The sequence below is a fragment of the Mycolicibacterium sp. lyk4-40-TYG-92 genome, assembly GCF_030209435.1.
Classification (GTDB): domain Bacteria; phylum Actinomycetota; class Actinomycetes; order Mycobacteriales; family Mycobacteriaceae; genus Mycobacterium.
In genome coordinates this window covers 1-56,411 of the sequence record NZ_JARVRX010000021.1, presented here as the reverse complement: position 1 = coordinate 56,411, position 56,411 = coordinate 1, and the positions used below count along the sequence as shown (strand labels likewise).

The following is a 56,411-nucleotide window of genomic DNA, read 5'->3' as shown; positions in this document are numbered from 1 at the left end:
GGTGCTGGGCGGTACATCCGTCGTGGCGGTGCTGAACCTGGTCTTCTGGCTGATCACCGTCCTGTGTTCTCCGTCCTACTGGGAGAAGACCTATCACGGTCTGGCCGACTCACCCGCCCACGGTGCGGAGCAGGCGGCGGCGACATGACATGGCGGCCGTCCGAACGCGGTCTCAAGGTTCGGGTCTATGTCGTCGCCTTCGCTGTCTATTCGGCGGTCGGGTGGGTCAACAAGGTCGCGTTGGAGCAGTCAGGATGAGTCGTCATCGAACCACGAGACCACGTCTGCCAGTGGTCGTCGCGGAGTTGAGGGCAGCGGATCGGCGTTGAGAGGGGCCCAGCCGACTCGGATCAGCATCTGCGGGAACAACTCGTCGCCGAAGACGTCGGTTCGAACGATGGATCGGCACTCCGGGTTTTCCAGGGCCTCCGTGACAGGACACGTCGACAGGCCTTGCGCGGTGGCAGTGAGGAGAACGGCGCTGGTGGCCTCACCGGCCCGGAGCCGATCGAGCGGAGTGTCGGTTGAGGTACCGAGGGCCAGCAACGATCCGTTGTCATCCTCGGCAGTGGTCCCCGCAGGTTGGTCGAGCACGGCGCCGGCGAAGATGCGGGCGGGCAGTGCGGCGTGCTGGTCTGGCGTGGGCGTACTGCGGGCCGGCACGCCGGCCAGGGCGGCGTAGCGGCCGCTCCAGACTGTCAGTTCCGTGAGGTAGTCCAGGTCCCTGGCGTTGTGCGAAACCGCTTGCCGCAGTGTGGTTGTGAGAACATCGTTGAGCTTCACCCGCCGCAGCCCGATCCCGAGTCTGGCCGCGCGCGCAGTCATCAGAGCGATATCTCCCAGTGCAACCGGCCATCCGCTGTAATACCGCCGGTCGGTGCGACGTCGGGGAATCGCCGCGGCGAGAGCTATGTCGGGTAGCTCAGGGGTGCCGGGCACCAATTCGATCACCGCGAGATGATGCGGCTCGGCGGGGTTGGGGAAGCGGCGCACGGTTGGCTGCCACCCCAAAGCGTCGAACGCGACAACAGCGTGGTGTAGCGCGGCCCCGCAACTGATCAACAGGTCGCGTCCGTCGGGATCGGTGTGAATCAGATGTAGTTCCGGCTCGACGTACAAATGCACACTGTGCGAGCCGATCCGCCACCGCCAGGGCTGGGTGTTGTGAACCGACGGAGCACGCGTGGCCAGTGCCATGGCTGCACGTACCGTTTCACGGTCGGGAAATGTGTCGGACATTGGATTCACCTCGCTGAGCATGGGGCAGATCGCGGAGAACATGCAGCGCGCGTGGGCACCGCGTGAGCCATCCCGCCGATCTTCATACAGCGATCCTGCAGCTCGCGCCGCCCGATCGACAGAGCCTTAGGTCACTTGCTCGTTGGCTGGGTGCGCGCCGTGTGACAGCGGAATCGATGCCCACCGTCGGTGGAAGCCAAGGACATTGGTCCCCGCCGCGGGGTGCTGGCCGGGCCGCTCAGGGCAGGGGTGCCCACCACCGCAGGATGGTGCCTGCATCAGAGCCCGGGGCGATCGTCATGTCACCGCCACTGTCTGTGGCTCGTCGGCGGAGGTTGGCCAAGCCGCTTTCCGTGATTCCGCCGGACAGCCCTTTGCCGTTGTCGGTCACCTCGATGCGCAAGTCGTTGTCGACATTGATCGTGACGCTGATCGCGCTGGCATTGCCGTGGCGCACAGCGTTGCTCACCGCCTCCCTGACCACCGCCTCGGCGTGATCGGCGAGGTCCGGTTCGATGACCGACAACGGTCCGTCGTAGCGGACCGTGGTGTGCAGTTCATTGCTGGCGAAGGCGGACACGGCGGCATCGAGTCGCTGTCGTAGCCGGGTGGTGTTGCTCGTGCTGCCATGCAGATCGAAGATGGCCGTGCGGATTTCGGTGATCACGTCTTGGAGATCGTCGACGCACTCGGAAATACGTTGCTGCACATCGCCGGACCGGGCTCGCGGGATGGTGCCCTGCAATGTCAGCCCGACGGCGAACAGCCGCTGGATGACATGGTCGTGCAGGTCGCGGGCGATTCGATCACGGTCTGCGACGACATCCAACTCGCGCATCTGCCGCTGGGTCGCGGCCAGCTGCCAGGCCAGCGCGGCCTGGTCGGCGAACGCGGCCATCATGTCCAACTGATCGGCGGTGAACGCTTGCCGGGAGGCTTTCCGGAGCACGATCAAGATTCCGACGACGGTGTCGGTGGTGCGCAGCGGCAGGACCAGCGCGTGTTGCATCCCGTTCGCGATGGTGTCGGGCAGGTCCGTTGCCGGGCAGAGCGATGGTGTCCGCTGGTGAAATGCGTTACCGACCGGGCCGTCGGCGGCCGGGACCTGCAACGACGTCGACCGAAAATCGCCTATGACGTCGATGATTTCGAGCCGGGTGATCTCGTTGCTCGGAAGGTCGTGGTCCTCGGGGACGGCAACCAGCGTGGCGTCGGCGTCGGTCAGTGCGCGCGCTTCCTCGGCGATCTGCCGAAAGACCTGGGCCGGCTCGGTACCGGACAGCAGCGCCGTGCCGATGTCGCGGGTGGCTTCGATCCAGGCCTGGCGTCGTTGCGACTGGTCGTAGAGGCGCGCATTGTCGATGGCGATGCCGGCCGCGGCCGCCAGCGCTTGTGCCAGTACTTCGTCGTCTTCGCTGAACGGCTGCCCGGAAGCTTTCTCGGTCAGGTAGAGGTTGCCGTAAACCTCGTCGCGGATGCGCACCGGCACGCCGAGGAAAGTCCGCATGGGTGGGTGGTTCTCGGGAAATCCGACAGAAGCGGGATGGGTGCGGATGTTCTCCAGCCGAATGGGTTTCGGTTCGTCGATCAGCGCGCCGAGCACGCCGCGACCCTGGGGGAGCGGCCCGATCTTCGACCGCGTCTCCTCGTCGATGCCTTCGTAGAGGAATTCGACGAGCTCGTGGCCGGTGCCGCGCACGCCGAGTGCGCCGTACTTCGCATCGATCAGTTCGATTGCCGTGTGCACGATGGTTCGCAGCGTGGCATCCAGCTCCAGACCTGCCGTGACGGTCAGCATCGCCTCGACGAGACCGTCCAGCCGGTCGCGGCCCTCGATGATCAGCTCGACGCGATCGTGAACTTCACTGAGGAGTTCACGCAGCCGCAGTCCGGATAGCGTCGCCCGCAGCGGACGATCCGCATTGCTGTCATGGCCCGTCACAACCGTGATTCTGTCATCACTGCAGAATTACGTCGCCGTTTGTCCCCAGATGTGTGTCAGTTGTCCGGGCGCTGTCTTCTGTCCAGTTTGGACACGAACACCGCTGCCTGGGTTCGGCGCTCCATGCCGAGTTTGGCGAGCAGCCGGGACACGTAGTTCTTGACCGTCTTCTCCGCCAGGAACATCCGAGCGGCAATCTGCTTGTTGGTCAACCCTTCTCCCAGCAGATCCAGCAGCACACGCTCCTGGTCGGTCAGGCCTGATAGCGGGTCTGACCGGTCGGCGGCATTGCGGAGCTTGGCCATCAACGCCGCTGCGGCGCGGTTGTCCAGTAGAGACCGTCCGGCACCGACGGCTTTGATCGCTTCCGCCAGTTCCATGCCCTTGATGTCCTTGATGACGTAGCCACTGGCCCCGGCCAGGACGGCATCGAGCATGGCCTCATCGGAGGTGAACGACGTCAGCATCAGGCAACGCAGATCGGGCAGGCGAGACAACAGGTCCCGGCACAGCTCGATGCCGTTGCCGTCCGGCAGACGAACATCGAGGACTGCGACATCGGGCCTGAGCGCGGGAATCTGGGCCATGGCATGCGCCACTGTGCCGGCCTCCCCGATGACTTGCAGTTCGGGGTCCGCGCTCAGCAAATCGATGAGGCCGCGCCGCACGACCTCGTGGTCGTCGACGAGAAATACAGTGACCATTCACCTGCCCTTCAGAACCCGATGACGTGCTTCTAAGTGCTCGCGCTACCCATGACGATAGGCCAGGCAACCGTTACAAGCGCTGATTATGCTGGCAGATCAAGACCGTGCAGTTGACCTGGCTGGGCACCGCTCGCGCCGACCCGATGATCTCGCCCATACCGGACCGGCGATGCCGGCCGATGACGAGTAGTTGGATCGAACCGGCATGGCGCTCAACGTAGTTCATCGTCGAGCCGTTGACCGCTACCGGGTTGAACTCGATGTCCGGGTTTGCCAGGCGGTGACGGGCGAGCCGTTTGTCCAAACGCGCACGGGTGTTTTCGTCCGGGATGTGATCCTGGACATCCTCGAGCTTGGTCGGACATGTCGCGAGCACCGTCAGCGGTGCACCGCGCAACCGGGCTTCGTTGATCCCGGTGTTGAGAACGTGAACGCTGTCCGGGCTTTCGTCGATCTCGACAACCACGTGCCGGGGGTGCGCCGACCAATGTGAACCGCCGCTGCGGACGACGGCGACCGGGCACATCGCGGAAGTCGCCAACGTCGCTGCGCTGGAACCGAGTCGGTGCCCCGTGGCGTGCGCGATGCCGAGCGATCCGATGCACAGCAGGTCAGCCGACCGTGCCGCGTTCAACAGAACTCTGGCGGGGTGTCCGTGCAGCACTTCCCACTCGATCTTGACCGGTTTCTCCAACGACTCGACCGCGACCAACGTGCGGCGAACGGAGACGTCGGCGCAAGCCAAGTCTCGGGCTTCCTGCTCCGGGTCCACAGCACCATGTCCGCGTGGCTCGACCACGTAGAGCATGCGCAGGGGCACGTCGCGACTGACGGCTTCGTCGACCGCCCACAAGGCGGCGTCCACCGACCACCGGGAGCCGTCGACGCCGACCACGACTGCCGACGACGGTGAAGCTGATTTGAACATCTCAGCACTCTCCTGACATCACCGATCTGACTATTCGTCGACGGTAGGTCTGGCGGGGCGCCGGCAGCAGGGGCATTGGTCCCTAGTCTCCGGTCAGAGTGACCTGCTGTGTCAGGACCGTTGGCCGAGACCGTGGGTCGATGTGCCCTAGCTCGTAGCCAGCTCAGCTGCCATGGTCGTTGGCATGGCGAAGCGGCTGGTAACCGGTATCGCGCTGGCAAGCGCGCTGTACGCGGTGGGGCGCGTCGTGCGGACGCGCGCTGCTACGCGACGTGAATCGAGCGCACCGCGGTCAATTCCGATCGTGAGGGCGATCTGGCCGGTAACGGAAGACATCCGACAACTCACGTCGCGGAGTTGGTGGCGGGACCTCATCCAGGCTGGGGACGGTGCCGAGACGGATCAACACCTGCGGCAGCGGGTGTCCGGTGAGCGCGCTGATGATGTCGCGGGTGGCCGGGTGTTCGGTCAGGTGGGTGAGCGTGCAACTGGCCAGCCCTGCCATGGTGGCCTCCAACAGCACCGCGGATAGGGTCTCACCGCACGCCACGATGTCTTCACGGGTGTCCGCAAGTGCGGAGATCACCACGACGGTGGCTTGATCATCCCCGGCTTCTTGACGCCGCTCCCGATGGTGAGTCACGGGGAACGAACGTCCGATATCGACCCGATCGCTTTCCGTTGCCGATACCAGGGCACTGTGTGGGATGCCGGTTGTCGCGCCAAAAGGTAAAGTCCACCAATCCAATTCGGCGTGATAGGCGTCGTACATCCTCAGTACGTCGGCAAGATGAGAGGCTTCGGCCAGTTCGGCGCGTTGGTGGGCGGCCAGCACGTCGAGCCGGGTCGGCCGATCGGCCACGGTCAGCCGCAGTAGGTTCTCGAATGCCGGCCAGTCCTCTACGGCGCCGAACGGCAGTCGGTCGGTTCGTCGGCAGAGGATTGCGTCCGCCGCCCGCCGTTGTGCCGGCGTCACCCCGACCGCCGGCCGGAAATCGATGTCAGCGAGGTGATGTCGGTTGTTGGGATTGGGAAAGCGATCGACGAGGGTCGTCCAACCGGCAGCCGCCATCGCCACCCGCAGATGGTCGAGTGCCGCGCCACAGCTCAACATTGCCTGACGCCCCGAACCATCGGTGGCCACCAACCAATCGGTGTCGAGAAACAACTTGAGGGTGGCCGATTCCAGAATCCATTTCCACGGCTGGCTGTTGTGGAACGACGGCGCCCGGCAAGCCAGATGTACCGCGTCTTCGATCGCTCGAAGTGAAATCGTGGGTTTCGTCATGAGATGTCCTTCTCGACACGGCAAGGTTCACCCCGACGTTGCCCGATGTGGTTGAGCGTTGACAGAGCCAGAAGTCACCAGTAGTCACAGGTGACCAATGGCAGTCATCCGCGGGCCAGATGGCCGCATCATCGACTCGACATGGCGGCAAGGATTGCCGCCACCTGGCGGGATGCCGGCATGCGACAGCGTGCGCGAGAACTGGGCAGCGACAACCGTTGTCCCACGGTCGAAATGGAATGTACGGCGCCGGTTCATGTCACCCAGGAACGGATCCGTCATAGGGCACTTTCGCTTGTCCCGAGGGACCTTAGGCACTAGGACCCAGCGGCGGAGCGCGGTCAGATGGGACTGAGGATCAGCCGATCTCAGAGTTGTCAGCAGATGGAGGAGCGACATGATCGCGAATCAGGAAGTCCAACCGCGAACACGTGGTTTCGCCCGCGTACTCGGTCCGTTCTACGTGGTAGTCGGTACCGTCGTCGCCGCCCGCGCGGCGGACATGCGCGCGATGCTCACGGAGTTCACCAACAGCAACACGTGGCCGTGGATCACGGGCGCCTTTTTGCTGATGGGTGGTATCGCGATCATCGCATTTCACCCGTACTGGCGCGGCGCCCCAGCGGCCCTGGTGTCGATCGTCGGCTGGGGGATGGCTGCGAAAGGCTTCTTTCTGCTGGCCTTTCCGCACCAGTACGCCTCGCTGGCAAGCCACCTGATCGGCGCCACACCCGTGTGGCAGTTCGGCTACCTGCTCGGCGCGTTGATGGGTTTCTACCTGTCCTATGTCGGATGGGTCGGGCCTCGAGAGACGCGGCCATCGGCGGGGATCCAAGGCCTGCCGCGGGCGGCATGACGGGTATCCGATGAATGCCACAGTCACCATCAAGCCGGTCGTCGTCGGCATCGATGGCTCCAAGCATGCGTTGCGCGCCGCGCGGTGGGCTGCGCTCGAGGCAGCGAGCCGAGATGCCACGTTGCGACTCGTCTACGTCATTGATGCGGCAGATGCCGATCGCCAGGAGAACATCGACCGCGCGCAGCACGCATTGCACAAGGCATGGAAAGCTTTGGTAGACAACCACATCGACGTCAAGCTCGAATCGGAGATTGTTACCGGTGATCCGGCGGAGTGCCTTGCCGCGGAGTCTCGAAGCGCGTCGATGGTCTGTGTCGGAGATCGTGGAAAACACGACGCGCCTGACGGCCCGCGCGGATCCACGGCCACCGAGGTCGCTCGGAGGGCTCAGGGCTCGGTAGCGATCATTCGCCGGGCACATCGCGACTTCGACCACCGGAAATGGATACTGGCCGTGCTGGACGAATCAGCCTCTGCGACTGCTGTGTTCGAAGCTGCCAAAACTGATTCGGCATGGCGCGACGCTCCGATCCTGATGCTTGAGCCCTGGTCGCATTCGAGCCGCCCGATCGATGCCAGACATCCGGTACATGCCGCCCTGGACCGGTATACGGGGGATCCGGACAACGGTCATCTTCAGTCGGTCACCCTGGCGATGCCAGGACACCTGACCAACCTGTTACGGCAGAGCGCGTGCATCGACCAGCTCGTCATCGTGCCCGGGAACCGCCCTGAGCTGGTCGCGGAACTGACCGGCGAAAAGATGCGAAAGGCCTTGAAGGATTCGGACTGTACGCTGTTGTTCATCCGGCCGGAAGCACCTGCAGGTGTTGGCAATGGTGCTGCGCGCCAGCAGAGTTCGGGTGATCGCGTCACAGCGGGACAGTCATGACCCAGGTATTGCACGAACCGGCGCGCGTCACCCGGCCGGCGGTCTCTTCCGAGACAACGCATTCGCGGGACTCGATCGCCGATATCGCCGGCAAGCTTGCGCGTCGCGAGGGTCGCAACGATATCGCGCGCGACAAGGAGATTCTGGCCTGGTGCCGGGAGGTCGCGCTGCCGTTCGTGGATGCCCCGATCCAGGCCTTTGTCCCGCTGCTGGTCGAGCACATCGTGGGCGACCGTATCCGGCGTGAACGCAAGCAGCGCGAGAATGCCGGTGTGGCTACGGATGTCTCCGCACCCCGTCGGTCGCGTCAGTCGGCGTGCTCGTGACCAGGATCCGCAGGCGGGTGCCGCGGACGAACCCGAGGATTCGGCGCAGGACCGGCCGCACGGAGACGTAGCCGGCCAAGCTGACCACAATGCCCAGCGCAAGGCCCGCCAGGACATCACGCGGATAGTGGGCACCTACGTAGACGCGCGCGAACGCCATCAGCACCGCGGCCAGAGCCGCCACGACGCCGAGGCGGCGGTCCACCAACCACAGTCCCGCGGCAACCGCCGCGGCGATGACTGCATGGATGCTGGGGAAACCGCCGTCCGTATTGCAGTGCAGCACCACGATGCCGTGCAGCGCATTACACGGACGCGTCTCATTCACGGACACGGCGATCGGGACATATACGAGCAAGGCGGCAAAAACACCCAGCGGTGTCCACACGGCAGCCACCATGGCCATCGGGTTTGTGCTCTTGCGGGCAAGCCACCATCCGGCCAACAACAACGCGAGAAAGAGGACCAAGCCGTTGTTGGCATATGCGCCCAACAGCGGCTGCAGCCATGGAGTGTCACGAGCGAAATCGTTGATGACATGGAAGATTCGTAGGTCGAGATTCATCGCCGATGCTTTCGGGTCGCCGTGGTGTGTAGGTGTCCAGAGCCAATGCTGATCCTGCGCGGCGACTCGTGAACAACCGACCCGCGCATGGCGCCATCGATCAGCACGCGGTGGAGGGCCTTTCGTCTCTATCAGTCCCTGCCACCCACACGCCGAGACGCCGCAACGGTGCGCGGCGTGAACACCATCCCGCTCGACGATGTGGTTGTCGGTGACCTGCTGGTCGTTGGCTTTGGATCTGCTCGCATGTCTGTATGGCTTGTACGCGGTGTTGATGTTGCACTTCGCGCAGGAAGAAGAAACCTTCTTCACCCTGTCCGATGACGAGCCGGCATCGGACAGGGTATCCACCGGCCTGAAAGGTTCAGAGAGGCTAGATGGCCGCGGCTCTAGCCGCCGTTGACGATCAGCAGCACCTTTCCGACGGACTTGTCGGAGTCGAGCAGCCGGTGCGCTTCGGGGGCGTCGGTAATCGGCACTTCCGCCGCGACGACCGGCACCACGGCACCCGCATCGATCAGCGGCCACAAGTGCTGCCGCAGAGCGCTGATGATCTCGGCCTTGGAGCCGGGACCTTCCTCCGGCCGCCGCCGCAGGTTCGTCACATGTACCGAACCCCGCTTGAACAGCAGGGTACCGAGATTCAGCTCAGCGACTGCCCCGCCCTGCAGTCCGATGATGGTCAGGTGGCCGTTCTCGGCGAGAGCGTCCACGTTCTTGCCCAGGTAACTGCCGCCCATGATGTCGAGAATGACGTCGGCGCCGGAGTATTCGGCGTTCACCACTGTGGGGAAGTCCTGGTCGCGGTAGTTGATCAGCGTCTGTGCGCCGAGTTCGCGGCAGGCATCCAGCTTGAACTGTGTGCCCGCGGTCACGGCCACGTTGGCGCCGAGTGCACGGCCCACTTGGATTGCGTGGGTGCCGATTCCGCTGCCGCCGCCGTGGATCAGCAGTGTCTGCCCGCTCTGGAGGCCACCGGTCATCACCACGTTCGACCACACGGTGGCCGCGGTTTCCGGCAACGCCGCCGCGGCGGTGACGCTCACACCCTGTGGCACGGGGAGCACGTGGCTGGCGGCGACGTTGACGCGTTCGGCGTACCCGCCGGCGGCCAGTAGGGCACACACGGCGTCACCGGGTGCCCAGTCCTGCACTCCGGCACCGACTTCGGCGATATAGCCGGAAACCTCGAGTCCGGGGATGTCACTGGCGCCCGGTGGTGGCGGGTAGAAGCCCATGCGCTGCATGACGTCGGCGCGGTTGACACCTGCCGCGACCACGTCGATGGCGACCTGTCCGGGTCCGGGCGCGGGCAGGTCGTCGACCTCGGCCCATTCCATGACCTCGGGCTCACCATGGCCGTTGAGAGTTGTCGCGTACATGCTATTTGCCTCCGGGGACGGGGAATTGGGCGCGCATGGCCAGGTCCCAGAACTTGTCCGGGGTCAGTTGGCGTTGCAGGATGCTCAGTGTCGCACTGGGTGTGACGGTGTAGCGGGCCTTGGGGCGTTTGGCTTCGATGGCCTTGCGCACCACCTCGGCGACCGAATCGGGATTGCCGCCCAGGAATTTCGCGACATTACCGGCGTAGATGTCGGCGGTGACGGCGCCGACCCGGGAATTGAACTCGGCGTACGGCCCGTCGTTCAGGCCGTCGACGGACCCGACGGCGGTGTCGGCGAAACCTGTGGTGATCAGTCCGGGTTCGATGAGCACGATCTGAACCCCGAATCCCTGGACCTCGAACCGCATGGCGTCGGAGATGGCTTCCACCGCGTATTTGGTGGCGTGGTAGATGCCACCGCCGGGGAACGTCAGCTTGCCACCCATCGACCCGATGTTGATGATGCGTCCACTACCGGCGGCACGCATGCCCGGCAGCACCAGTTGGCTCATCCTGATCAGCCCGAACACGTTGGTCTCGAACTGTTTTCGGATGTTATCGAGCGGAATAGACTCCACGGCGCCCGACTGTGAATAGCCGGCGTTGTTCACCAGGACGTCGATGGAACCGGCTTCATCCGCCACGGCGGCCACTGCGGCGACCATCGACTCTTCGTCCGTCACGTCGAGCGCGACCGTATGGCACCCCTTGTCCGCCAGTTCTTTCAGGGTCTCGGGACGCCGCGCCGTCGCGTAGACGGTGTGGCCGTGTGTCACCAGATCGGCCGCGGTGGCCTCGCCGATGCCGCTCGAACAACCGGTGATGAGTACAACGGACATGCGTTCCTCCTTGGTGGTTGTGGCTGTCGGTCTGTGGTTTCGGTTATCGCCCGCTGGTTCGTCTGGGTCTGTTGGGGTAGGTGTTCCGGCGCGCCAGATAAGCCCGCGGGCTGGAGCCGTTCCACCGGTGGAAGGCGTGGGAGAAGTTGCTGACGTCGGTGTATCCCAGCCGGTTGGACACCTGCTCGACCGTCATGCCGCTCTGGAGCAACTCGGTCCCCAGGTGGTGGCGCACTTCGTCGAGCAGTTTCCGGAACGACGTGCCTTCGGCTTCCAGTTGGCGGCGCAGTGTCCGGGTGCTGCACGAGAGTCGGTCCGCCACCTGGGCGAGGCTCGGCGGCTTGGCAGGGTCGGCCAACAGCAGGTCACGCACCAGACCGGCACGACCGGTGCGGGCTTCCCGCTGCTCGAGCAGCATCCGGCACTGCTGCTCGGTGAGCTTGGCGGTGTGGCTACTCGCTTGCGGGAGAGGGATATTCAGCAGGCCGGACTCGATGGTGACCGAAGTTTCGGCGTCGTCGAATTCAGGCGTCGACCCGAACATCGCTTCGTAGAGCGTCACGGCACGCCCGGGGTCGGGGAGGGCGAAGCCGATGCGGCTCGGCGGCGGGGTGGCGCCCAGGATTTCCCGGTACAGGTTGGGGATGGCTGCGGCGTCGCGTTCCAGGACGAACCTGCGGATCGGCGCCGGCACGGCACGGGCGTCGATGACGATGGTCAGGTCGTCATCGTGCCGGCGGGTCTCGAAAGTGCAGAAGGCGTAGCTCAATTGGACGAACCGCACGGCGACGTCGATCGCCTCGCCCAAGGTCGGGCTGGTCAGGATCGCGAAGCCCCACAACCCGAACGCTGTCACCGGGTACCGGGCGGCCGCCTGCAGACCGAGTCCCGGCCGATCACCCAATGCGGCAACGATATTGGTGATGGCCTTGAGTTCCTGTTGCGCGGTGATCTCGGCGTCGGCGACGCGAATCGCGGCGGCCGTGACTCTGGTGCCGGCGAGGCATTGTGATGCCGTCAAGCCGAATTCGGCGGCCCAGTCGAGCATCACCGTCAAACTCGCGGCCGACCGCTTGGAGTGCAGGTCAAGCGTCGTCATCGGTCGCGCAATCGATCGCGGTATTCGCGGGGCCCGACGCCCTTCCACCGGCGGAACGCCTGCGTGAAGCTGGAGACCTGCGCATAGCCGAGGCGGTCGGCGATTTCCGCGACGGGCATCCCGCTGGCGAGCAGTTCCTCGGCGAGTGCCTCACGCGTCTCCTCCTGCAGATCGCGCAATGACACCCCCTCCTGGGCGAGGTGCCGGCGCAGTGTGCGCGCGCTGACCGTCAGTTGCCGTGCGGCCTCGTCGAGCGTCAGCACGGGCGCCGGACTCGACAGCATCATGTCGCGCAGGAGACCGGCGACCCCGGCACGTGCAGACCGCTGGCGCAGCAGTTGGATTGCTTGCTTCTCGGCCATCGAGCGCGCGTACTGGTTCGCCTGCGGCAGTGGTTTGTTCAACGCTTCGACGCTGACGATGAGGCAGTTCTGCGCTGCGCCGAACTCGGGTTCGACGCCGAAGACGTCGACGTACTGCTGCACGATTTCGTCGGCGGGCCGCGGTGTGGTGTACGCGACCTGCAACCGGGAGTCCGATGACATGAGCAGGTCGCGCTGCAGGGTCTGGATACCGGTGCTGTCCCGCTCGACAGCGAACCGGCGCAGGTCTGCCGGCAGGTGGGAAGGGTCGAGAATCAACCGGCCGTAGCCGTCTGCCAGGTCGGGCGATACCGTGAGCCGGCACAGACAGAAGCTGAGTGCAGCCAGCGATACGCCCACCTGCATCGCTTCGCCCAACGTCCGGGAGCTCATGAGCGCCAGTCCCCAGATTCCGGGCGAGGCGGCATGGCAGCGCAGCCCGGCTTCGATGCCGAGACCGGGGACATCAAGGGCGCCAAGCATATTGGTGATGATCTGGATCTCGTCCCGCAGGTGTACCTCGGCGTCGAGATCGTCGAGGTCGGCCCGGGTCAGCGACGTGCCGTGCAGGGCAGCTGCGGTAGGCATACCGTGTTCGGCCGCGAGGTCGACGAGTAGTGCCACGCCCGCTGGTGAGCGGAGAACATCGTGCGTACTCACATGGTCCTCATTCGGCCGAATCCCGGTTCGCTGTCATCCTGCAGTATCGAGCCTAGGGGCGGAGGCATCGTCCGCAATAGGTGATGAATGGCCAACAAGTTGTGAGAAGTGGCCACATCGTAGCGCTGGGTGACCCGGCTGCGGAATTCTTGCCGCATGACCAAGCGCATCCTGAACGTTGTCACCAACGTCTCGCACTACGAAGACCCGTCCGAGCCGACCGGCTTGTGGCTGTCGGAGCTGACGCATGCCTATCACGTCTTCGCCGAGGCGGGCTACGAGCAGACGATCGTCAGCCCCCAGGGTGGGCTCTCCCCGCTGGAGCCACGATCGCTGAAATTCCCCAACTACGACAAGAGTGCCAAGGCGTGGCACGCCGATGCGCAGAAGATGGATCTGCTGGCAAACACCACCGCGCCCGCGGACATCGACTCGGCGGACTTCGACGCCATCTACTTCACCGGCGGCCATGCGGTGATGTTCGATTTCCCGGACAGCGAAGGACTGCAACGCATCTCACGCGAGATTTTCGAACGCGGGGGAGTCGTGTCCTCGGTGTGCCACGGCTACGCCGGGCTGTTGAACACGACGCTGTCGGACGGATCACTGTTGGTCGCCGGCCGAAAGCTCACCGGCTTCTCCTGGACCGAGGAAGTGGTGGCCCGCGTCGACAAGCTGGTGCCCTACAACGTCGAAGAGGAGATGAAGAAGCGCGGTGCCCGGTACGAAAAGGGCCTGATTCCCTTTGCCTCGTACGTCGTTGTCGACGGTCGCCTGGTGACCGGCCAGAACCCGGGCTCCGCAAAAGCCACCGCCAAGAAGGTCGTCGAAGTCCTCGGGGTCTGAGTTACCTATACCTCGACCATGCCGCATTCCTTGCAGCCGGCGACGAGGTCGTCGAGCCCGAACGCTTCGACGGGGCCGACGACGCCGGGTGTGCGGCCCGCCCCGGACGCCAATCGTTCTGCGGCCCAGGCCATCAGCTCACCGGTCAGGGAATACGGACTGGGGCCCTCGAGGTGGACCTCACCGACGGGGGTGCCGCGGTCATCGCGCGCTACCGCCACCACGTGGCTGAGGGTGCGGGCCCGCTCGGCCGCATCGGGACCGCCGCCGGCGCCGACGGTGCGCGCCGAGATCGCGTTCACCAACTCGCGACCTCGGGGTAGCTCGGCCACGGCGTTCGCGGCGGCCGAGACGAGTTGGATGCCCCGACTCAGTGGAGGGAACCAGCCGTTGTAGACGGTCACCGACTGCAGTCCGGATACCTGCGGCGGCAGGAACAGCACCTCGGTGCCCGAGACCAGGAAGGCATGCTTGCGCTTCCCGCGCACGGTGAACCCCTGCACCCGGTGTGCGGTGGTCTCGTCGACGAGCCGACCGTCCCGCCACACCGGAGCGGGCAGAATCAGCCCTTCCGCCATGGTTTTTCGGGTGCCCTGGCTGAGGCCGTTGCGCAGTGAGCCGATGGCGAAATAGCCGACGTCGATGGCGTGGACCGCGGTGCCGGCGGCCCGCGCGGCGAGGGCACCGGCCAGAATGCCGGGCACATAGTCATACCCGAATGCGGGCGCGATGACGGCTCCGGCCGCGCGGGCCTGGGCATCGTGCCGCTCCCACACGTCGCGGACGAAGCCGACTTCGCCCGTCGAATCCAGATAGTGGGCGCCGGCGTCGGCGGCGGCCTGCGCAACCGGATGGCCGAACTGCTCGAACGGGCCGACCGTCGTGACGAGGACGTCGCCCTTGTCGACCAGGGCGCGGACGCTCGCGGGGTCGGTGACGTCGGCGACCCGGTAGTCGAGTCCGCCGAACTGCTGTGCCAACACGGCCAGCCGTTCGGCTCCGCGTCCGGCCAGCACCGGTCGCACGCCGCGCCGAACCAGTGCTTCGGTGACCAGGCCGCCGGTGTAGCCGGTCGCGCCGAAAACAATTATCTGGCTACTCATCTCGGCTCGCAGATCACCACGGGGATATCGCGGCTGGTCCGTCGCTGGTAGTCGGCGTAACCGCTGTAGGCCGCAACGATCTTCGGCCACAGCTCGGCCTTCTCCGCGGCAGTTGCCGTGCGGGCGGACATCTGCTGGCGATGTCCGTCGATCACGACCTCGCAGTCGGGGTTGGCCTGGAGATTGCGGTACCAGTCCGGGTTACGGTCGTCGCCACCCTTTGAGGCGACGAGCACCACCCGACCCGAATCGTGCACGGGCGAGGTCAGATAGCAGGAGCGAGGTAGCCCGGATTTACGGCCGGTCGTGTGCAGCTCCACCAGGGCCATGCCAAAGGGTTTCGCCAACAGTCGATTTCCGCTGAGGGTCAGAACAGCGCGGTGGGCACAGTTCATCAACTTGGCGCCGGCGTCGCTCAACGTATTGCTGTTCATTTGACGCCCGGGATTCGACGGAGCAGGCGTACGGCTTTGGTCATGACGCGGGCGTAGGTACCCGCGCCGAGCCAGCTCGGCGCACCGACCGGCAACAGTCGCTCGACCGCAATCGTCTGGGACTCGGTGTATTTGAGGATGCCGTGCTCGCCATGGCGGCGCCCCATACCGGAGGCCTTCATGCCGCCCATCGGTGCGTCGACCGAAGCCCACGCCGCCGCGTAGGCGTCGTTGACATTGACGGTGCCCGCCTGGAGTTTGGCGGCCACCGCGCGCCCGTGCTTCGGATTCGAGGTCCAGACGCTGAAGTTCAGGCCGTACGGGCTGTCATTGGCCTTGTCGATGGCCTCGGCCTCGCTCTCCACGCGGTAGAGGGAAACCAACGGGCCGAAGGTCTCGTCGCCGTAGACGATCATGCCGTCGTGCACCCCGGTCAGGATGGTCGGCTCGTAGAAGTACGGCCCGAGGTCGGGCCGGGGCCGTCCACCGGCGAGGACGACGGCGCCTTTCTCCACCGCGTCATCGACGTGGCGGCCCATCGTAGTGAGTTGCTTCTCTGAGATCAGTGACCCCATGTCCGCCGAATAGTCCAGGGCACCGGAGAGTTTCATCTTCTTCGTCGCGGCTGCGAAGCGGGTGGTGAAGCTGTCCCACATCGCTGCCGGCACGTAGATGCGCTCAATGGAGATGCACAGCTGGCCGCTGTTGGAGAAACACGCACGGATCGCACCGTTGACGGACTTGTCCACGTCGGCGTCGTCAAGGATGAGCAACGCGTTCTTGCCGCCCAGCTCCATCGAACAGTCGATCAGCTGCTCGCCTGCCTGCGCGGCGACCGTGCGCCCGACCGCCGTGGATCCGGTGAACATCAGGAAGTCCGACTGCTCGATGATAGAGGTGCCCAGCTCGGCACCCGAACCCGTCACGACCTGCACCAAACCCTTTGGCATACCGGCTTCTTCGAGAAGCCGCACCGCCCACAGGGTGGCGAACGGCGTCTGCTGGTCCGGCTTGGTCAGCACCGCGTTTCCGGCGACGATCGCCGGGATCGAGTCGCTGATGCCCAGCGTCAACGGGTAGTTCCACGGCGAGATGACCCCGACCAGGCCCTTCGGGTGATGCAGTTCCCACACCTCGGTAAGGGCGAGCTGTGCACCCTGTCGACGTTTGGGCTTGAGATAGTCGGCGGCGGTGTTCGCGTAATAGCGCGACACCATGCAGACGTCGATGATCTCCTCGAAGGCGTGCCGCCGTGCCTTGCCGTTCTCGAGCTGGATGAGGTCGAGCACCTCGTCCTGGCGGTCCAGCACCAGATCGTGGAACCGCATCAGCACGGCCGCGCGTTCCTCGACCGGGGTTGCGGCCCAAGCCGGCTGGACCGCGCGGGCTCGACCGGCAGCGGCCGCGACGTCGGCTGGGGTGCACCGCGGAACGTCCGCGAGCACCTGGCCCGTCATCGAGTTGAGGACTTCGAGACGGGAGCCGGGGTCGATGGCCTGGACCCGGCCGGCCAGGTCCTTCAGCAGTGCGCTGCGGGCGCCGGCCCGGGGTGTGGTTGCGAATGTGGTCATGTTGTCTTCTCCTGCAGGGCGGTGCGCAGCGTGTTCTGCGCGAGTTCGATTGCGGCCGTGGCCGCGTGGGTGGACCGGAGCGTGTTGAGCATCATGAAGTCGTGAATGATGCCGCCGAAGCGGACCTGCACGACGGGTACACCGGCCTCACGGAGTTTGGCGGCGTAGGCCTCGCCGCCGTCGCGGAGGACGTCGGCCTCGGCGGTGATCACCAAGGCGGGTGGTAGTCCTTCGAGTTGCTCGACCGTGGCACGCAGCGGTGACGCGTAGATCTCATCGCGCTGGGCGTCGTTCTCGGTGTACTGATCCCAGAACCACTTCATACCCTCGCGGCTCAGGAAGTAGTGTTCGGCGAACTGGTGATATGACGGCGTGTCGAAGTCCGCTGCGGTGACGGGGTAGAGCAGCACCTGGTGGCAGATCGTCACGTCACCCCGGTCCTTGGCCATGAGCGTCAGCACCGCCGCCATGTCGCCACCCACGGAATCACCTGAGACTGCGAATCGCGAAGAATCCAAACCCTTTTCGGCACCGTGGGTGAACACCCATTGTGCGGCCGTGTAGTTCTGCTCGATGGCTGTCGGGTACTTGGCCTCGGGGGACAGGTCGTACTCGGGGAACACCACGGCGGCGTCGGCGCCGACGGCCAGTTCGCGGACCAGGCGGTCGTGCGTGTGGGCATTGCCGAAGACCCAGCCCGCGCCATGGATGTAGAAGATCACCGGCAGGAGACCGGTGGCCCCGGCGGGTTTGACGATGCGAACCTTCACCGAGCCGGTGGGCCCACCCTCGACGGTGATCCACTCGTCGTCGACGTCAGGCAGCTCGATGGCGCCGGACTGCACCTCGTCCACGGTCTTGCGGCCTTCGGCCGGTGGCAGCTGATAGAGAAATGGCGGCGTATCGGTGACCTCGCAGAAGGCGAGGGCCTCGGGCTCGAGCACTGGCTTGATGTCGGTCATGAATGTCTCCTCTTGCTCACGGGGTGGAACTGCTCAACGAGGTGGGACCTGATTGATGGTTCTCCACCTGCCCACCGCTGACACCTGTTTGGCCACTTATCACAAGTTATTGGCCATCCGACACCTGTGGAGCGCGCCGGCGTCCTGTCAGCCTTGAGCTATCAATCCCCTAGGAAGGACGAGGTTCCATCACATGGCTACGCAACTCACCGAGGTCGAATTCGCCGGCCAGACCGTCGAGGTGCCGAAGGGCGGCTACTACGACCGCTACCGTTCGAACCCGAACCTCGACGAGGTGGCACAAGACCCGGCAGTGGGCAACATCGACTGGTTCCGGCGCATCCCGAAGGTCCAGGTCGATTCGCGGGTAGGTCCGTTATGGGCGCCGAACTTCTACTACCGCGCCAGCATTGTCCAGGCGAACCTGCTTGCGCCGCTGGACCGTTTGGCCGCGATGGTGCCCGCGCCGCTGGAGCCCCTGCGTGCCGTGCCCGGTTACGGTATCGCCGCGCTGACGTTCTTCTCGTACTCGGTGTGCGACAACGACCCCTACGATGAGGTGTCCGTCGCGGCGGTCATCCGCAAGCCCGGTGATCACGGCTTGGTGTCGGGCCTGCTGCCCGAGCTGGAGCTGCTGAATGCATTGCGACGCAGGAATTTCTACGCACACGTGCTGGCGCTGCCGGTCACCACGGAGATCGCCCGGGTCCGCGGCGTCAACGGTTACCAGTTGCCGAAGTGGCGCACCGACATCAGCGTGGACATCAGCGACACGGTGCACGCCGAAATCGCGGGGCCCACAGGGAAACCCGACGTGACGTTGACTGCGCCGCGCCCCGAGTTCACCGACGTGCCGTCGCAGTCCCGCATGGGTACCAACACGATGATCCACCTGGTCGACGGCCAGTGGCACCAGACGTCGGTGCAGTCCAACACGCTGTCGTATGCACAGCGCAGCTTCCCGCGTGACGTCACGATCGCCCGTAACGGCGGTCCGCTGAGTGACCTGCTCGACGGCCTCGGCGCGTCCCGGGTCCTGAGTCTCGACATCGCCAAGGATGCACAGCTGGTCCTGAACCTGCCCCGGCCGCTGAACACCTTTGGCTGAGCGGGATACTCGCGATCAGACGTAGAACTGTCGCTTTCCACCACGGAAACGACAGTTTGGTGTCTGCTCGCGGTTGAAGGTGGCACCGTGTTGGCTAACCGCCGACCGGAGGAGACCGCGATGCCACTGAATCCCAAGGACTCGTTCGACGCGGTACGGGATGTCGCCGTGCATTCGGTCGAGAAGGCGTCCGACATCGTCGACAACGCCGCGGACATCATCAGAGGAGATGTCGCAGAAGGCATTTCCGGGATCGTTCAGAACTCCGTCGACATCGGCCGGCACGCGGTCGAGAAGCTCAGGGAGATAGTCAGCGCCGATGGTGTCGATAGTGACGCCGAAGCGTGACCTGTTTGCCAGCGAATGGTCGTCGACCGGGGATAGGGTGCGTGCGGCAACGGCCGGCGAGTCCCTGGGAAGGACGGGAAGATGAAGGTTCTGGTGACCGGGGGGACGGGCTTTGTCGGTGCGCATATCGTTGCCGCGCTGATCCGTGACGGACACGACGTGCGGATGCTGGTCCGCCGGGCCGAGCAGGTGCCGATATCGCTTGACCCGCTAAGTGTTTCAGTGGAGGACATCGTCGTCGGTGATGTGCTGGACCCGGAGGTGGTGGCCGCGGGACTCGACGGCGTGGACGCTGTCGTCCATGCGGCCGCCGTGTTCAGTCTCGACGCGCGCCGGGCCGCCGAGATCACCCGGACCAACCTGCGCGCAACGGAATTGGTGGTGGGCGGTGCGGTGGAACGCGGTCTCGATCCCATCGTGCACATCTCGTCGACGGTGGCCCTCACCTGTCGCGACGGCGGCGGGCCCGACCTGCCACTGGGCGACGTCGAGCTGCCGTACGCCAAGTCGAAACGTGAATCAGAAGTGCAGATTCGGGCGTTGCAGTCCACCGGGGCGCCTGTGGTGTCGGTGTATCCCGGCGGTGTGCTGGGGCCGCACGATCCGTACCTGGGCACTCAGTCCGAGCTGTTCGCGTGGATCGTGAAGGGCTGGCTTCCCGTCTGGCCGACGGGCGGTGCCCATTACGTCGACGTTCGCGACACCGCCGATGTCGTCGCGGCATGCATGGTGCGAGGTCTCGGACCGCGCCGCTACGTGGTGCCCGGCCATCACCTCACCGGCGACCTGATGCACGGCACGTTGCACAAGATCACCGGACGGTGGCTCCCATTCGTGACCACGCCGTCCATCGTGGCCAAGCCCTTCAGCCGTTTCGTTGGGCTCCTCAACAAGATGTTGCCCGACAGCGTCCACCTGCCGGCTGACGTCGAGACCGTTGAGCTCGCTGAGCGCGACACGCGCTTCGACACGTCGCCCACCACCGAGGACCTCGGCATCGTCGCCCGGCCGTTCGAGGAAACCGCCCGGGACACTCTTTTGTGGCTCATCGAAATCGACGCGCTGGCAAGCAGATACGCCGGAAACCTGCGCAGCTAGGTCGTCGCGGCCGCGGCGGCTGCCGCCCGGTCGGTGAGCAGGTCGTAGATGGGGCGGGACCCGAGAGCGATGGCCACCAGCAGCGCCGTCGCACAGGCACCTAGCATCGGCGGCAGTTGGTTGGTGCTGCCGGTGAGCTCGGTCGCGAGGATGAGCCCCGTCACCGGCGCCTGCACACTCGCGGTGAAGAACGCAGCCATGCCGATGAGGGCGAGTGCCGCCGGGGCGGGCGCCGACTGCGGCGCCAAATGGGTCGCGATGAGGCCGACGAGCAACCCGACATCGGCGCCGAGGACGAGCATCGGGGCGAACAGACCGCCGGGCGTGCCCGCGGCGTAAGACAGCACACCAAGGACGAACCGCAGCACCAGCACCGCGGTGACAGCACCGATGGCACCGTGGCCGAGCAGCGCCTCCTGGGTGAGCTGATCGCCCCCGCCCGCGAGGTGAGGCGAGTACCAGACGAGCACTCCGACACCGGCGCCGATGAGCGCGGCGCGGACCTCGACCGGCCAGCGGCTGGTGTCGGCCGTGCGCAGGCCGAACATGATGGCCTTGTTGTAGAGCACGCCCAGGACACCGGTGAGCACGCCGACGGCCAATACCCATCCGGAGCCGGCGAACTCGGGATCGGCCAGGTCTGGCACGTGGAATTCACTGCCCGAGCGGACGAACGGGTAGGCCGCCATGAATCCGGACGCGGAGGCGACCAGCGTCGCGACGGTGGTGCGTGGGTCGAAGCGCTTGACGAGCTCCTCCAGCACAAACACGCCGCCGGCGATGGGTGCGTTGAACGCGGTCGCCAGGCCCGCGGCCGCACCGGCGGCGGCGAGGACGCGTAGATCAGCTCGGGAACGCCGCGTCGCCGAGGCGACGATGACGGCGATGGACCCGCCCATCTGCACCGACGGCCCCTCGCGGCCGAGGGCGAGACCGGAGCCGAGGGCCAGCAGACCGCCGATGTACTTGACCGGCAGGATTCTGAACCGGCCGGGTTCGGCACGGCCGGCGGCGACCGCCTCGACGCGGGGAATCCCGCTGCCCTCCGCGTGCGGTTCGATGCGGCGGACCAGCGATGCGGCAGCGGCCGTGCACACAGCGCAGATGACTACGACGACGATTGGGCCCCACCAACTTCCGTGGGACCAGTGCGACAGCGACGCCCGCCACTGCGTCGCGTGATCGAGCAGCACCCGGAAGCTGGCCGCGGCCAGCCCGGTCAACGCGCCGACGACAGCCGCGGCAAGGACGAACCCGATGACGTTGCCGGCGCGTCCCTTATCCATCACAGGCCACCGCGGGCGACCAACTGCGCTGCGATGACGTTGCGCTGGATTTCGTTTGTGCCTTCACCGACGATCATCAGCGGGGCATCGCGAAAGTAGCGTTCGACGTCGTATTCGGTGGAATAGCCGTAGCCGCCGTGGATTCGGACGGCGTTGAGCGCGATCTCCATGGCGATCTCGGATGCGAACAGCTTGGCCATCCCGGCTTCCATGTCGCAGCGCTCGCCACTGTCGTAGCGCTCGGCGGCATACCGCGTCAGCTGGCGCGCTGCGGTGAGCTTGGTGGCCATGTCCGCCAGATAGTTGCCCACCGACTGGTGCTTCCAGATCGGCACGCCGAAACTCTCGCGTTCCCGGGCATATTTCAGTGCGTCCTCCAGCGCAGCGGTGGCGACGCCGAGCGCCCGCGAGGCCACTTGAATCCGGCCGGTCTCAAGGCCTTTCATCATCTGCCCGAAACCCTTGCCGGGCACGCCCCCGAGGATCGACGACGCGGGCGTGCGGTAGCCGTCGAACGTCAACTCGCAGGATTCGACGCCCTTGTAGCCCAGCTTCGGCAGGTCCCGTGACACCGTCAGCCCGGGGCCGTGTTCGGCGAGCACCACCGAGATGCCCTTGTGCCGGGGCTCGGCGGTGGGATCGGTTTTGCACAGCAGCGCAATGAGACCGGAGCGGCGCGCGTTGCTGATCCAGGTCTTGGACCCGGTGATCACCAGTTCGGTGCCGTCGAGGCGTGCTGTGGTCGACATGTTCTGCAGATCAGATCCGCCGCCGGGTTCGGTCAGGGCCATCGTCGCGCGCAGTTCGCCGGTGGCCATGCGCGGCAGATATGTCTGCTTCTGCTCCTCGGTGCCGAACAGGCCGATGAGTTTGGCCACCACCGTGTGACCGCCCATGGCTCCGGCCAGGCTCATCCAGCCGCGTGAGAGTTCCTGTGTCACTTCGACATAACACGGCATGGAAACGGGGGAGCCGCCGTACTCCTCGGGGACGGCCAGCCCGTAGATGCCGATCTGCTTCATCTGCTCGATCCACGCCTCGGGGTAGGTGTTGGCGTGTTCGACGTCGCGCACCGTGGGCTTGACGTCGCGATCGACGAACGCGCGCACGGTCGCGACGAGCATGGCCTCTTCGTCGGTGAGGTGAGTGGACACGGGCACTACCTTGCCAGGGTGGTGCCGCTCCCGAAGCCGGTCCGTCTACGCGAGTTTGCGGTGCGCCGCCTGCTCGACGAACAACGGAATGAAATCCCGCACCGCGTGATCATGGAAATCCGCGTGAATCCGGCGTACAACGGCTGTCACCGTCCGGGGATCGATGTTCGGATAGGTAATGGTCAACTGCGCCACCAGTGCGTCGATGGCGGCGTACTCGGTGGCCCGTGCGGTCGCGAGATCGACCTCCGCCTCAACCTCGACCTCCGCCTCAACCTCGGCCTCGGTGCGGTCGGCCTGGTGCTCGATCGCGAACGCGTCGAACGCGGCGACCACGCGTTCCGGCGGGGCATCCGGGTGCTCGCGGGCCAGCGCGTCGAGCGCAATCCAGCAGGTCGGGCCCAGAATCGTGGTGGGTGGCGGCCGGTCTCCCCGTGTGATGGCCGCGGTGAGCAGATCCCGGAAGGTCTGCTCGGCGAGGCTCGTGGGTTCTTCGGACATGCCAGCGACTGTACGGACCGTTGGTTACCGCCAGGCGACGCGCACGTGAGATCGATTTTTCGCGCCACGGGGTGGGACAGCGGCCGTCGGCGGCCGGCGGACCCGCCCACAATCGGCAGCGAATGCCAGCGAAGGAGCGCGGATGTACCTGCACGTCGACCCCTCCCGGGTCCCACCAGTCGTCGAACTATGTGAGCCGGACGACTTCACGGCCTTCAAGGTGGTCATCGAGGTGCCCGAGCACGCCTGGATCGCACCGGAAGTGCTGACCGAACTGGCCGGCCGGGGCGATGACGCCGAGTGGCGGCAGCACCTCTCCGGGATGCTGGCATACGCCGCGAGCAAGGGCTGGTGCGACGCGGCCGGACGGGTCCGGGCCCACGTCGAGATGACTAGCGCAGTACCGCACCGGGATTGAGAATGCCCAGCGGATCCAGGGCATCTTTGATGCGCTGCGTGAGGGCCATGGCATCGTCGCCCAATTGAGCGGGCAGCCAGTCCCGTTTCAGGCGCCCGACGCCGTGCTCGCCGGTGATGGTGCCGCCGAGTCCGATGGCCAACTCCATGATGCGGGCGAACGCGCGCTCGGCGCGGTCGGTGGCGTCCGGATCGGTGGGGTCGTACACGATGATCGGATGGGTATTGCCGTCGCCGGCGTGTGCCACCATGTAGATCTGCACATCGCAGGTGTCGGCGATGTCCTCGACCCCGGTGACCAGGGTGGGCAGTTGCGGTATCGGGACGCCCACGTCCTCGAGTAGCAGGCTGCCCAGCTTCTCGACCGCGCCGAACATGCCGCGGCGGGCCGCGGTGAACGCGGCGCCCTCGGCCGGATCGTCGGTGGCGAAAACCTCGGTGGCACCACACTTCTCGCAGTTGCTGATCATGATCGCGACCTCCTCGGCCGCGGCTCCCGGTGCGTCGGATTGCATCAGCAACATGGCTCGGGCGGACCGGTCCAGACCCATCCGCATGTGGTCCTCGGCGGCGTTGATGCTCGCGTGGTCCATGAATTCCAGCATCGCCGGCCGGATTTCGCCGGTGATGGCCACGACGGCGTTCGCGGCGTCCGCGACGGAGTTGAACAGGGCCACCACGGTCGACGCGGGCGGCTGCGCCGGGATCAACCGCAGCGTGAGCTCGGTGATGACACCCAGAATGCCCTCGGAACCGATGAACAGCTTCGTCAGGGACAGTCCCGCAACGTCTTTCAGCAGCGGACCGCCGAGCCGTAACGCCGTGCCGTCGGCCAGCACGACCTCCATGCCCAGCACGTAATCACCGGTGACGCCGTATTTCACGCAACACAGGCCGCCCGCGTTGGTCGCGGCGTTGCCGCCGATCGACGAGATGTCGATGGACGACGGGTCCGGCGGGTACCACAGGCCGTGTTCGGCAGCCGCGCGCTTGACCTCGGTGTTGGTCAGGCCCGGTTGCACCACCGCCGTCCTGGTTGCCGGCTCGATCCGGATGTCCCGCATCCGTTCGGTGCTGAGCACCACGGATCCGTCGACGGCGTCGGCCCCGCCCGACAGTCCCGATCCGGCACCGCGCGGCACCACGGCGATGCGGTGTGCCGCGGCCCACCGCAACACCTGCTGAACATCGGTGGTGCCGGCGGGACGCACCACGGCGACGGGGATGCCGGCTTTCGGGTCGGCTGCCGAATCCCGGCGGTAGCGCTCGATGATGTCGGGATCGGTGATCAGCGCGCCGTCGGGCAGAGCGTCGGCCAGACGGTTGAGCGCGGCGGCGTGCATCGTCGGACTGTATCGACATCGCGGCCACGATGGACCGAACCGGTCCGCTGGGCGGATTTGTCGACGTTGCCTGCGCCGGCACCACGGCGGGCCTACGATTTGCCCGTGTTGCTCACCGAGGGTCAGATTTTCGCCGGATACACGATCCGGCGGAAATTGGGTGCGGGCGGGATGGGCAGTGTGTACCTGGCGTCGCATCCGCGGTTGCCGCGGCTGGACGCGGTGAAAGTGCTGTCGGCCGAGCTGACGTCGGATCCGGACTACGGACCGCGCTTCCTGCGCGAAGCGGACCTGGTGTCCACGCTGTCGCATCCCAACATCCTCGGCGTCCACGACCGGGGCGAGTGCGACGGGCAGCTCTGGATTTCGATGGACTATGTGGCCGGGACAGATGCCGCGCAGCTGCTGCGCGAGCACTATCCCGCCGGCATGCCGCCCGAGGTGGCGCTGCCGATCATCCAGGCCGTGGCGTCGGCGCTGGACTACGCACACCGGCGCGGCCTGCTGCACCGAGATGTGAAGCCGGCCAACATCTTGCTGGACGCCGAAACGTCCCGTATCTACCTCGCCGACTTCGGGATCGCCCGGCCGATCAACGACTCGGCCGGACTGACCGCCACCAACATGGCCGTCGGAACGGTCGCATACGCGGCGCCGGAGCAGCTCCGGGGTGAGGGCATGGACGGCCGCACCGATCAATACGCCCTGGCGTGCACCGCATTCCAGCTCCTCACAGGCAACCCGCCGTACGCCGACAGCAATCCTGCGGTGGTCATCACCAAACATGTGACCGCACCGGCGCCGTCATTGGGGGAGCACCGCCCCGAGCTGCGCGGCCTGGATCCAGTCCTGGCGCGGGCCATGTCGAAGACGCCCGCGGCGCGCTTTGCCAGCTGCAGCGAGTTCGCGCAGGCCCTGCAGCAGCAGTCACGTCAACCAATTACGACCGCACCCAACGATTTTCGCAATCAGCCGACCATGGCTGCGCCGGCGCCCCCAGCGCCCACGTGGCACGGGCCGCAGCCACTGAGCCCGCCATCACAGTTCATGTCGCCACCGACGCGGTCGTCACGGTCCGGCGCGCTCATCGCGGTACTGGCGGTGGTGGCCCTGCTGGTCGTGGCCGGCGGGGTGTTCGCCGGGGTCAAACTGCTGGGCCGCGGCGACCGGCCGGCCGCAAAACCGGCCGCACCCAGTCCGGTCACCACCGCGGCGGGTACCGGTTTCAGCGGCAGTTACCGCGCCGACTACGGGCCAGCCACTGATCTCGAAGGCAAGGCGATACCCGGCGGGCCGGCAATGTCGGGTCAATGGGACGTGCGGTCGTCGTGTGGGTCGAATGGATGCGTCGCCAATGCCGCGTACAGCGGGAAGAGCGGCGTCGTCCTCGTCTCGAATCTGACGTTCGACCAGATCGCGGGTGACTGGGTCGCCGTGGCAACAGGATCGGTGCAGTGCAGCGACGCCACCAGCGGAAGCGTGGCGCCCACCGAGGCCTGGGTGGTGTTCACCCTCACGCCCAAGGCGGACGGAACCCTGGCCGGCGAGACCACGCGGGCCACGGTCAACGGGTGCAGCAGCGTCAAACGGACGGTGACGTTCACGCGCACCGGCGACGGCTCGCCCAGCCAGGTGCCGGACCCGGCCACGCTGCCGCCGCGCACCACGTCGTCGGCTTCGACGTTGCATGGGCGGTATCACGAGAACATCGTCTACACCGTCGGCGGCTTCGCACCAGGAGCGCCGGACCTCCAGGTCCGAACCCACTGCTTGCGGACGGGTGACCGGTGCATCAGCGCGTTCCACGCCCTCGACGGTGTGGTGACGCTGGTCTTCGCAAACGGGAAATGGACCCGCAACGAGGAGGGGACCGTTCCGTGTGCCCTCGGCGGGATGACGAACACCAAGATCACCGCCGAGTATCCGATGCCGATGCAGCTGACGGACCCGATTCAGACGCTCGAAGGCCGGGGTACCAACACCTCGACCGGCGGCGAGTGCAAGGGTGGCGATTTCACCGACAAGTTCGTCCGCACAGGAGACTGACGGGTACCTGCCAGGAACCGCGGATCGGTCGGCGGAAGGGCGCCCGCCGAATTATGCTGACTGCCAGCAAACTCGCCCAGATTGTCCGGGCGCTGCGTGGTGCCGACTTCTCGGGGAGCTGACCATGGCTGAGCCGCCGGTGATCGAGATCCGCGAATGGGGCCGGCCGGCCCGACGGATGACGCTCAGCAGGCCGATGCAGTTCGGCCGCGAGTGTGATGGCGTCAACCTCGCCGACACCGAGGTGTCCCGCCGTCATCTGCGCCTGGTTCCGACGCCGACGGCGCTGTCCGTCGTCGACCTCGGCAGCAGCAACGGCAGCACCGTCAACGGGGTGCCACTGACCGGACGGGGCACGCTGTCGACCGGCGACGTGATCCGGCTGGGCCGCACCGAGATCATCGTCATGCAGGCCCCGAAACCGGCGAGCGCAGAGCAGACGCCGGTCGCCGCGGCCGCCCACGATCCCACCCGGACCATGCAGGTGATCAAGCTTGTCGACGTCCCGGTCCCGGCGGCCGCGGCGGCGGAGGTCCGGCCGGCGGGGCTGCGGCTCGCCGAGCGGGCACTGGGCATCGACCCGACCGGCACCCGGGACCTGTTCCCCGCGTATACCGAACTGCCACACAAGATTTCGCGAAAGGTGTGGTTCGCGATCCGGGTCGGTAGTGTGCTGGCGTATCTCGCGGTGGTGGTGACGTTGTTCGTCCGGCCGGCCGCGGGACTGTTCGTCTTCTTCCGGGTCATCGTGCCGCTGTGGCCGGCGTTGTTCTTCATCGCGCCAGGTGTGTGGCGCAACATCTGCCCGCTCTCGGCGTCGAATCAGCTGCCGCGGGTGGCGGGGTTCAGCCGGGCCGCCACCGCGCCCGGCTGGTGGACGCGCAACAGCTTCCTGATCGCCGCGGCGCTGTTCTTCGGCATCGCGGGGGCGCGGCTGATCGGCCTGGACCGCAGCGGACCGGCGATGGGGGTGGTGCTGGCCGTGATCATCGCCTCGGCGTTCGCCGGTGGGTTCCTGCTCAAAGGCAAGAGCGGCTGGTGCTCCAGCATCTGCCCGCTGCTGCCGCTGCAGCGCACGTACGGGCAGACGCCGTACGTCACCTCGCCGAACAGTCACTGCGAGTCCTGCCTGGGCTGTGCGAAGAACTGCTACGACTTCAAACCCCGGGCAGCCTGGCAGGCCGACATGGCAGACCCCGAACCGCGATGGAGTGCGCCGCGCGTGCTGTTTGCCGCCGCGCTACCGGGATTCATCATCGGCTTCTTCACCCTGCATGCCCAGCAGGGCGGCACCGCGACCGAAAAGTACGGTGTGCTGGCGCTTTTCGTGTTGGTGAGCGTCGGGCTCTGCTATGTGCTGCAGGCCGTCACGCCGCTGAGCCAGGCGATGGCGACGGCGATCTTCGCCGCGGTGGCGATCAACGCCTACTACTGGTTCTCGGGTCCCATCATCGCCGACTCCGTCCGACAGCTCACCGGTGTCGACGCCCCCTGGTTGCGGTGGCCCATCACTGTGGTGATCGCGCTGCTGACCCTGTGGTGGCTGGCCCGAACCCGGGTCAGCGAGTTGCAGTTCGCGTATGTCACCGGAACGCGGCCCGAGCCGGTGCTGCTGAACCAGCCGAAGGTGCCGCCGCGCGCTGACGGCGCCGGCGACGAAACCAGCGCTGTGCGAGTGCGTTTCGAATCAGATGCCGAGCCCGTCGGGGCCGACATCGGGATGAGCCTGCTCGACGTCGCGGAGAGCAGTGGACAGCCGATCGAGGCGGGCTGCCGGATGGGCGTGTGCGGTGCCGATCCCGTGTCGATCGTCGCCGGCATGAGTTGCCTGTCGCCGGCGGAGGCCGACGAACTCAAGACCCTGAACCGACTGGGCCTGGGCAAGTCCAGCAGGATGGCATGCTGCGCCCGGATCCAGGGCGGGGATGTGACGGTGTCACTGACGCCCGAACGCGCCGACACCACCGCGAGCAGGCCGGTCGGTTACAACCGCTCGATCGTCAGCGTCGTGGTGATCGGCAACGGCATCGCGGGGGTGACGGCAGCCGACTTCGTGCGCCGGGGCCACCCCGACTGCGAAATCCATTTGGTGGGAGCCGAACCGCACGGTCTGTACAACCGGATGGGCATCTCTCGTCTGGTGTACGGCCGGTCGGCGATGCAGGGGCTGTATCTGCTGCCCGAGCAGTGGTACGACGACCACGGTGTCACCGCCTGGCTGAACACGTGGGCGTCCTCCATCCATCTGCGTTCCCGGGTGGTGCGCTTGGGCACCGGCGAGACGCTGCCGTACGACAGGCTGATCCTGGCGATGGGGTCCAGCGCCTCGGTACCCGAGATTCCCGGGCTGAACCGGCCCGGAAGCGTCGTGCTGCGCTCGGCTGCCGACGCCATGCGGATCCGCGCGTACGTGCAGGAACGGCGGGCCCGGCACGCGGTGGTGGCCGGTGGTGGTCTGCTAGGGCTCGAGGCGGCGTACTGCCTGCATCAGCTCGGGCTGCACGTGACAGTGCTGGAACGCGGCACCCGGCTGCTGAGCAAACAGATCGACGCGCGCTGCTCGCAGCTCGTGGCCGACCATTTCGCTCGCGCGGGAATCACCATCGCGCACAAGGCGGAAACCGCGGAAGTGCGCGGCGACCCCGCCGTCACCGGCGTGCGGTTCAAGGACGGCCGGATCCTGTCGTGCGAGCTGTTCCTGGCCGCCACCGGTATCCGGCCGAACATCGAATTGGCCAGGGACGCGGGCCTTCCCGTCGGTAAAGGGGTGCTGGTCGACGACCGCATGCAGACGCGGGTGCCCGGCGTCTACGCCGCCGGTGACGTGGCCGAGCACGGCGGCCGGGTACTCGGCCTGTGGCCGGTGGCGACGGAACAGGCCGAGGCGGCGGCGGTCAACGCGCTGGGCGGCGACCGGACCGTGCCGGCCGAGACGCCACCGACCATCCTCAAAGGCGTTGAACTGGAACTGTTTTCGATCGGTCCGGTCGACCCCGGCGCAGGCGACGACGTGGTGGTCATCGACCGGCCGACCGTGCCCTCCTACCGCAGGCTGGTGGTGTCGAAGGGCCGGGCCGTCGGGGCGACCGTGCTCGGCCATCATCCAGCCGACCTCGCGGCCGCCCAGAAAGCGGTCCGCGAGCAGCGACGTGTCGGTCCGGTCGCGCTGGGGGTGCTGCGAACGGGGAACTGGGACATCCTGTCCGACGCCGACAGACTCGCCTACTGACCCTGGGACGACACCTGGTAGGTGAAGATTTTCTGGCCGATCCGCAGGTAGCACCCCGGCAGCAACTCGACAGGCTGGTCGCCGATCTGTGTCCAGGTCTGGTCTCCGGGCGACGCGATGTGGGTGCCACCGACGGTTTGCGCGTCGCGGACCAGGACCATGCCGCCGTTCACGGTCACGTACGCGTGGACGCGCGACACCTGCGGGTCGTCGGGCAGGCTGATCGGCGATGCCGCCCCGCTGACCACGGCGGGGTCGATCATCGGATTGCGCCCGATGATGTAGGTGCGGTCCAACGGGTACCCGGCCCCGTCGTCGGCGGTCAAGGTGCCGGTGACGGGACGCGCGCGCGTGGTCGCGGGTACGGGCTGAGGGGCCTGCTGCGCGGCGGACCGCGCCAGTCGCGACTGCAGGACGAAGCCACCGCCGGGCACCACGCCCGCGACCAGATCGGTGTCCGCGCACGGCACGAATGTCGTTGTGGAGCCGCAGATCGTGATCCGGTCGAACCAGGGGGCGACCGGCTCGTCGACCAGTGGCCGGCCGCCGCCGCTGAGCCGGTGCTGACCGCCGCCCGCCTCGACGTCGGCGACCACGTCGCCGCGCACGATCAGGTGCAGACAGTCACCGGCCGGTACCAGCGCGCCGAAAGGCGCCACCGTGTCGGATTCCGGCCCGTGCGCGAGCGCGGCAAACGCCTGGGGCAGCGCCGGCGGTGCGACAGTGGTCAGGAGGTGCAGAAGGGGACGGGCTCTGGCGCCGTCGGCGATATAAGCCAGTACGTCACCGAATCGGGCGACCAGACCCTCTCCGCGACCGATGGCCACGTAGTGCCGCTTCTGTTCCACCTTGTCGCCGCCTAGGTAGGTTGCCGCAGATGCTGATGATAAGTCAGCGTCCGACCCCGTGCCATGCGGCGAGTGGGTAGCGCCCCGTCAGGCGATGAGCGCGCGGATCGCGTCGCCCGACAGATCGAGCTTCGGCAGAAATCGCGGAGTCGAGTCCGCGGTGGTCAGATCCGTGAGGGGCAGTTCGGTGAACGTCGAGGTGAGGATGGCGGTGACGCCGGCGGTTCCGGTGTGGGCGTCCAACTGCTCAATGAGGTCGAAACCGCTTTCCTCGCCGAGGTGCACATCCACCAGCGCGATGTCCGGTTGCAGGCGTTCGACGGCGTGGATGCCATCGGCCACCGACTTCGCCGTGCCGACGACATCGATGCCGCCCTGCTGCAGGAGCGCCGTCGCAGCGGTCAGGTATTCGGTGTTGTCGTCGACGATGACGCATCGCAACGACTCGCGGTTCGTCATGTATTACATTGTCGCGCAATGACGCTGTCAGGTCATTCCTGCTAGCCGGTATCTGTGCCTGCGGTGAGGGTGTCGTCGGCCAGCGGCATCTCGGCAATCAGCGTGGTGCCGGCACCGACGGTGCTCGATACACGGAGCGTGCCGCCGAGAGCGGCCACGCGGTCCTCGAGGCCGAGCAAGCCACTGCCGGCATCGAGTGACGCGCCGCCGACACCGTCGTCGGCGACCGAGATGCGCAACGACGTGGCGTCGGTACCGACGGTCACGGTCACCGCGGAGGCCTGGGCGTGCTTGGCGGCGTTGGTGAGCGCTTCCGCGACGGTGTAGTACGCGGCGATCTCGACAGCCTGCGGTAGGCGCACCGGAACGTCGACGTGGACGTCGACCGGCAGCGGGGCCCGCCTGCCCAGATCGCGCAGCGCCGGCCGCAGCCCACCGCGGGACAGGATCGCCGGATGAACGCCGTGCGCGAGCTCGCGCAGCTCGTCGCTGGCGGTGCGCAATCCGTCGCCGATACCGGCGAGGCGGGACTGGAGTTCGGCGGGGTCCTCCGGAATCGCCATCTGGAGTGTGCGCACCTGGAGGGCGAGGGTGACGAGGCGCTGCTGGGCGCCGTCGTGCAGGTCGCGTTCGATGCCGCGGCGGGCATTGTCGGCGGCGGTGACGATGCGGGCGCGCGACGCGACGAGCTCGGCCCGCGCGGCGTCGGCCTCCTGCCAGCCCTGGTGCGCGTCGCGGGCACGCTTACGCAGTTGCCAGCCAAGGACATTCGCGATTCCGGCGATGGGCAGGAACACCGACAGGGTGAGAATGTCGATCGGTTTGAGCGGCAGGAGCGGGCCGCCGTCCAGATGCATCTGCAGATAGGCGACGGCACTGGCGACAGTGGTGAGCAGCGACAGGCCCAGGCCCCAGCCCGCGCTCATGATCAACACCCCGAACATGAAGACGATGGCATAGGTGCTGTGCGGCGGCGGGTCCCGCAGTAGCCGCACCACCCCCACCTCGGCAGCGATCAGTCCGGTGGCAACCAGCAGCCCGACGTACCACGGCGGGGTGGACACAGCCGGATTCCATCGTCTCGGATTCATCCGCCGCCTCCCGCCTGGTCACGTGGTTCAGTCAAGGACCCTAACCGTGGTCAGGACGGTGTCGGCGGCGAGTGCGGCGAAGCGTCAGAACGACTCGTCGACGTGGCCCGCCGGCGCGTCCGAGCGGTGCTCGCCGTTGTGGTACTGGCTGTAGGTATCGGTGCCGTAAGGGACGGTCGGGTTGGTGTCTGCGGCGGCGACGGGTGCCACCACGAGTGCCCCGCCGACCGCGGCGATGGACAGCCAGACGGTGATGCGCTTGAGGGGGTTCTTCATGATCGGGGCTCGCTTTCGGTCGGTCGGTCAGTGGGGTGGGCGGGGGGTCGGGATGGGGTCAGTGGTTGTGGAACAGCAGGAAGCCGTAGTCGCCGCCGAACGGCTGCTGCAGCTGGCCGGCTTCCTGGGCTGCCGGGCCCGGGGTTGCCACGATCTGGGCGTTGCCGTTGCTCTGTGTGACGGAGGATCCGGTGGGCAGGGTGGCGGCTGCCGCGGTCGGGGCGGCGATGATGGCCAGGGCCGCCGCCGCGGTCGCGGCCAGCGGGATGATCCGGGTGCGGGTGATGTGCATTGTCCTCTACCAGCTTTCGTTGTTCCGATGTCTTCGGTTGGCCGTGTCCGGCTGTTCTTCAGAGTGCTCCCGAAAGCCGTCGGCGTCGCCGCTGCCAGCCCCCAATTGGGGGGTAGGGCTAGCTGCAATACCGGGCCCTTGCCAGCGGGTCGGGGGCTGATTCACAGGACGGCGAGCGACACCGGACGGTGGCCAGGCAAGATGAACGCAATGAGCGGCCCGTCCGGCGTTTGACGGCACGGCCGCCGGAGTCGAGACGAACAGGACATACGTGGACGCAGTTGGTGCCCGGGAAGGGACGCGTGTCGTCGTCGCCGACGACGACGTGCTGCTTCGGGAAGGTGTGGCGAGCCTGCTGACCGGCGCGGGTTTCACCGTCGTCGGGCGGGCCGGCGACAGCGGCGAGCTGCTGAGCCTGGTCCGGGAGACGACCCCCGACCTGGTGGTTACCGATATCCGGATGCCGCCGACGCACACGACCGAGGGCCTGGACGCCGCCAAGGTGATCCGCGGCGAGTTGCCGAACGTCGCCATCCTGGTGCTGTCGGCGCACGTCGACGTCGAACATGCGATGGAACTGCTCAGCGGCGGTCAGCGCATCGGCTACCTGCTCAAGAGCCGCGTCATCGACGTGACCGATTTCCTCGACACGCTGCACCGCATCACTGGCGGCGCGGCGGTGGTCGACCCGGCCCTCGTACAGGAACTGTTCGCGGCCCAGCGCCGGGAGGACCCACTGGCGGTGTTGACCGAACGCGAGCACGAGGTGCTGGCCCTGATGGCGGAGGGCCGGTCGAACGCCGGTATCGCACATCAGCTCTGGGTGACCGAAGGCACCGTCGAGAAGCACGTGCGCAGCATTCTCAGCAAGCTGAACCTGCCTGACACCGGTGAAGATCACCGCCGGGTGCTGGCGGTCATCACCTTCCTGGATTCGCGCTGACCTGCGGGCGGGACAGGCCGCCCAGCGTCCAGATGGTCACGTAGGCCAACCCGACCGGGTGCCCGCGATTCGGGCGAATTTTGCGGTTCGAGGTTTCGTCCGTCCAGCAGCGGGTACGTGAACTGCCAAGGGCAGCGCCTGCCCTGAGCTGATCGAGCGAAGCCATGGAGGGGAGCAGTCCTTGACGGACGCGAGCGACAACTCAATACGGTCGATTCGACGTGTCGCGGCGATCGGTGTCGAGGCGCCGACGGCAGCGGGCGCCTTGTGCGTGGTCCGCGCGTCATACCACTGTCCAATGGGGTAGTGGCACAGACATTTTGACGAGGTTAGTCGGCTACCGCGCAAGGCGGTAGCCGGCTAACCGGACCCCGCGTGACGAAATCGATTGGAAATCAACAGGAAACTCCAGATGATGCTGGCGGAGCGCGGTCTGTGGAGCGGGTACTTTCGTGGCCGTCAATCGGGTCGCTGACAGCTCAGCGAGCAAATATATTGCAGCAGAACAAATTTGAATCATCAGAACGTCTACGGTGAACATCGGGTACGGTGGAGCCGGAGACGTCCACCAAGGGAGCTGACTTCCACCATGTGCGGCATTGCCGGCGAAATCGCCTGGGGCCGTGGTGCTGATCTGGCGGCGGTTGCTGCCATGACCGACCGCATGGCACCGCGGGGCCCGGACAGTAGCGGATTGTGGGTGCGGGACGGGGTGGCGTTGGGCCACCGGCGTCTGGCCATCATCGATCTGTCCAGTCACGGACATCAACCCATGCACGATCCGGAACTCGGCCTCACCGTCGTCTTCAATGGGTGTATCTACAACTATCCTCAACTGCGCCAAGAACTTTCGAGCAAGGGCTACCGCTTCTTCTCGCACAGCGACACCGAGGTGGTGCTGAAGGGATACCAGGAGTGGGGCGAGCGCGTCGTCGAGCACCTGTACGGGATGTTCGCCTTCGCGGTCGCGGAGATCGAGTCGGGCCGGGTGCTGCTCGCACGCGACCGCCTCGGGGTCAAGCCCCTGTATTGGTGTGAGGCCGCCGGGGGAGCACTGCGCTTCGCGTCGTCGTTACCGGCCCTGGTCGCTGGGGGCGGCGTCGACACCGACCTCGATCCTGTTGCACTGCAACACTATCTGAGCTTCCATTCGGTTGTGCCCGCGCCGCGTACCATCCTGCGCGGCGTCCAGAAACTGCCGCCGGGCACCGTCATGCGCATCGAACGCGACGGCAAGCGCACGGAAACGACCTACTGGGAACCGGTTTTCGAGCGGTCGGTCGAGCGGACCGACTGGACCGAGAACGACTGGCGGGACGCGGTGCTGGCGGCATTGCGCACCGCGGTCGAACGTCGGCTGGTGGCCGACGTGCCGGTGGGCTGTCTGCTGTCCGGTGGCCTGGACTCCAGCTTGATCGTCGGCCTGCTCGCCGAGGCCGGCCAGCACGGCCTTGCCACCTTCTCCATCGGATTCGAATCCGCCGGTGGTGAGGAAGGCGACGAGTTCAAGTACTCGGACATCATCGCCCGCCATTTCGATACCGACCACCACCAGATCCGGATCGACTCGTCGCGCATGCTGCCCGCGCTCTCGGGTGCCATCGAAGCCATGAGCGAGCCCATGATGAGCCACGACTGTGTGGCGTTCTATCTGTTGTCGCAAGAGGTCAGCCAGCACGTGAAGGTCGTGCAGTCCGGCCAGGGCGCCGACGAGATCTTCGCCGGCTATCACTGGTACCCACCGATGGCGAAGGCCGCCGACAACGATCCGGCCGACGCCCTGCAGCAGTACCGCGCAGCGTTCTTCGACCGCAGTCACGACGCGGTCAACCGCCTACTGCAGCCGCAATGGCGGCTCGAGCACGATTCCGCGGGCGCGTTCGCGCTGCAGAACTTCACGCATCCCGGGGCCGCCACCGCAACCGACCGGGCACTGCGGCTCGACACCACCGTCATGCTCGTCGACGACCCGGTCAAACGCGTCGACAACATGACGATGGCCTGGGGTCTGGAGGGGCGCGTGCCGTTCCTCGACCACGAACTCGTCGAGCTCGCGGCGACGTGTCCGCCGGAACTCAAGACCGCGCAGGACGGTAAAGGTGTCCTGAAAGACGCTGCGCGCAAGGTCATTCCGGCCGACGTCATCGATCGGCCCAAGGGCTACTTCCCCGTGCCCGCGCTCAAGCATCTCGCCGGCCCCTACCTCGACCTGGTCCGCGACGCGCTGCACAGCCAGGCCGCACTCGACCGTGGTCTGTTCGCCCCCGACGCGGTCGCCGGGGTGCTCGAGGACCCCAACGGCAATCTCACGCCACTGCGGGGGAATCCGTTGTGGCAGATCGGATTGCTGGAACTCTGGCTCGCCACCCACGTCGACGGAGTAGCCCGATGACGACAACGCAGAACAGTGACATGGCAGAGGGTGTCATACAGGACATGGGTTGGGGCCGGCTGGTTTTCGGCCAGACGTTCCATAACCCCGACGAGTTCGGGACGGCGCTGCGGGAGGAGGGCAGCGGCCGCCGTGACATCGGGATGTATCTCGATGCCCCGCACGTCTTTGTCGCGCTGCACTCCCACGAATTCTTCATCGACCCGAGCTTCACCTATCGGCTCGACCTGACGAAGCCAATGCAGTACCGGCCGCCCGATGTCCCGGGATTGTCGGTCCGCCAAGTGAATTCGATCGAGGACTGCGTCGCGATCAACCACATTTACGTGCGGTGCCACATGGTGCCGGCCGACAGCGACCTCATGTGGACCAACAGTCAGACGGCGCCGCACGTGGTCTACCTGGTCGCCGTGGACGACGAGACCGGGCAGGTGGTCGGCACGGTCACCGGTATCGATCACCGCCAGCTGTTCGGGGACCGGGAGAACGGCTCCAGCCTGTGGTGCCTCGCGGTCGAGCCGACTGTCACCCGGCCCGGCACCGGCGGCCTGCTGGTGCGCTCGCTGATCGATGAATTCGTCCGCCGGGGACGGTCCCAGATGGACCTGTCGGTACTGCACGACAACGACGGCGCGATCGCGCTGTACGAGCGCATCGGCTTCACGCGCGTGCCCGCGGCACTGGGGATCAAACGCAAGAACGCCATCAACGAACCGCTGTTCGCCCCGGTCAGGCCGGAAGAACAACTGGGACAACTGAACCCGTACGCGCGGATCATCGCCGACGAGGCGATCCTGCGGGGCATAGCGGTCGACGTGCTCGACGCGCAGGGCGGCTACCTGCGGCTCACCCATGGCGGCACCAGCATCGTCACCCGCGAATCGCTGTCCGAACTGACCAGCGCGGTGGCGATGAGCCGGTGTGACGACAAGCGCGTCGCCCGCGCCGTCGTCGCGGCCGCAGGGATTCGGGTGCCGGAGGGCTGCACCGCGACCTTCACCGACGAAGACTGCCGGTTCCTGGAGAAAGTGGGGACAGCCGTCGTCAAACCGGCTCGGGGAGAACAGGGCGCCGGCATCACCGTCGGAGTCACCAATCCCGATGATCTGAACCGCGCCATCGGCCTCGCCATGCAGCACTGCCCCGACGTCCTCATCGAAGAGCGTTGCGAGGGTGAAGATTTGCGCATCGTCGTCATCGACGGCAAGGTGATCGCGGCGGCCATCCGCCGGCCACCCGAGGTGATCGGCACCGGCACCCACACCATCCGCCAGCTGATCGAGGCGCAGAGCCGGCGCCGGTCGGTGGCCACGCACGGGGAATCGGTGATCCCGTTGGACAGTGTCACCGAAGACACCGTGCGCAAGGCGGGCTGGCAGCTCGACGACGTCCTGCCCGCCAACCAACGCCTGATCGTGCGTCACACGGCGAACCTGCACACCGGTGGGACCATCCATGACGTCACCGACGAACTCAACCCGGTGCTGGCGAAAGTTGCGGTCGATGCGGCGGAGGCGATCGAGATTCCGGTGACCGGGATCGATCTGATCGTGCCGTCGGTGAGCGGCGAGGAGTACGTGTTCATCGAAGCCAACGAACGGCCGGGCCTGGCCAATCACGAGCCGCGGCCGACGGCGCAGGCGTTCATCGATCTGCTGTTCCCGCGCACCGCAGCCACGCCATGGGCCTGGCATCCCGACCCGATCGAGCAGCACTGACATTGGAGAAATGATGGCTGAGCCCGACGATGCCGAGAACGTACGGATGTCGCCGGACGACCGGGGCTGGATGGTCGACACCCTGCTGGCGCTGTTGCAGACGCCGAGCCCCTCGGGTCGCACCGATGCCGTGATGCAACTGATCGGCCAAACCCTGACCAAACTCGGCGTGCCGTTCACGCTGACCCGGCGCGGTGCACTCATCGCCGAACTGCCGGGCCGGTCGCAGACCACCGACCGCGCCATCGTGGTGCATGCCGACACCATCGGCTGCATGGTGCGCGAGCTCAAGGACAACGGCCGGCTGGCACTTGTGCCCGTCGGCACCTTCTCGGCGCGCTTCGCGACCGGCGCGCGGGTCCGCATCCTGCCCGACGACAACGACCGGTTCTTCACCGGAACCGTGATGCCGCTCAAGGCGAGTGGGCATGCATTCGGCGACGAGATCGATACGCAGCCGACCAGTTGGGACGACGTCGAGGTCCGCGTCGACCGCAGCGTGTCGACGCGCGCGGACCTCGAGCGCCTGGGCCTGAACGTGGGTGATTTCGTCGCGCTGGTCGCCAGCCCGGAGCTGACGGAAGACGGCTTCGTCGTCTCCCGGCACCTCGACGGTAAGGCCGGCGTGGCCATCGCGCTGACGCTGGCCAAGGTCATCGCCGAGCACAACATCGTGCTGCCGCACCGGACGACACTCATGGTGACGATCACCGAGGAGGTCGGTCACGGCGCCAGTCACGGCCTGCCGCCCGACGTCGCCGAACTGGTGTCGGTGGACAACGCGGTATGCGCGCCCGGCCAGCAGTCCGTCGAACACGGCGTCACCATCCCGATGGCCGACATGCACGGGCCGTTCGACTATTACCTGACCCGCAAGTTGTGCAAGCTGGCCCAGGAGAAGGGAATCACCTACGCCCGCGACATCTTTCGCTACTACCGGTCGGATGTCGCGGCGGCCATCGAAGCCGGCGCCGCCACTCGGGCAGCCCTCGTGGGATTCGGGCTCGACGGCAGTCATGGCTGGGAACGCACGCATCTCGATTCGCTCGAGGCGACGTATCTGCTGCTCTACAGCTGGCTGCAGACGCCACTGACGTTCGCGATGTGGGACGCGCAGCCGTTCGGCGATCTGGAACATTTCCCCGCCGAGCAGGCCGCGGCCAGCGAGCAGTGGGTGCCACTGTCGCGCGGCGACTTCGCCGACCCGGGCGCAGCGTCACAGGGGCACCACTGGCCACCCGAGGAGGGCAGCGCCGACGTCACCCCGGATTGATTCGTGCGCGATTGGCGGGTTTACACCGCCGCGGATTGGGTAGCAGAAGCGGGAACACCGGCCGGACAACCTCGAAGGGGGACCCTCATGAGACCTGCGTCGACGACCGCCCACGATGACGTCATCGACTACGTCAAGGCCCAGCACCTCACGACGCGCGAGCTCTTCAGCAAGACGCTGCACGCGGCCGACGTCGCCGCGCGCCGGGAGCACTTCGCGGAACTGCGCGCGGCGCTGACCGCACAGGAAGTGAGCGAGGAGCTGCTGGTGCACCCGAAGGTGCGCCGCGGCCGGGTGGTCGAGTCGCTACGCGACGAGACCGACGACACCAAGGAACTGCTGGATCACATGGCCGGGCTGGACCCGGCGTCAGCGGAATTCGAGACCGCGCTGACCGACTTGCGGCAGGCCACCGAAGACCACACCCAGCGCGTCGAGGCCGAGGAATTTCCGCTGCTGACCCGCCGCTGATCAGCGGGGCGCGGCCTGTTCGACACGGGTTTGCGCCGGGGCGCGGCCGAGCTTGCCCATGACGAATTGTGCTGCCTGGTCGGCCATTCCGTTGTCGGAGTACGCCATATGAGCGGCGTTGTCGCCGCCGGCCGTCGAGCACACCGGGTCATCGGCGATGCACAGATCGAGAGTCTTCGACACATAGCGTGAGCCGACGGTGATCGGGGGCGCACCGGTGTAGACCATCTGCAGGAATCCGGACGACGGCTTGCCGAACAGCACGACCGCCGCGACGTGGTCCGCGACGAATGCCGGCATCGGCCCGGTGATGCCCATCGGCAGGGTGACGCCGGCGGGGACGGCGTCCTCGGTGATGTATGCCGCCACCGCCGCGCCCTGGGAATACCCGCCCAGCACGATCTTGGTGGTCGGACACACGGATGCGGTGCTCTGGACCCTGTTGGTGGCGTCGACGACACCGTCGGCGGCAGTGGCGAAGTCGAGTGACGCCGGGTAGTCCACCGGAGCCACATCGACCGTTCGGCCCGCAGCCCGTGCGGTGAGCGCGTCGACGAAGGCCTGGCCGACCTTCCCGACGCCCGGCGGTTCCATGGTGCCGCGCGCGAACACCACTTGAATATCGGGGCAGGGCTGGGCCGGTGCGGGAACGCTTCCGGCCGGCGCGGCCAATATCAGGGCGGTCAGGGGCACCGCCGTGGCGATGCAACACGTGATGGTCTTCATGAGGGCATCCACCGATCCTCGGCTCACCGGTCGGATCGCACCGTTGCGGTCGACGAATACGGCGTAGTTACCCAGCGCGCGGAGGGTCTAAACCCCCGTGATTGATTACTCGCCGGACGGATCAGATCGGCCGGTCGCCGAACTGCCAGCGTTCGGCGTTTGCCGTCGGCGTGGCACCGTGGTCTCCGGCGTCGGCGCAGTGGTCGCAGCAGAACTGGCGACCGTCGATCCGCAACGCGTGGCCCAAGATTCGGCAGCCGCAGTGGTGACATGTCGGAGCCACCATGGTGGCCATACATTCAATGCAGTCGAAACTTGCGCTGCGCCCGTTCCAATTGACAGTGAACGAGTGATCGCAATCTGTTCCGCAGGTGATACATACCGCCATCGAAAAGAGCCGTTCCTGTCAAAGGGTTTCAACTTTTGTCAGTTGACACGCCGTGCATACCCGGGGCCGTTGCCGGCCAAACCTGTTCTGGCAGAAAAGTTTTTTGCCTCTGACCAGCCCTTATGGCTGGCCGGCGCGGCGTCGCGGTGGTGTCCCGAAGAGTTCGGCGGTATGGTCGATTGCAGCGTCAAGATGGCGCAGTTGCTTAGACCGAAGCGACGGCAGCTGAGAGCCACCGTCCGGTATGTGGCCGCGGTCCAGATCAGGGCGCGGCCGCAATGGAATGCCGTGTGTGGCGATCGGCGACGGCAGATTGCCGGTCCACCTGACTGGTGGAAACAACACGCAATGCGACGGCGCCGAGCCGATGCGCGGGGGCTGATTCTCCCGACGCGTGTTGTGGGCCTGGGGAAGGCATGTCATGTCAACTTCGTTGCTGGAGAAGCGTTTACCTGAAGGATCCCGTTACTCCGACGAGTATGCGGACGTGCCGGAATTGGTGGCGGAGCTGCGCACGTTGCCGGCTGAATCCCACGAATACGCGCGGCAGCGCGAACAGATCGTGTTGCGGTGCTGCCCGTTGGCGGACCGGCTGGCGCGCCATTTCGATGGCAGAGGAGAAAACCTCGACGATCTGATTCAGGTTGCACGGCTCGGCCTGATCCAGGCGATCAACCGTTTCGATCCGGACAACGGAGCGGGGTTCGTGGCGTTCGCCGTACCGACGATCATGGGGGAGTTGCGGCGCCATTTTCGCGATTACGGCTGGAAAGTCCACGTGCCGAGGAGCATTCGGGACATTCGTCAGCAAATCAAGGGCGTGACAACGGAATTGACGCAGCGGCTGGGCCGTACGCCGACCACCAGCGAACTGGCCGAGGCGCTGTCCGTTGCGCCGGAACAGATCATCGAAGGTCTGCTGGCCGCCAACGCTTACCAGCCGCAGTCGCTTGACATGTCGATCGTCGACAGCGAGGACAACCCGCAGTCGCTCGCCGACCTGCTCGGTGATGTCGATGACGCGTTCGAGCGGATCACCGATCGCGAATCGGTCAAACCGGTGCTGCAAGCCCTGCCGGTGCGCGAACAACGGATCCTCTACCTACGGTTCTTCGCGGCCAAGACGCAGCGCCAGATCGCGGACACCGTCGGCGTGTCGCAGATGCACGTCTCACGCATCCTCGAGCGGACACTGCGGGATATCCGCGAACAGGTTGCGCAGACCTGACAGCGTTCCGGCGTGGTTACGACGAGTCACCGCTCGATGCGCTGATGCGACAAGGACTTTCGTCCGAGTGCGCCAGTGCATCAAGCGTGTGCTCGCCTGAGCGGGAGTAACCGACGGCTATCCGTGCCCACTGCCGCAGCCCACACCGGGAATGCAGCCGCTACCGCCGGGGATGCCGCCCGGGCCGGCGTTCACGCCACCGGAACCGCAGGCCGTGCCCCATTGGGTGGGCACGCAGCCGGCACCTCCCGGACCGCCTCCGGGACCGCCGTTCACGCCACCGGAACCACACTGGCCATTGACACAGCCGCCACCGCCCGGGCCGGGGCCGGGATCATCGACGGGCTGCAGCGGGTAGCTGGTCAGCACCGGATGAGCGCCGACCGTGCTCGGCACGATATCGGCTGACACGAACGAGGCGGCCACGCCGGCCGATGCGAACGCTCCGGCCGCCAACAGGGGAATGATCTTGTTAGTGAACATAACTGGTTCATTGCCGGCTTGCGGCTCGGTCAAACATCGTCGTCGGCGGATTTGCGCAATCGATCGGCGACCGGAGCGGGCGGGCCGTGAAACTTGCATTGGCGATGCTGATTTAAATAGTGTGCCTGACAGGTGGCGGACGGCCTCGAGGAATGGTCGATCCAGGTCGCGCCGACGCGTTCACGACGATGTGAAAGGTTCTGCCATGCTGTCAACGTCCACGTGGTCGCCTGCTCATGCCGAGTGACCGCAGCTGGTTCGAGGCCTTCGGCCCGCTGGCCGCCTGGCCAGACCGCTGATGAGTACGCCGAGCGCGATCCAGATCGCCATCACCTTCGTCTGGTTGGGGATGGTGCTCGCCATCTCCTTCCTGGAGGCACCGCTCAAATTCCGCGCGCCGAACGTCACCCTGCAGATCGGCCTCGGCATCGGGCGCCTGGTGTTCCGGGCGCTGAACACCATCGAGTTGATGTTCGCCGTGGCAATTGTGCTGGCGGCCTTGGTGAACCGGCCGTCGGTGACTGTCATGGTCGCGTTCGTCGTGGCCGTGGGGGCGCTGGCTGTGCAGTTGGTCGCGGTGCGACCGCGACTGAACCGCCGCTCGGACGAGGTGCTGGCCGGACACGAAGGCCCGCGCTCCCGCGTGCATCACGCCTATGTGGTGCTGGAGGTGATCAAGGTCGTCGCACTTTTGGTCGCGGGCAGCTGTTTGCTCTGACGAGGATGTCGGAGGCGCTACGTAGCCTGGGCTCATGAAGCAGCAAGTGCACTTCTTCACCCTGGCCACAGTCGACCTCGATGCCACCCGGCAGTTCTACGGTGCGCTCGGCTGGACCCCGACACTCGATGTGCCGGGGGAGATCATCTTCTATCAGGCGGCCCCCGGCCAACTGCTCGGGTTCTTCCTGGCGGAGAAGTTCAACGAGGACCTTGCGCAGGCGGCCGACCACTCGCAGGTCAGCGGAATCACGTTGGCGCACAACGTCAACAGTCAGGACGAGGTGATCGAACTGGCGGCCGCCATGACCGCCGCGGGCGGCACCACGCTCAAGCCGCCGCAGTCTGGGCAGTTCGGTGGCGTGTTCCACGCGCACATCCAGGATCCGAATGGCGTGATCTGGGAGATCGCGCACAACCCGAACTGGCGCATCAACGCCGACGGCACCGTCAGCCTGGGCTAGCCAGTCACTACATCTTGATGGCCGGCAACAGCCTGATCAGGTTCCAGGTCCGGTTCCGGCGGGCGCACAGGCTCGAAATGCCCAGTGCGCCGAGCCAGATGCACACCAACACGATGATGGCCTGCCACAACCGGCCGTCGATACCGCCGAGGATCAGCTGGCGAAGTCCATTGACGCCGAACGTCATCGGATCGAACCTGTGCATGACCTGGAACGGTCTGGACGTCGTCTCGACCGGGTACATGCCGCCGGCGCTGACCATCTGCAACATCAGCAGAGCCATGATCAGCACACGTCCGACCGCCGGCCCGACCAGCGCGTTGATGGCCTGCGTCGCGGCGACGAACGCCAGCGAGATCAGCATCATGAATGCCAGCATCGCCACCGGATGCGCCACCTGCATACCGAGCGCGAATCGCACCACGCAGTACAGGATGATCGACTGTCCCAGCGCGAGCACCGCCGCGGGCAGGTAGCTCGCCAGTACCACCCGGATGGCCAGCACCTCGGCGGCGATCGGGCGGTTCTGCAAGGGCCGCAACACCATCCACAGCACCAGCGCGCCGAAGAACAGGGCCAGCGTCAGGAAGAACGGGGCCATGCCGGTCGCGAAGTTCGGGGCGCCGTTCTCATGCGAGGAATCCAGGTTCACCGGACCGCCGATGGTGTCGGCGATGGCCTGCTTCTGCTGCTCGGTCCACGTCGGCACCTGCTTGGCGCCGTCACCGAGCTTGGTGGCCAGCTCGTGGGAGCCGTCCTTGAGTTGGACGGTGCCGGACTTCAACTGGTGGGCTCCGTCATCGAGTTGCACGATGCCGCTTGACAATTGCGCGCTGCCGGCGGCCAACTGCTGGGCGCCGCTGCGCAGCTGGTTCAGCTTGTCGGTCAATTGCTGGCCGCTGCTCCCCACCTGATCGAGAGCGGTCCGGAGCGGGCTGCCGGGGGAGCGCAGGGTCTCGGTCATCGAGATCGCGGCATTGCGACCATCGGTGATCTGCTGGCGGATCTGTGGCGTGAACTGATGGCCGTTCAGCTGATCCTGGACACCGCGCAGGGTATTCACCGCACCGACCGACACCGGGTCCTGGTTCACCGAAAGTTGTTGGATCACCGAGCCGATCGCAGCCGCTGCCGTGTCCTGCGCGGTGGCCAGTGCGCCGGCCTGGTCGGCCGCCTGCTCCAGCGCCGTCGCGCTCTGCTGCAACTGCTCGGTGCTACCGCCCACCTGCGACAGGGCCTTGGTCACCTTCAGCAACGGATCGGTGGCTTGAGTGATGCCGCTGGACAGTTGCTTGTTGCCGGCCGCGAGTTTGGCCGCGCCGTTGCGCGCGTCGTCCAGGCCGCCGGCCAGCTTGCCCGCGCCGGTATCGACCTGAGCCGCGCCGTCGGCCAGCTTCTGCGCCCCGTCGGCGGCCTGCTTGATGCCGGCGCCGGACGAAACCACCACGGACAGAATCTGATTGACCGCCTGGCCGGAGATGCGAGTGGACACCGCGTTGAGCACCTGGCTGGTGGCCGTGCGGCCGATGGTGGAGGAGATGTAGTTGTTGGCGTCGTTGTATACCGCGATCAGCTGCGCCTTTTCGGGATTGCCCGTGACCGGTGAGGCGATGGCCTCGCTGAAGTTCTCCGGCAGCTCCAGCATGAAGTAGAACTTGCCGTGCTCGACGCCGTCGCGCGCCTCCTTGTCGCTCACCACATGCCAGTCGAGGCTGTGGTCCGCGGTCAGGCTTCTGGCGATCTCGTCGCCCGCGTTGACATGGACGCCTTCGACGACGGCGCCGCGGTCGGCATTCACCAGGGCCACCGGCATCTTGTTGACCTGGCCGAACGGATCCCAGAACGCCCAGAGGTACAGCGCGCCGTAGACCAGCGGCAGCAGCATCAGCACCACGATCGCCGCGCGCGTCATGCGGCTGCGGCCGAATCTCTTGATCTCCGAGCCGAATGCGAGTCCAGCAAGCATGGTCAGGCCTTTCCGGTGTGCATGCGGCGGTCGTGCAGAACGTGGTCGGGGGCGTCGTCACCCAGCGGGTTGGTCACCCCGACGACGACGGTGCGGTGTTCGGCGAGGGCGCCGAGCCGCTGCACGGCGAGTGCGCGGCGCTCGTTGTCGCGCACCTGCTCGAGGTCTCCGACGACCAGCACAGGCCGGTCGGACATCAGTGCCAGGGTGATACGCAGCAGGAAGAGTTCGAGATCGGACAGTCCGATGATGAATGTTTTCGGTGACAGCAGGGGAAGCTCGTCGCCGAAGACCGCTGCCATCTCCGGGACGTCCGACTGGACCGGGACCCAGGCCGGGAACGGCGACACCCAGCGGCGCTGCTCGGTGATCACCGTCTGCACCGTGACCATCTCTTCCAGGTCGTCGATGTCGGCGAACGCGGCGATGGCGCAGTGCTTCCGGATGCCGCGGGGCCCCGTCGCACCATTGACGGTGACGGTGCCCTTGGCCGGCTTGAGCCGGCCGGCGAGCGACAGCAACAACGTGTGCTGAGCCGGACCGCCCGGCATCTGGATGGCGTGGAAGCCCGGCCGCAGCTCCAGGTCGACATCAGAGAAGAGCGCGCCGTGTTCGCCGACAACAGCAAGCCCTTGCGCGGTGATCACCGGCGGGCTGTCCGTTGTGTCGGGGGCGGCCGTCGTCTCGTCGTCCATTGCTGCTCATCTCCGGGGTCGAAGTAACGATGGCCAGTAAATCAGCGCGCACGAGCAGAAACTCCGATAGCGGCGTTCTCGGAGGTGTGATGTCACGCGGGATCGGTGACGATATGCCGTGGCGGACACACGGAACTCGGGGCTCCGCGGGTCGCTTCCAGGTAATCTCTGTGCGACCCGTCACTCGACGTCCGTCAAGAATTCAATTCTTGATATCGAGCACTGACGATTTCGTGTACGAGAGTCTCATTGTTATTGTCCCGTTATGCATCGCTTCGGGGGCGTTCTGGCCGCATGTCTGCTCATTGGTTCATTGCTTGCGGGAATGCCCGCAGCCCATGCGGACGGCGACGAGCCGCAGTACGCCGAGTTCTACCTGCCCCCGGATCCGCTGCCCCCCGGCCGGCCCGGCGACCTGATCCGCACCGAACCGTCGCGCCTGGTGCTCGAACCGTCCGGCCAGCTCGGCGCCATCATGGCCACCGGGACGCGAATCATGTACCGCAGCACCGATGCCCGCGGAAATCCGGTCGCGGTCACCGGCACCTACTTCGAGCCGTACAACGACTGGCCGGGCAAGGGGCCGCGACCACTGATCAGCTATGCCGTGGGCACCCAGGGCCAGGGCAACCAGTGCGCGCCGTCGCGGCAGTTCAACCAGGGCATCCACTATTCGGGTGGCTGGGACATCATGGTCAACTACGAAGAAGCGTTCATCGCCACGATGGTGGCCCGCGGTTTCGCGATCGTGATGACCGACTACGAGGGCCTGGGCACTCCCGGGATGCACACGTACGTCAATCGCGTCGCCGAGGCCGCCGCGGTGCTCGACGCGGCGCGCGCCGCCAAGAAGCTCCCGGGCACCTCGCTCGATCCCGATGGGCCCGTTGCCTTCTGGGGCTACTCGCAAGGCGGTGGTGCCGCGGCATCGGCGGCCGAGCTGGCGTCGTCCTATGCGCCAGAACTGCACGTCGTCGGTACCTACGCCGGGGCTCCGGTGGCTGATCTCAAGGAGCTCTTCCCGTACACCGACGGCAGCGCGCTGGTCGGCGTGGTCGGCTACGCGCTCAACGGCGAGATCTACGCCTACCCCGAGTTCGCCGACCTGATCCGCTCCAAGCTCACCCAGCGCGGCAAGGACATGCTCGAGAGCGTCTCGCGACAGTGCGTCGCACAGACCATCGTCGACTTCATGTTCCGGCACCTGCAGCCGTACTTCACCGAGGACATCAACGTGCTGGTCGAAGAAGAGCCGTTCAAGACGCTGTTCGAGATGCAGAAGCTCGGCAAGTACAAGCCCAACGCCCCGGTACTCATCAACAGCAACCGGTACGACCCACTCGTGCCATGGACCGCCGCCAACCAGCTGGGCCGGGACTGGTGCGACAAGGGCGCCGACGTCGAGTTCCGCACCAATGAGGAGCCGCCGTTCCTCAACAAGCTGGTGATCAACCACGCCTTGCCGATGCTGGTCGATGGCGAGCCGGCGATGCAGTGGATCGCGGCACGGTTCAACGGCGAACCCACAGCGCCGAACTGCGGCACGTACTGAGCAGCAGGCTCAGTCGCGGCTCCGCGCCGCTGACGCGCGGATCACGCGGTCGCGTCCGCGGTTCTTCGCCTCGTACATCGCCACGTCCGCGCGGCGGATGGCCGAGCGCAACCCCGCCTTGTGCCCGAGCTGAGAGACCCCGATGCTCACCGTCCCCGCGAGGACAGCGTCGTTGTGGCTGAAGGTCGCGGCCGCGAACGCCACCCGGAGCCGGTCGGCGATGACCGCCGCCTGACTCTCGTCGACGCCCGGCAGCATCGCGCAGAATTCCTCGCCGCCGATCCGGGCCAACAGATCGCCGCTGCGCAGGTTCGACCGTGCCACGCATGCGAACTCGGTCAGCAGCCGGTCACCGGCCTCGTGCCCGAAGACGTCGTTGACGGCCTTGAATTCATCCAGATCCATCACGATGACCGAACACCGCAGCTGCCGTGCGACGCATTCCTCGGCCAGGCGCTGAGCCTGGATCAGGAAACCGGCGCGGTTCAGCGTGCTGGTGAGGGAGTCGAGCATGGCCGCGTCGGCCAACTGATCCTCGAGCCGTTCCCACCCCATCAGCGACAGGCACAGGTTGATGGCCATGACGGCGAAAGCGAAGAAGAGCATCGGCACCGACACGGCCGGGTTGGTCGTGGCGAACTGGACCGCGCCGGCGTCGAGATGGAGGCTGACCGAGCGCGCGACGGTCGCCGCGGCCGCAACGACATACAGGCCGATCAGGATGCGCCGCGACGCCAGACGCTCCACCCGCTGGGCTTTGATGCCGTCGACGACGCTCAGCGTGAAATACCCCGCCAGCACGAGAGCGGTGAGGGACACCCGGGCCGGGATACTGACGGTGAACGGCGGTATCAACTGGAATGCGGCCAGGACCGCCAGCGGTCCCGCAGCCATCACCCGGCCGCGGACCGGCAGGCCGTTGAAGGCGCACAGGCCACCCCAGATCAAGGACCAGCAGGCGATGATCAGGACGTTGGCCACTGTCACCGACAACACCTCGGGCACCAGCCCACGGGCACTCAGCAGGCCGGCGCCAAGGGCGCCCAAGAAGTTGCCCGCACCCCAGAGCTGGACCGCGGGGTGCCGCCGCTTACCGGCCCCCACCCAGACATGCAGCAACCCGAAGATCAGGGCGGTCATGGAGACGACCATCCACAGGGTGCGCACGTCGGGATTCATGTCGCGCTATCGGGTGTGCCCGGGGGCGTGCGGCATCGCGATCGGCTGAGGCATAGCGCAAACTTACTCGCCGCTGCCGACGACTGTCGGCAGCATTGGGTAGGGTCCAGCCCGTGAATTTGAGCGTCAAGTCTGTCGTCAAGTCCGTGAACGCCCGCCTGGCCGAAGAGTTGGCCGTCGCCGAAGGTCAGGTCGACGCCGCGGTACGGCTGCTGGACGAAGGCGCGACCGTCCCGTTCATCGCGCGGTACCGCAAGGAAGTCACCGGCAGCCTGGACGACGGTCAGCTCCGCACCCTCGAGGAGCGGCTCCGGTACCTGCGCGAACTGGATCAGCGACGCGACGTCGTGCTCGCCTCGATCGAAGAACAGGGCAAGCTGACCGACGACCTGAAGGCCGCGCTGCTGGCCGCCGACACGAAGTCCAGGGTCGAGGACATCTACCTGCCGTACAAGCCCAAGCGCCGCACCAAGGCCCAGATCGCCCGCGAGGCCGGCCTGGAGCCGCTGGCGGACCGGCTCCTGGCCGACCCGACGCTCAACCCCGATGAAGTCGCTGCCGAGTTCCTGGGTGAGGAGGTGGCCGACGTCGCCGCCGCGCTCGACGGGGCGCGCCACATCCTGGTGGAGCGCGTGTCCGAGGACGCCGAACTGGTCGGTGCGGTGCGCGAGAAGTTCTGGTCCGGCGGCACCCTGACCACCAAGCCGTGGTCGGAGGAGGCAGCGAAAAGCCCTGCCGCGCAGAAATTCCGCGATTACTTCGAGTACTCCGAGCCGCTGGAGGACATGCCGTCGCACCGCGTCCTCGCGGTGCTGCGCGGTGAGAAGGAAGAGGCGCTGTCGCTGAACTTCGACGGCGGCGACGAGACGCTGTACCAGGCCATGATCGCGCAGTCGCTGGGTGTGGACATGGGCGCCGGCGGCGCCGCCACGCCGTGGCTGACCGCGACGGTCGGATGGGCCTGGCGCACCAAGCTGATGTTCTCGGCCGCCGTGGACGCCCGGATCCGGCTGCGGCAGCGAGCCGAGGAAGACGCCGTCGCGGTGTTCGCCAAGAACCTCAAGGACCTGCTGCTGGCGGCGCCCGCCGGCACCCGCACCACGCTGGGCCTCGACCCCGGGTTCCGCACCGGTGTGAAGGTCGCCGTGGTGGACGGCACCGGCAAGGTCGTCGACACCTGCGCCATCTATCCGCATCAGCCGCAGAACAAGTGGAACGACGCCAAGGCGACACTGGCCGCGCTCGTTGCGCGGCACAACGTCGAGCTGATCGCCATCGGTAACGGCACCGCATCCCGCGAAACCGATGCGCTGGCAACCGAACTCATCGCTGACCTCAAGGCGGCGGGAGCGTCCGGCCCCAAGCGACTGCCGACGAAGGCGATGGTCAGCGAGGCCGGTGCCTCGGTGTACTCGGCGTCGGCCTACGCCGCCCACGAGCTGCCCGAGCTGGACGTCACGCTGCGCGGCGCGGTCTCGATCGCGCGTCGCCTGCAGGACCCGCTCGCCGAACTGGTCAAGATCGAGCCGAAGTCCATCGGTGTCGGGCAGTACCAGCACGACGTGACGCCCGGAACCCTGGCCCGCAGCCTGGACGCGGTGGTCGAGGACGCGGTGAACGCCGTCGGCGTCGACCTGAACACGGCCTCGGTGCCGCTGCTGGCCAAGGTCTCCGGCGTGACCGAATCGCTCGCCGAATCGATCGTGTCGTACCGCGACAAGACCGGACCATTCCGCAGCCGTAGCGGCCTGCTCGACGTTCCGCGCCTGGGCCCCAAGGCCTTTGAGCAGTGCGCCGGCTTCCTGCGCATCCGCGAAGGCGACGACCCGCTGGACGCCTCGGGTGTGCACCCCGAGGCCTACCCGGTGGTGCGTCGCATCCTGGACCGCGCCGGCGTGACCCTCGCCGAACTGATCGGTGACGAGCGCAAGCTCCGTGCGCTCAAGCCCGGCGACTTCGCCGACGACCGGTTCGGTATCCCCACCGTGACCGACATCCTGGGCGAGCTGGAGAAGCCGGGCCGCGACCCGCGCCCCGCCTTCTCCACCGCGACCTTCGCGGCTGGCGTCGAGAAGGTGTCCGACCTCAAGGTCGGCATGGTGCTGGAGGGCGTGGTGACGAACGTGGCCGCCTTCGGCGCGTTCGTGGACGTCGGTGTGCACCAGGACGGTTTGGTGCACGTGTCGGCGATGGCCGACCGCTTCGTCTCCGACCCGCACGAGGTGGTCAAGTCCGGCCAGGTAGTCAAGGTCAAGGTGCTCGAAGTCGATGTCGAGCGGCAGCGCATCGGGCTGAGCCTGCGGTTGAACGACGACCCGCAGCGCGCCCGCGACGGCAAGCGGCCCGAGCAGGCCAGCGGACCCCGACGCGACGGTGGCGGTCAGCCGCGCGGACGCGACGGCGGCAACCGCGCCGGTAACGGGGGCGGCCAGAGCCGCGGCAGCAGCCAGGATCGTGGACGTAATCCGCAGCGCGGCAACGGAGGTGGCCGCCGCGAGTCGGCGCCGTCGGGTTCGATGGCCGACGCGCTGCGCAAGGCGGGCTTCGGCAAGTAGAGGTTCGGGAACAGATCAGGAATCGAGAAGCGGCGCCGATCGGCGCGCGGTTAGCGTGTGGACATGCCCAGCAGAACGCATGCCGCTGACAGCCATGACCTAATCCGCGTCGTCGGTGCCCGGGAGAACAACCTCAAGGACATCAGCGTCGAGATCCCGAAACGGCGCCTCACGGTCTTCACCGGGGTGTCCGGTTCCGGCAAGAGCTCGCTGGTTTTCGACACCATCGCCGCGGAATCGCAGCGCCTGATCAACGAGACCTACAGCGCATTCGTCCAGGGCTTCATGCCGTCACAGGCCCGGCCCGATGTCGACGTGCTGGAGGGGCTGACCACGGCGATCATCGTCGACCAGAACCGGATCGGCTCCGACCCGCGCTCGACCGTCGGCACCGCCACTGATACCGGGGCACTGCTGCGCATCCTGTTCAGCCGGATCGGGGAGCCGAACATCGGTTCGCCGCAGGCCTTTTCGTTCAACGTCGCCTCGATCAGTGGGGCGGGTGCGGTGACGATGGAGCGCGCCGGACGCACCGTCAAGGAGCGGCGCGACTTCAACATCGTCGGCGGTATGTGTCTGCGGTGCGAGGGCCGTGGCGCGGTCAACGACATCGACCTCACCGCGCTGTACGACGACGGCAAGTCGATCAACGAAGGCGCCATCACGATCCCCGGCTTCAGCATGGACGGCTGGTACGGCCGAATCTTCAACGGCTGCGGCTTCTTCGACCCCGACAAGCCGATCAAGAAGTTCACCAAGAAGGAACTGGACGCCCTGCTGCACAAGGAGGCGACCAAGATCAAGGTCGACGGCGTCAACCTCACGTATCTGGGGCTGATCCCGCAGATCAAGAAGTCGTTCCTGAGCAAGGACGTCGAGGCGATGCAGCCCCACATCCGGGCGTTCGTCGACCGGGCGGTGACGTTCACGACGTGCCCCGAGTGCGAGGGTACCCGGCTGTCGGAGCTGGCGCGCTCGTCAAAGATCAAGGGCGTCAACATCGCTGAGGCCTGCGCCATGCAGATCACCGATCTGGCCGAGTGGGTCGGAGCGCTGGCCGACGACAAGCGCCTCGGCGCCGCCGTGGCGCCGCTGTTGGCGACCTTGCGACACACGCTCGATTCGTTCGTCGGGATCGGGCTGGGATATCTGTCCCTGGCGCGGCCCGCCGGGACCTTGTCCGGCGGAGAAGCGCAGCGGGTCAAGATGATTCGTCATCTCGGCTCGGCGCTGACCGACGTCACCTATGTGTTCGACGAGCCGACCATCGGGCTGCATCCGCACGACATCACCCGCATGAACGAACTGTTGATCCAGTTGCGGGACAAGGGAAACACCGTGCTGGTCGTCGAGCACAAGCCGGAAGTGATCGCCATCGCCGACCACGTGGTGGACCTCGGTCCCGACGCCGGCGCGGGTGGTGGTCAGGTGGTCTACGAAGGCACGGTGAAGGGGCTGCGCGGTAGCGGCAGCATCACCGGCCGGCACCTCGACGATCGCGCGGCCCTGAAGGAGTCGGTGCGAGAGGCCAACGGGGCGTTGGAGATTCGCGGCGCGAACACCAACAATCTGCAGGACGTCGACGTGGACATCCCACTCGGCGTGCTTGCTGTGATCACGGGTGTGGCGGGCTCGGGCAAGAGCTCCCTGATCGATGGTTCGGTGGCCGGGCGCGACGGTGTCGTCATCATCGATCAGGCCCCGATCCGGGGATCGCGACGCAGCAACCCGGCCACCTATACCGGACTGCTCGACCACGTCCGCAAGGCATTCGCGAAGGCCAATGACGTCAAACCCGCTCTGTTCAGCTCGAATTCGGAGGGCGCCTGCCCGGCGTGCAATGGCGCCGGGGTCATCTACACCGACCTGGGGGTGATGGCGACCGTCGAGTCCCGCTGTGAAGAGTGCGAAGGCCGGCGGTTCGGCGCCTCGGTGCTCGAATACACCCTCGGCGGGCAGAACATCGCCGAAGTGCTGGCCATGCCTGTCGCCGACGCGGAGCAGTTCTTCTCCGACGGTGACGCGAAAGTGCCGGCCGCCCAGAAAATCCTGGCTCGGATGGTGGACGTCGGACTGGGCTACCTGACGCTCGGACAGCCATTGACCACGCTGTCCGGCGGGGAGCGGCAACGTCTCAAGCTCGCCACGCAGATGGGGGAGAAGGGCGACGTCTACATCCTCGACGAGCCGACCACCGGCCTGCACCTGGCGGACGTCGAGCAACTGCTGGCGCTGTTGGACCGGATTGTCGACGGCGGCAAGTCCGTCATCGTCATCGAGCATCACCAGGCCGTCATGGCGCACGCCGACTGGATCGTCGACCTGGGTCCCGGCGCAGGTCACGACGGCGGCCGAGTGATCTTCGAGGGTTCTCCGGCGGACCTCGTCGCGGCCGGCAACACCCTGACCGGAACCCATCTGGCCGAGTACGTCAAATAGCAGTCAGGGCTGCGACCGCTGAGCGGTGGCAGCCCTGACTGTGAAACTGAGGGGTCGTCGAACGGTCAGGCGGGCATCTCCGGGCCCTCGGGGGCCGGTGCCGGGGCCTCGGGCGCAGGCGCGAAGTTGGCTGCCTCGATGATTTCCGGGGCCGGGAGGTCGGCCGGACCGGCGGGAGGCGCCAGCGGCGCGTCCAGCGGGCCGTCGAGAGGCAGATCGGCCGGGATGTCCTCACCCGGGGCCAGCGGCAGGTGCATGTGGTGGGTGAACTGGCGCTGGAAGGCGCCGCCGCCACCGATTCGGACGCCGCCGCCCTCACCGCTGGACACCGGGGTGCCGTCCGGCAGCGTCACGGCCGTGTGGCCGCCGTTCCAGCCGATGTTCAGGGCGCCGGGAGCGGTGCCGGGCAGGAAGCCACGGGCGCGCAGGGCAGCCTCTTCATTTCCGGTGTTGAACCGGTCGCCGTAGACGGGACGGCCGGTGGCCGCGTTGGCCACCCAGGAGGCCAGTCCGGAGCAGTCGGTGCCGCGCGCCGAGTCTCCACCGGAGACGTACGGCGTACCCGAAACCTGGTTGACCAAAGCCAACAGCGATGCGGTCGCAATAGCAAACATGACGACGAACGCTAGCAACGGAAAATCGAGAGCGTCAAAATTCTGTGTCCGCCATCACGTTTCACGAATCCTGTGGTGTGCGTTACATCGCAGCCTATTCGCATCATGTTGGGGCGGAAGCGATTTCGCGTATTCGCAGGTGAATGCGCAAAACATACTGCCATACACAGCTTTTGTGCAAATGCAAGGTCGTGAGGGTCGTTGCGAGGTCGTGACCAGCTAATTCCGAAACGGCTCGGCGAGACGTCTGCGCGGTTTCGGCGCCGATTTCTGGCGCCGGTCAGGCAGCTCATGCCGTCGATCCGGCGGGTTCGGGCTCACGATCTGAAACGGTCAAGTTACGGTGGGTCGATGTGGCTGTCGCGGTCCCGCTTCGAACTGAGGGAAGACGTGCCCGGGGCACCTGACGACGTCCGCACCTTCTATACAGATCTGGCGAACATGAAGCTGGTGCATCCACTCGTCGTGGCGGTGGACTGTCTGGCTGATCGGGAGGATGCGCAGGGTCGCCGTCGTGACTACCGGGTGCGGGATCGCATCCCACTCGGTCCGCTCAACGTGGCCGTGACCTATCGCGCCACGGTGCTGATCGAGCCCGGCGGCGTCGTGCACACCGAGGCGCGCCAATTTCCGTCAGTGCGGCTCAGTGGCACGGTCACCTTCGCGCCGCTCGGCGCCGGCACCACTGTCACCGAGGCGGTGGATATAGAAGCGCCCCGCCTGCTCATGGGATTTACGTCCGGGGAGGCGGAAAAAGCGCACGCGGCGATGCTGGCGGCGATTCGGGAGCGCTTTGAAGAAATGGCGAAGTGAGCGGGCTGGGCGGCGTCGCTGCTTGCCGCTGCCTGTGCCTCTGAAAAACTTTGGTCACTTTGATTCCACTGGTCACAGTAGGTAACTAGGGTCACATCCTAGACGGTTTCTTGTCGGTTGGTCGAACTATTGTTCGAATATGACCACCGACCGCGCCGCTGTCCTCACCGCCTACGCGGCGCTCGAGGACGCGGTCGCGGCGGTCAACAGCCTCGACTACACGGGACTACCCATCGAGGTCCTGTTGGCGTTGCAGTCGCGCCGCGAAACGTTGAGGTGTGCGGGCGAGGCGG

Annotated in this window: 54 protein-coding genes; 23 read left to right on the top strand and 31 right to left on the bottom strand. The window is 66.5% G+C overall.

Features of this window, described 5'->3' with window-relative positions:
* The first annotated feature begins 1 nt into the window (after window position 1).
* Window positions 2-148, top strand: coding sequence for a hypothetical protein (locus QRN63_RS26320; protein ID WP_267317749.1), 147 nt, complete (start codon window positions 2-4; stop codon window positions 146-148).
* A gap of 101 nt (window positions 149-249) precedes the next feature.
* On the opposite strand, the gene QRN63_RS26315 is transcribed toward QRN63_RS26320, so the two are convergent.
* The 6 genes from QRN63_RS26315 to QRN63_RS26290 form a co-directional block, all read right to left on the bottom strand.
* Complete coding sequence (locus QRN63_RS26315; protein WP_285033813.1) at window positions 250-1,239, bottom strand: Acg family FMN-binding oxidoreductase; 990 nt, start codon at window positions 1,237-1,239, stop codon at window positions 250-252.
* Window positions 1,240-1,477: 238 nt separating this feature from the next.
* On the bottom strand, window positions 1,478-3,190 hold the full coding sequence (locus QRN63_RS26310; protein ID WP_502888197.1) for a GAF domain-containing sensor histidine kinase: 1,713 nt from the start codon (window positions 3,188-3,190) through the stop codon (window positions 1,478-1,480).
* A 47-nt stretch (window positions 3,191-3,237) separates the two neighbouring features.
* Window positions 3,238-3,885: a hypoxia response regulator transcription factor DosR/DevR gene (gene dosR / locus QRN63_RS26305; protein WP_285033810.1), complete on the bottom strand. Its 648-nt coding sequence runs from the start codon at window positions 3,883-3,885 to the stop codon at window positions 3,238-3,240.
* A gap of 73 nt (window positions 3,886-3,958) precedes the next feature.
* Complete coding sequence (locus QRN63_RS26300) at window positions 3,959-4,816, bottom strand: universal stress protein (RefSeq protein WP_285033808.1); 858 nt, start codon at window positions 4,814-4,816, stop codon at window positions 3,959-3,961.
* 292 nt (window positions 4,817-5,108) lie between these two features.
* The gene (locus tag QRN63_RS26295) at window positions 5,109-6,104 is read right to left on the bottom strand and encodes an Acg family FMN-binding oxidoreductase (RefSeq protein WP_285033806.1); all 996 of its coding nucleotides are present in this window, start codon (window positions 6,102-6,104) and stop codon (window positions 5,109-5,111) included.
* 84 nt (window positions 6,105-6,188) lie between these two features.
* Window positions 6,189-6,386 carry a hypothetical protein gene (locus tag QRN63_RS26290; protein WP_285033805.1) on the bottom strand — a complete coding sequence of 66 codons (198 nt, stop codon included), beginning with the start codon at window positions 6,384-6,386 and terminating at the stop codon, window positions 6,189-6,191.
* Window positions 6,387-6,501: 115 nt separating this feature from the next.
* Between QRN63_RS26290 and QRN63_RS26285 the strand changes: the two genes are divergently transcribed.
* From QRN63_RS26285 to QRN63_RS26275, 3 genes are read left to right on the top strand one after another with little or no spacing between them, the layout of a single operon-like run.
* Window positions 6,502-6,960, top strand: a complete 459-nt coding sequence (locus QRN63_RS26285) for a hypothetical protein (protein ID WP_267317743.1) — start codon at window positions 6,502-6,504, stop codon at window positions 6,958-6,960.
* A gap of 10 nt (window positions 6,961-6,970) precedes the next feature.
* Window positions 6,971-7,855 (top strand): universal stress protein, encoded by an 885-nt coding sequence (locus tag QRN63_RS26280; protein ID WP_285033803.1) that lies wholly within the window; start codon window positions 6,971-6,973, stop codon window positions 7,853-7,855.
* Entirely contained in the window at window positions 7,852-8,181 is a 330-nt protein-coding gene (locus QRN63_RS26275) for a three-helix bundle dimerization domain-containing protein (protein WP_285033802.1), read from the top strand. Before QRN63_RS26280 ends, QRN63_RS26275 begins: the two co-directional genes overlap by 4 nt.
* Here QRN63_RS26275 and QRN63_RS29755 read toward each other — a convergent pair.
* The 5 genes from QRN63_RS29755 to QRN63_RS26250 form a co-directional block, all read right to left on the bottom strand.
* Window positions 8,132-8,746, bottom strand: coding sequence for a phosphatase PAP2 family protein (locus QRN63_RS29755; protein ID WP_502888196.1), 615 nt, complete (start codon window positions 8,744-8,746; stop codon window positions 8,132-8,134). The genes QRN63_RS26275 and QRN63_RS29755 overlap by 50 nt on opposite strands.
* 389 nt (window positions 8,747-9,135) lie before the next feature.
* Window positions 9,136-10,128: an NAD(P)H-quinone oxidoreductase gene (locus QRN63_RS26265; protein WP_285033798.1), complete on the bottom strand. Its 993-nt coding sequence runs from the start codon at window positions 10,126-10,128 to the stop codon at window positions 9,136-9,138.
* A 1-nt stretch (window position 10,129) separates the two neighbouring features.
* Window positions 10,130-10,969: an oxidoreductase gene (locus QRN63_RS26260; protein ID WP_285033797.1), complete on the bottom strand. Its 840-nt coding sequence runs from the start codon at window positions 10,967-10,969 to the stop codon at window positions 10,130-10,132.
* A gap of 43 nt (window positions 10,970-11,012) precedes the next feature.
* Window positions 11,013-12,068 carry an AraC family transcriptional regulator gene (locus QRN63_RS26255; RefSeq protein ID WP_285033795.1) on the bottom strand — a complete coding sequence of 352 codons (1,056 nt, stop codon included), beginning with the start codon at window positions 12,066-12,068 and terminating at the stop codon, window positions 11,013-11,015.
* Entirely contained in the window at window positions 12,065-13,090 is a 1,026-nt protein-coding gene (locus QRN63_RS26250) for an AraC family transcriptional regulator (RefSeq protein WP_285033794.1), read from the bottom strand. Before QRN63_RS26250 ends, QRN63_RS26255 begins: the two co-directional genes overlap by 4 nt.
* Before the next feature lie 156 nt (window positions 13,091-13,246).
* On the opposite strand from QRN63_RS26250, the gene QRN63_RS26245 reads away from it, so the two are divergent.
* Entirely contained in the window at window positions 13,247-13,936 is a 690-nt protein-coding gene (locus QRN63_RS26245; protein WP_285033793.1) for a type 1 glutamine amidotransferase domain-containing protein, read from the top strand.
* A gap of 5 nt (window positions 13,937-13,941) precedes the next feature.
* On the opposite strand, the gene QRN63_RS26240 is transcribed toward QRN63_RS26245, so the two are convergent.
* Genes QRN63_RS26240 through QRN63_RS26225 form a run of 4 tightly spaced genes read right to left on the bottom strand, consistent with a single transcriptional unit; the run spans window position 13,942 to window position 18,006 of the window.
* The gene (locus QRN63_RS26240) at window positions 13,942-15,039 is read right to left on the bottom strand and encodes a saccharopine dehydrogenase family protein (RefSeq protein WP_285033791.1); all 1,098 of its coding nucleotides are present in this window, start codon (window positions 15,037-15,039) and stop codon (window positions 13,942-13,944) included.
* Complete coding sequence (locus QRN63_RS26235) at window positions 15,036-15,473, bottom strand: nitroreductase family deazaflavin-dependent oxidoreductase (protein ID WP_285033790.1); 438 nt, start codon at window positions 15,471-15,473, stop codon at window positions 15,036-15,038. The genes QRN63_RS26240 and QRN63_RS26235 overlap by 4 nt, the downstream gene beginning before the upstream one ends.
* On the bottom strand, window positions 15,470-17,044 hold the full coding sequence (locus tag QRN63_RS26230; protein WP_267317732.1) for a succinic semialdehyde dehydrogenase: 1,575 nt from the start codon (window positions 17,042-17,044) through the stop codon (window positions 15,470-15,472). Before QRN63_RS26230 ends, QRN63_RS26235 begins: the two co-directional genes overlap by 4 nt.
* Window positions 17,041-18,006, bottom strand: a complete 966-nt coding sequence (locus QRN63_RS26225; RefSeq protein WP_285033788.1) for an alpha/beta hydrolase — start codon at window positions 18,004-18,006, stop codon at window positions 17,041-17,043. The genes QRN63_RS26230 and QRN63_RS26225 overlap by 4 nt, the downstream gene beginning before the upstream one ends.
* Before the next feature lie 193 nt (window positions 18,007-18,199).
* On the opposite strand from QRN63_RS26225, the gene QRN63_RS26220 reads away from it, so the two are divergent.
* The 3 genes from QRN63_RS26220 to QRN63_RS26210 all read left to right on the top strand — a co-directional run bounded on the left by QRN63_RS26220 (window position 18,200) and on the right by QRN63_RS26210 (window position 20,560).
* The gene (locus tag QRN63_RS26220) at window positions 18,200-19,114 is read left to right on the top strand and encodes an acetoacetate decarboxylase (RefSeq protein ID WP_267317730.1); all 915 of its coding nucleotides are present in this window, start codon (window positions 18,200-18,202) and stop codon (window positions 19,112-19,114) included.
* A 120-nt stretch (window positions 19,115-19,234) separates the two neighbouring features.
* The gene (locus QRN63_RS26215; RefSeq protein WP_267317729.1) at window positions 19,235-19,462 is read left to right on the top strand and encodes an Rv1893 family protein; all 228 of its coding nucleotides are present in this window, start codon (window positions 19,235-19,237) and stop codon (window positions 19,460-19,462) included.
* Between the two features lie 81 nt (window positions 19,463-19,543).
* Window positions 19,544-20,560, top strand: a complete 1,017-nt coding sequence (locus QRN63_RS26210; protein ID WP_267317728.1) for an NAD-dependent epimerase/dehydratase family protein — start codon at window positions 19,544-19,546, stop codon at window positions 20,558-20,560.
* Here the strand turns inward: QRN63_RS26210 and QRN63_RS26205 are convergent.
* Genes QRN63_RS26205 through QRN63_RS26195 form a run of 3 tightly spaced genes read right to left on the bottom strand, consistent with a single transcriptional unit; the run spans window position 20,557 to window position 23,501 of the window.
* Entirely contained in the window at window positions 20,557-21,846 is a 1,290-nt protein-coding gene (locus tag QRN63_RS26205) for a H(+)/Cl(-) exchange transporter ClcA (protein ID WP_267317727.1), read from the bottom strand. The two genes, QRN63_RS26210 and QRN63_RS26205, sit on opposite strands and share 4 nt — an antisense overlap.
* A complete protein-coding gene (locus QRN63_RS26200; protein WP_285033785.1) occupies window positions 21,846-23,000 on the bottom strand; it encodes an acyl-CoA dehydrogenase family protein in 1,155 nt (384 codons plus the stop codon). Before QRN63_RS26200 ends, QRN63_RS26205 begins: the two co-directional genes overlap by 1 nt.
* Window positions 23,001-23,045: 45 nt before the next feature.
* Window positions 23,046-23,501 (bottom strand): three-helix bundle dimerization domain-containing protein, encoded by a 456-nt coding sequence (locus QRN63_RS26195; protein ID WP_285033784.1) that lies wholly within the window; start codon window positions 23,499-23,501, stop codon window positions 23,046-23,048.
* A 142-nt stretch (window positions 23,502-23,643) separates the two neighbouring features.
* Here QRN63_RS26195 and QRN63_RS26190 point away from each other — a divergent pair, with 142 nt between their 5' ends.
* Complete coding sequence (locus QRN63_RS26190) at window positions 23,644-23,919, top strand: hypothetical protein (protein WP_285033783.1); 276 nt, start codon at window positions 23,644-23,646, stop codon at window positions 23,917-23,919.
* Here QRN63_RS26190 and QRN63_RS26185 read toward each other — a convergent pair.
* The gene (locus QRN63_RS26185; RefSeq protein ID WP_285033781.1) at window positions 23,894-25,261 is read right to left on the bottom strand and encodes an FAD-binding oxidoreductase; all 1,368 of its coding nucleotides are present in this window, start codon (window positions 25,259-25,261) and stop codon (window positions 23,894-23,896) included. The genes QRN63_RS26190 and QRN63_RS26185 overlap by 26 nt on opposite strands.
* Before the next feature lie 105 nt (window positions 25,262-25,366).
* Between QRN63_RS26185 and QRN63_RS26180 the strand changes: the two genes are divergently transcribed.
* Window positions 25,367-27,307 (top strand): serine/threonine-protein kinase, encoded by a 1,941-nt coding sequence (locus QRN63_RS26180; protein WP_285033780.1) that lies wholly within the window; start codon window positions 25,367-25,369, stop codon window positions 27,305-27,307.
* A 124-nt stretch (window positions 27,308-27,431) separates the two neighbouring features.
* Complete coding sequence (locus QRN63_RS26175; protein ID WP_285033778.1) at window positions 27,432-30,536, top strand: FAD-dependent oxidoreductase; 3,105 nt, start codon at window positions 27,432-27,434, stop codon at window positions 30,534-30,536.
* Here QRN63_RS26175 and QRN63_RS26170 read toward each other — a convergent pair.
* The 5 genes from QRN63_RS26170 to QRN63_RS26150 all read right to left on the bottom strand — a co-directional run bounded on the left by QRN63_RS26170 (window position 30,530) and on the right by QRN63_RS26150 (window position 33,502).
* Window positions 30,530-31,384, bottom strand: a complete 855-nt coding sequence (locus tag QRN63_RS26170) for an FHA domain-containing protein (protein WP_285033776.1) — start codon at window positions 31,382-31,384, stop codon at window positions 30,530-30,532. The two genes, QRN63_RS26175 and QRN63_RS26170, sit on opposite strands and share 7 nt — an antisense overlap.
* 87 nt (window positions 31,385-31,471) lie before the next feature.
* Window positions 31,472-31,843, bottom strand: a complete 372-nt coding sequence (locus QRN63_RS26165) for a response regulator (RefSeq protein ID WP_285033775.1) — start codon at window positions 31,841-31,843, stop codon at window positions 31,472-31,474.
* Between the two features lie 41 nt (window positions 31,844-31,884).
* A complete protein-coding gene (locus QRN63_RS26160) occupies window positions 31,885-32,907 on the bottom strand; it encodes an ATP-binding protein (protein ID WP_285033774.1) in 1,023 nt (340 codons plus the stop codon).
* Between the two features lie 111 nt (window positions 32,908-33,018).
* Window positions 33,019-33,210: a hypothetical protein gene (locus tag QRN63_RS26155; RefSeq protein WP_285033773.1), complete on the bottom strand. Its 192-nt coding sequence runs from the start codon at window positions 33,208-33,210 to the stop codon at window positions 33,019-33,021.
* Window positions 33,211-33,268: 58 nt separating this feature from the next.
* A complete protein-coding gene (locus QRN63_RS26150; protein WP_267317717.1) occupies window positions 33,269-33,502 on the bottom strand; it encodes a hypothetical protein in 234 nt (77 codons plus the stop codon).
* 271 nt (window positions 33,503-33,773) lie between these two features.
* Here QRN63_RS26150 and QRN63_RS26145 point away from each other — a divergent pair, with 271 nt between their 5' ends.
* The 5 genes from QRN63_RS26145 to QRN63_RS26125 all read left to right on the top strand — a co-directional run bounded on the left by QRN63_RS26145 (window position 33,774) and on the right by QRN63_RS26125 (window position 40,299).
* On the top strand, window positions 33,774-34,445 hold the full coding sequence (locus QRN63_RS26145; RefSeq protein WP_267317716.1) for a response regulator: 672 nt from the start codon (window positions 33,774-33,776) through the stop codon (window positions 34,443-34,445).
* Window positions 34,446-35,034: 589 nt separating this feature from the next.
* Window positions 35,035-36,837, top strand: coding sequence for an N-acetylglutaminylglutamine amidotransferase (locus tag QRN63_RS26140; protein WP_285033771.1), 1,803 nt, complete (start codon window positions 35,035-35,037; stop codon window positions 36,835-36,837).
* A complete protein-coding gene (gene ngg, locus QRN63_RS26135; protein ID WP_267317714.1) occupies window positions 36,834-38,555 on the top strand; it encodes an N-acetylglutaminylglutamine synthetase in 1,722 nt (573 codons plus the stop codon). The genes QRN63_RS26140 and ngg overlap by 4 nt, the downstream gene beginning before the upstream one ends.
* A gap of 10 nt (window positions 38,556-38,565) precedes the next feature.
* Window positions 38,566-39,828, top strand: coding sequence for an osmoprotectant NAGGN system M42 family peptidase (locus tag QRN63_RS26130; RefSeq protein ID WP_267317713.1), 1,263 nt, complete (start codon window positions 38,566-38,568; stop codon window positions 39,826-39,828).
* Between the two features lie 87 nt (window positions 39,829-39,915).
* Complete coding sequence (locus QRN63_RS26125) at window positions 39,916-40,299, top strand: hemerythrin domain-containing protein (protein ID WP_267317712.1); 384 nt, start codon at window positions 39,916-39,918, stop codon at window positions 40,297-40,299.
* Here QRN63_RS26125 and QRN63_RS26120 read toward each other — a convergent pair whose 3' ends face one another.
* Both QRN63_RS26120 and QRN63_RS26115 read right to left on the bottom strand, forming a co-directional pair.
* Window positions 40,300-41,025: a cutinase family protein gene (locus QRN63_RS26120; protein ID WP_285033770.1), complete on the bottom strand. Its 726-nt coding sequence runs from the start codon at window positions 41,023-41,025 to the stop codon at window positions 40,300-40,302.
* Between the two features lie 121 nt (window positions 41,026-41,146).
* Window positions 41,147-41,413: a metallothionein gene (locus QRN63_RS26115; RefSeq protein ID WP_267317710.1), complete on the bottom strand. Its 267-nt coding sequence runs from the start codon at window positions 41,411-41,413 to the stop codon at window positions 41,147-41,149.
* 433 nt (window positions 41,414-41,846) lie between these two features.
* Here QRN63_RS26115 and QRN63_RS26110 point away from each other — a divergent pair, with 433 nt between their 5' ends.
* The gene (locus tag QRN63_RS26110) at window positions 41,847-42,641 is read left to right on the top strand and encodes a SigB/SigF/SigG family RNA polymerase sigma factor (RefSeq protein WP_285033768.1); all 795 of its coding nucleotides are present in this window, start codon (window positions 41,847-41,849) and stop codon (window positions 42,639-42,641) included.
* 117 nt (window positions 42,642-42,758) lie between these two features.
* On the opposite strand, the gene QRN63_RS26105 is transcribed toward QRN63_RS26110, so the two are convergent.
* A complete protein-coding gene (locus QRN63_RS26105) occupies window positions 42,759-43,124 on the bottom strand; it encodes a PE-PGRS family protein (RefSeq protein ID WP_267317708.1) in 366 nt (121 codons plus the stop codon).
* Window positions 43,125-43,422: 298 nt separating this feature from the next.
* Here QRN63_RS26105 and QRN63_RS26100 point away from each other — a divergent pair, with 298 nt between their 5' ends.
* Window positions 43,423-43,842, top strand: a complete 420-nt coding sequence (locus QRN63_RS26100) for a hypothetical protein (protein ID WP_285033767.1) — start codon at window positions 43,423-43,425, stop codon at window positions 43,840-43,842.
* Window positions 43,843-43,876: 34 nt separating this feature from the next.
* Entirely contained in the window at window positions 43,877-44,305 is a 429-nt protein-coding gene (locus QRN63_RS26095; RefSeq protein ID WP_285033766.1) for a VOC family protein, read from the top strand.
* Between the two features lie 7 nt (window positions 44,306-44,312).
* Here the strand turns inward: QRN63_RS26095 and QRN63_RS26090 are convergent, their stop codons facing one another.
* Together QRN63_RS26090 and QRN63_RS26085 are read right to left on the bottom strand one after the other, a co-directional pair.
* The gene (locus QRN63_RS26090; RefSeq protein ID WP_267317705.1) at window positions 44,313-46,271 is read right to left on the bottom strand and encodes a YhgE/Pip domain-containing protein; all 1,959 of its coding nucleotides are present in this window, start codon (window positions 46,269-46,271) and stop codon (window positions 44,313-44,315) included.
* A 2-nt stretch (window positions 46,272-46,273) separates the two neighbouring features.
* Window positions 46,274-46,966 (bottom strand): hypothetical protein, encoded by a 693-nt coding sequence (locus QRN63_RS26085; protein WP_267317704.1) that lies wholly within the window; start codon window positions 46,964-46,966, stop codon window positions 46,274-46,276.
* A 265-nt stretch (window positions 46,967-47,231) separates the two neighbouring features.
* Between QRN63_RS26085 and QRN63_RS26080 the strand changes: the two genes are divergently transcribed.
* Window positions 47,232-48,518, top strand: a complete 1,287-nt coding sequence (locus QRN63_RS26080) for a lipase family protein (protein WP_267317703.1) — start codon at window positions 47,232-47,234, stop codon at window positions 48,516-48,518.
* A gap of 9 nt (window positions 48,519-48,527) precedes the next feature.
* Here QRN63_RS26080 and QRN63_RS26075 read toward each other — a convergent pair whose 3' ends face one another.
* Complete coding sequence (locus QRN63_RS26075; RefSeq protein WP_285033764.1) at window positions 48,528-49,697, bottom strand: GGDEF domain-containing protein; 1,170 nt, start codon at window positions 49,695-49,697, stop codon at window positions 48,528-48,530.
* A gap of 113 nt (window positions 49,698-49,810) precedes the next feature.
* On the opposite strand from QRN63_RS26075, the gene QRN63_RS26070 reads away from it, so the two are divergent.
* Window positions 49,811-52,252, top strand: coding sequence for a Tex family protein (locus tag QRN63_RS26070; protein WP_285033763.1), 2,442 nt, complete (start codon window positions 49,811-49,813; stop codon window positions 52,250-52,252).
* A gap of 63 nt (window positions 52,253-52,315) precedes the next feature.
* Window positions 52,316-54,691 (top strand): ATP-binding cassette domain-containing protein, encoded by a 2,376-nt coding sequence (locus tag QRN63_RS26065; RefSeq protein ID WP_285033761.1) that lies wholly within the window; start codon window positions 52,316-52,318, stop codon window positions 54,689-54,691.
* A 65-nt stretch (window positions 54,692-54,756) separates the two neighbouring features.
* Here QRN63_RS26065 and QRN63_RS26060 read toward each other — a convergent pair whose 3' ends face one another.
* On the bottom strand, window positions 54,757-55,305 hold the full coding sequence (locus tag QRN63_RS26060) for a peptidoglycan endopeptidase (RefSeq protein ID WP_267317699.1): 549 nt from the start codon (window positions 55,303-55,305) through the stop codon (window positions 54,757-54,759).
* Window positions 55,306-55,656: 351 nt separating this feature from the next.
* Here QRN63_RS26060 and QRN63_RS26055 point away from each other — a divergent pair, with 351 nt between their 5' ends.
* On the top strand, window positions 55,657-56,118 hold the full coding sequence (locus tag QRN63_RS26055) for an SRPBCC family protein (protein WP_285033759.1): 462 nt from the start codon (window positions 55,657-55,659) through the stop codon (window positions 56,116-56,118).
* The last annotated feature ends 293 nt before the right edge of the window (window positions 56,119-56,411 follow it).

Coding starts and splice junctions, on each gene's coding strand:
- QRN63_RS26315 (WP_285033813.1), bottom strand. CDS start 1,239: ATGTCCGACACATTTCCCGACCGTGAAACGGTACGTGCAGCCATGGCA.
- dosR (WP_285033810.1), bottom strand. CDS start 3,885: ATGGTCACTGTATTTCTCGTCGACGACCACGAGGTCGTGCGGCGCGGC.
- QRN63_RS26300 (WP_285033808.1), bottom strand. CDS start 4,816: ATGTTCAAATCAGCTTCACCGTCGTCGGCAGTCGTGGTCGGCGTCGAC.
- QRN63_RS26295 (WP_285033806.1), bottom strand. CDS start 6,104: ATGACGAAACCCACGATTTCACTTCGAGCGATCGAAGACGCGGTACAT.
- QRN63_RS26290 (WP_285033805.1), bottom strand. CDS start 6,386: ATGACGGATCCGTTCCTGGGTGACATGAACCGGCGCCGTACATTCCAT.
- QRN63_RS26285 (WP_267317743.1), top strand. CDS start 6,502: ATGATCGCGAATCAGGAAGTCCAACCGCGAACACGTGGTTTCGCCCGC.
- QRN63_RS26280 (WP_285033803.1), top strand. CDS start 6,971: ATGAATGCCACAGTCACCATCAAGCCGGTCGTCGTCGGCATCGATGGC.
- QRN63_RS26275 (WP_285033802.1), top strand. CDS start 7,852: ATGACCCAGGTATTGCACGAACCGGCGCGCGTCACCCGGCCGGCGGTC.
- QRN63_RS29755 (WP_502888196.1), bottom strand. CDS start 8,746: ATGAATCTCGACCTACGAATCTTCCATGTCATCAACGATTTCGCTCGT.
- QRN63_RS26265 (WP_285033798.1), bottom strand. CDS start 10,128: ATGTACGCGACAACTCTCAACGGCCATGGTGAGCCCGAGGTCATGGAA.
- QRN63_RS26260 (WP_285033797.1), bottom strand. CDS start 10,969: ATGTCCGTTGTACTCATCACCGGTTGTTCGAGCGGCATCGGCGAGGCC.
- QRN63_RS26255 (WP_285033795.1), bottom strand. CDS start 12,068: ATGACGACGCTTGACCTGCACTCCAAGCGGTCGGCCGCGAGTTTGACG.
- QRN63_RS26245 (WP_285033793.1), top strand. CDS start 13,247: ATGACCAAGCGCATCCTGAACGTTGTCACCAACGTCTCGCACTACGAA.
- QRN63_RS26240 (WP_285033791.1), bottom strand. CDS start 15,039: ATGAGTAGCCAGATAATTGTTTTCGGCGCGACCGGCTACACCGGCGGC.
- QRN63_RS26235 (WP_285033790.1), bottom strand. CDS start 15,473: ATGAACAGCAATACGTTGAGCGACGCCGGCGCCAAGTTGATGAACTGT.
- QRN63_RS26230 (WP_267317732.1), bottom strand. CDS start 17,044: ATGACCACATTCGCAACCACACCCCGGGCCGGCGCCCGCAGCGCACTG.
- QRN63_RS26225 (WP_285033788.1), bottom strand. CDS start 18,006: ATGACCGACATCAAGCCAGTGCTCGAGCCCGAGGCCCTCGCCTTCTGC.
- QRN63_RS26220 (WP_267317730.1), top strand. CDS start 18,200: ATGGCTACGCAACTCACCGAGGTCGAATTCGCCGGCCAGACCGTCGAG.
- QRN63_RS26215 (WP_267317729.1), top strand. CDS start 19,235: ATGCCACTGAATCCCAAGGACTCGTTCGACGCGGTACGGGATGTCGCC.
- QRN63_RS26210 (WP_267317728.1), top strand. CDS start 19,544: ATGAAGGTTCTGGTGACCGGGGGGACGGGCTTTGTCGGTGCGCATATC.
- QRN63_RS26205 (WP_267317727.1), bottom strand. CDS start 21,846: ATGGATAAGGGACGCGCCGGCAACGTCATCGGGTTCGTCCTTGCCGCG.
- QRN63_RS26195 (WP_285033784.1), bottom strand. CDS start 23,501: ATGTCCGAAGAACCCACGAGCCTCGCCGAGCAGACCTTCCGGGATCTG.
- QRN63_RS26190 (WP_285033783.1), top strand. CDS start 23,644: ATGTACCTGCACGTCGACCCCTCCCGGGTCCCACCAGTCGTCGAACTA.
- QRN63_RS26185 (WP_285033781.1), bottom strand. CDS start 25,261: ATGCACGCCGCCGCGCTCAACCGTCTGGCCGACGCTCTGCCCGACGGC.
- QRN63_RS26175 (WP_285033778.1), top strand. CDS start 27,432: ATGGCTGAGCCGCCGGTGATCGAGATCCGCGAATGGGGCCGGCCGGCC.
- QRN63_RS26165 (WP_285033775.1), bottom strand. CDS start 31,843: ATGACGAACCGCGAGTCGTTGCGATGCGTCATCGTCGACGACAACACC.
- QRN63_RS26155 (WP_285033773.1), bottom strand. CDS start 33,210: ATGAAGAACCCCCTCAAGCGCATCACCGTCTGGCTGTCCATCGCCGCG.
- QRN63_RS26150 (WP_267317717.1), bottom strand. CDS start 33,502: ATGCACATCACCCGCACCCGGATCATCCCGCTGGCCGCGACCGCGGCG.
- QRN63_RS26140 (WP_285033771.1), top strand. CDS start 35,035: ATGTGCGGCATTGCCGGCGAAATCGCCTGGGGCCGTGGTGCTGATCTG.
- ngg (WP_267317714.1), top strand. CDS start 36,834: ATGACGACAACGCAGAACAGTGACATGGCAGAGGGTGTCATACAGGAC.
- QRN63_RS26130 (WP_267317713.1), top strand. CDS start 38,566: ATGATGGCTGAGCCCGACGATGCCGAGAACGTACGGATGTCGCCGGAC.
- QRN63_RS26125 (WP_267317712.1), top strand. CDS start 39,916: ATGAGACCTGCGTCGACGACCGCCCACGATGACGTCATCGACTACGTC.
- QRN63_RS26120 (WP_285033770.1), bottom strand. CDS start 41,025: ATGAAGACCATCACGTGTTGCATCGCCACGGCGGTGCCCCTGACCGCC.
- QRN63_RS26115 (WP_267317710.1), bottom strand. CDS start 41,413: ATGGCGGTATGTATCACCTGCGGAACAGATTGCGATCACTCGTTCACT.
- QRN63_RS26105 (WP_267317708.1), bottom strand. CDS start 43,124: ATGTTCACTAACAAGATCATTCCCCTGTTGGCGGCCGGAGCGTTCGCA.
- QRN63_RS26100 (WP_285033767.1), top strand. CDS start 43,423: ATGAGTACGCCGAGCGCGATCCAGATCGCCATCACCTTCGTCTGGTTG.
- QRN63_RS26095 (WP_285033766.1), top strand. CDS start 43,877: ATGAAGCAGCAAGTGCACTTCTTCACCCTGGCCACAGTCGACCTCGAT.
- QRN63_RS26090 (WP_267317705.1), bottom strand. CDS start 46,271: ATGCTTGCTGGACTCGCATTCGGCTCGGAGATCAAGAGATTCGGCCGC.
- QRN63_RS26085 (WP_267317704.1), bottom strand. CDS start 46,966: ATGGACGACGAGACGACGGCCGCCCCCGACACAACGGACAGCCCGCCG.
- QRN63_RS26080 (WP_267317703.1), top strand. CDS start 47,232: ATGCATCGCTTCGGGGGCGTTCTGGCCGCATGTCTGCTCATTGGTTCA.
- QRN63_RS26075 (WP_285033764.1), bottom strand. CDS start 49,697: ATGAATCCCGACGTGCGCACCCTGTGGATGGTCGTCTCCATGACCGCC.
- QRN63_RS26065 (WP_285033761.1), top strand. CDS start 52,316: ATGCCCAGCAGAACGCATGCCGCTGACAGCCATGACCTAATCCGCGTC.
- QRN63_RS26060 (WP_267317699.1), bottom strand. CDS start 55,305: ATGTTTGCTATTGCGACCGCATCGCTGTTGGCTTTGGTCAACCAGGTT.
- QRN63_RS26055 (WP_285033759.1), top strand. CDS start 55,657: ATGTGGCTGTCGCGGTCCCGCTTCGAACTGAGGGAAGACGTGCCCGGG.